The 57,671-nt window shown below is 51.1% G+C and carries 50 protein-coding genes (2 of these 50 cut by a window edge); 49 read left to right on the forward strand and 1 reads right to left on the reverse strand.

The window, feature by feature from the left end:
• The 40 genes from ACFVVF_RS18645 to ACFVVF_RS18840 form a co-directional block, all read left to right on the forward strand.
• On the forward strand, positions 1-97 hold the final stretch of the coding sequence (locus tag ACFVVF_RS18645) for an AtpZ/AtpI family protein (RefSeq protein WP_387812797.1). The gene continues 137 nt to the left of window position 1, outside the view; the window shows 97 of its 234 coding nt (coding positions 138-234); its start codon lies off the left edge, out of view; it ends in the stop codon at positions 95-97.
• A complete protein-coding gene (locus tag ACFVVF_RS18650) occupies positions 90-458 on the forward strand; it encodes an ATP synthase subunit I (protein ID WP_387812800.1) in 369 nt (122 codons plus the stop codon). Before ACFVVF_RS18645 ends, ACFVVF_RS18650 begins: the two co-directional genes overlap by 8 nt.
• A gap of 21 nt (positions 459-479) precedes the next feature.
• A complete protein-coding gene (gene atpB / locus ACFVVF_RS18655; protein ID WP_387812803.1) occupies positions 480-1,238 on the forward strand; it encodes a F0F1 ATP synthase subunit A in 759 nt (252 codons plus the stop codon).
• An 89-nt stretch (positions 1,239-1,327) separates the two neighbouring features.
• Positions 1,328-1,543 carry a F0F1 ATP synthase subunit C gene (gene atpE, locus ACFVVF_RS18660; protein ID WP_042170229.1) on the forward strand — a complete coding sequence of 72 codons (216 nt, stop codon included), beginning with the start codon at positions 1,328-1,330 and terminating at the stop codon, positions 1,541-1,543.
• Positions 1,544-1,632: 89 nt separating this feature from the next.
• Complete coding sequence (gene atpF, locus ACFVVF_RS18665) at positions 1,633-2,115, forward strand: F0F1 ATP synthase subunit B (protein ID WP_188892298.1); 483 nt, start codon at positions 1,633-1,635, stop codon at positions 2,113-2,115.
• Positions 2,112-2,648: a F0F1 ATP synthase subunit delta gene (locus ACFVVF_RS18670; RefSeq protein ID WP_387812808.1), complete on the forward strand. Its 537-nt coding sequence runs from the start codon at positions 2,112-2,114 to the stop codon at positions 2,646-2,648. The genes atpF and ACFVVF_RS18670 overlap by 4 nt, the downstream gene beginning before the upstream one ends.
• A gap of 15 nt (positions 2,649-2,663) precedes the next feature.
• Positions 2,664-4,181 (forward strand): F0F1 ATP synthase subunit alpha, encoded by a 1,518-nt coding sequence (gene atpA / locus ACFVVF_RS18675; RefSeq protein ID WP_387812811.1) that lies wholly within the window; start codon positions 2,664-2,666, stop codon positions 4,179-4,181.
• Between the two features lie 114 nt (positions 4,182-4,295).
• Positions 4,296-5,156 (forward strand): ATP synthase F1 subunit gamma, encoded by an 861-nt coding sequence (atpG, locus tag ACFVVF_RS18680; protein ID WP_188892295.1) that lies wholly within the window; start codon positions 4,296-4,298, stop codon positions 5,154-5,156.
• An 83-nt stretch (positions 5,157-5,239) separates the two neighbouring features.
• Positions 5,240-6,643, forward strand: coding sequence for a F0F1 ATP synthase subunit beta (gene atpD / locus ACFVVF_RS18685; RefSeq protein WP_387812814.1), 1,404 nt, complete (start codon positions 5,240-5,242; stop codon positions 6,641-6,643).
• Positions 6,644-6,667: 24 nt separating this feature from the next.
• Positions 6,668-7,066, forward strand: a complete 399-nt coding sequence (locus ACFVVF_RS18690; protein WP_387812817.1) for a F0F1 ATP synthase subunit epsilon — start codon at positions 6,668-6,670, stop codon at positions 7,064-7,066.
• 154 nt (positions 7,067-7,220) lie between these two features.
• Positions 7,221-8,000: a tyrosine-protein phosphatase gene (locus ACFVVF_RS18695; protein WP_387812820.1), complete on the forward strand. Its 780-nt coding sequence runs from the start codon at positions 7,221-7,223 to the stop codon at positions 7,998-8,000.
• 249 nt (positions 8,001-8,249) lie between these two features.
• Positions 8,250-10,472, forward strand: a complete 2,223-nt coding sequence (locus ACFVVF_RS18700; RefSeq protein WP_387812823.1) for a methyl-accepting chemotaxis protein — start codon at positions 8,250-8,252, stop codon at positions 10,470-10,472.
• A gap of 210 nt (positions 10,473-10,682) precedes the next feature.
• The gene (locus tag ACFVVF_RS18705) at positions 10,683-12,296 is read left to right on the forward strand and encodes a spore germination protein (protein ID WP_387812825.1); all 1,614 of its coding nucleotides are present in this window, start codon (positions 10,683-10,685) and stop codon (positions 12,294-12,296) included.
• Positions 12,293-13,534, forward strand: a complete 1,242-nt coding sequence (locus ACFVVF_RS18710; protein ID WP_387812828.1) for a Ger(x)C family spore germination protein — start codon at positions 12,293-12,295, stop codon at positions 13,532-13,534. The genes ACFVVF_RS18705 and ACFVVF_RS18710 overlap by 4 nt, the downstream gene beginning before the upstream one ends.
• A gap of 10 nt (positions 13,535-13,544) precedes the next feature.
• Positions 13,545-13,790 (forward strand): hypothetical protein, encoded by a 246-nt coding sequence (locus ACFVVF_RS18715; RefSeq protein ID WP_387812831.1) that lies wholly within the window; start codon positions 13,545-13,547, stop codon positions 13,788-13,790.
• Positions 13,787-15,016: a GerAB/ArcD/ProY family transporter gene (locus tag ACFVVF_RS18720; protein ID WP_387812834.1), complete on the forward strand. Its 1,230-nt coding sequence runs from the start codon at positions 13,787-13,789 to the stop codon at positions 15,014-15,016. Before ACFVVF_RS18715 ends, ACFVVF_RS18720 begins: the two co-directional genes overlap by 4 nt.
• Before the next feature lie 51 nt (positions 15,017-15,067).
• Positions 15,068-15,478 carry an NADH-quinone oxidoreductase subunit A gene (locus ACFVVF_RS18725; RefSeq protein ID WP_188892364.1) on the forward strand — a complete coding sequence of 137 codons (411 nt, stop codon included), beginning with the start codon at positions 15,068-15,070 and terminating at the stop codon, positions 15,476-15,478.
• Positions 15,463-15,981 (forward strand): NuoB/complex I 20 kDa subunit family protein, encoded by a 519-nt coding sequence (locus ACFVVF_RS18730; RefSeq protein ID WP_188892286.1) that lies wholly within the window; start codon positions 15,463-15,465, stop codon positions 15,979-15,981. The genes ACFVVF_RS18725 and ACFVVF_RS18730 overlap by 16 nt, the downstream gene beginning before the upstream one ends.
• Positions 15,978-16,655 carry an NADH-quinone oxidoreductase subunit C gene (locus tag ACFVVF_RS18735; RefSeq protein ID WP_387812837.1) on the forward strand — a complete coding sequence of 226 codons (678 nt, stop codon included), beginning with the start codon at positions 15,978-15,980 and terminating at the stop codon, positions 16,653-16,655. Before ACFVVF_RS18730 ends, ACFVVF_RS18735 begins: the two co-directional genes overlap by 4 nt.
• Positions 16,656-16,662: 7 nt before the next feature.
• Positions 16,663-17,763: an NADH-quinone oxidoreductase subunit D gene (locus ACFVVF_RS18740; RefSeq protein ID WP_387812840.1), complete on the forward strand. Its 1,101-nt coding sequence runs from the start codon at positions 16,663-16,665 to the stop codon at positions 17,761-17,763.
• Positions 17,763-18,779, forward strand: a complete 1,017-nt coding sequence (gene nuoH / locus ACFVVF_RS18745; protein WP_387812843.1) for an NADH-quinone oxidoreductase subunit NuoH — start codon at positions 17,763-17,765, stop codon at positions 18,777-18,779. The genes ACFVVF_RS18740 and nuoH overlap by 1 nt, the downstream gene beginning before the upstream one ends.
• Positions 18,780-18,794: 15 nt before the next feature.
• Entirely contained in the window at positions 18,795-19,244 is a 450-nt protein-coding gene (gene nuoI / locus ACFVVF_RS18750; protein WP_387812846.1) for an NADH-quinone oxidoreductase subunit NuoI, read from the forward strand.
• Positions 19,245-19,847 (forward strand): NADH-quinone oxidoreductase subunit J, encoded by a 603-nt coding sequence (locus ACFVVF_RS18755; protein WP_387812849.1) that lies wholly within the window; start codon positions 19,245-19,247, stop codon positions 19,845-19,847.
• A 1-nt stretch (position 19,848) separates the two neighbouring features.
• Positions 19,849-20,151, forward strand: coding sequence for an NADH-quinone oxidoreductase subunit NuoK (nuoK, locus tag ACFVVF_RS18760; protein WP_387812851.1), 303 nt, complete (start codon positions 19,849-19,851; stop codon positions 20,149-20,151).
• A 9-nt stretch (positions 20,152-20,160) separates the two neighbouring features.
• Positions 20,161-22,044 (forward strand): NADH-quinone oxidoreductase subunit L, encoded by a 1,884-nt coding sequence (nuoL, locus tag ACFVVF_RS18765; RefSeq protein WP_387812853.1) that lies wholly within the window; start codon positions 20,161-20,163, stop codon positions 22,042-22,044.
• Positions 22,044-23,675 (forward strand): complex I subunit 4 family protein, encoded by a 1,632-nt coding sequence (locus tag ACFVVF_RS18770; RefSeq protein WP_387812855.1) that lies wholly within the window; start codon positions 22,044-22,046, stop codon positions 23,673-23,675. Before nuoL ends, ACFVVF_RS18770 begins: the two co-directional genes overlap by 1 nt.
• Positions 23,676-23,678: 3 nt before the next feature.
• Positions 23,679-25,253, forward strand: coding sequence for an NADH-quinone oxidoreductase subunit N (locus ACFVVF_RS18775; protein WP_387812857.1), 1,575 nt, complete (start codon positions 23,679-23,681; stop codon positions 25,251-25,253).
• 415 nt (positions 25,254-25,668) lie between these two features.
• The gene (locus tag ACFVVF_RS18780) at positions 25,669-28,575 is read left to right on the forward strand and encodes a S8 family peptidase (RefSeq protein WP_387812860.1); all 2,907 of its coding nucleotides are present in this window, start codon (positions 25,669-25,671) and stop codon (positions 28,573-28,575) included.
• Positions 28,576-28,614: 39 nt separating this feature from the next.
• The gene (locus ACFVVF_RS18785) at positions 28,615-28,878 is read left to right on the forward strand and encodes a DUF1146 domain-containing protein (protein ID WP_042170180.1); all 264 of its coding nucleotides are present in this window, start codon (positions 28,615-28,617) and stop codon (positions 28,876-28,878) included.
• A 374-nt stretch (positions 28,879-29,252) separates the two neighbouring features.
• Positions 29,253-30,650, forward strand: a complete 1,398-nt coding sequence (gene murA / locus ACFVVF_RS18790; RefSeq protein ID WP_387812864.1) for a UDP-N-acetylglucosamine 1-carboxyvinyltransferase — start codon at positions 29,253-29,255, stop codon at positions 30,648-30,650.
• 1,096 nt (positions 30,651-31,746) lie between these two features.
• A complete protein-coding gene (locus ACFVVF_RS18795) occupies positions 31,747-33,189 on the forward strand; it encodes an efflux RND transporter periplasmic adaptor subunit (protein ID WP_387812867.1) in 1,443 nt (480 codons plus the stop codon).
• Positions 33,186-33,950 carry an ABC transporter ATP-binding protein gene (locus tag ACFVVF_RS18800; protein WP_387812870.1) on the forward strand — a complete coding sequence of 255 codons (765 nt, stop codon included), beginning with the start codon at positions 33,186-33,188 and terminating at the stop codon, positions 33,948-33,950. The genes ACFVVF_RS18795 and ACFVVF_RS18800 overlap by 4 nt, the downstream gene beginning before the upstream one ends.
• Positions 33,892-35,064 (forward strand): ABC transporter permease, encoded by a 1,173-nt coding sequence (locus tag ACFVVF_RS18805; protein WP_387812872.1) that lies wholly within the window; start codon positions 33,892-33,894, stop codon positions 35,062-35,064. The genes ACFVVF_RS18800 and ACFVVF_RS18805 overlap by 59 nt, the downstream gene beginning before the upstream one ends.
• Positions 35,065-35,173: 109 nt before the next feature.
• Positions 35,174-36,331, forward strand: a complete 1,158-nt coding sequence (gene spoIID / locus ACFVVF_RS18810) for a stage II sporulation protein D (RefSeq protein WP_387812875.1) — start codon at positions 35,174-35,176, stop codon at positions 36,329-36,331.
• Positions 36,332-36,426: 95 nt separating this feature from the next.
• Complete coding sequence (locus ACFVVF_RS18815; RefSeq protein ID WP_387812877.1) at positions 36,427-37,161, forward strand: peptidoglycan DD-metalloendopeptidase family protein; 735 nt, start codon at positions 36,427-36,429, stop codon at positions 37,159-37,161.
• A gap of 166 nt (positions 37,162-37,327) precedes the next feature.
• Entirely contained in the window at positions 37,328-37,615 is a 288-nt protein-coding gene (gene spoIIID, locus ACFVVF_RS18820; RefSeq protein ID WP_042170162.1) for a sporulation transcriptional regulator SpoIIID, read from the forward strand.
• Positions 37,616-37,750: 135 nt separating this feature from the next.
• Positions 37,751-38,752: a rod shape-determining protein gene (gene mreB / locus ACFVVF_RS18825; RefSeq protein WP_387812879.1), complete on the forward strand. Its 1,002-nt coding sequence runs from the start codon at positions 37,751-37,753 to the stop codon at positions 38,750-38,752.
• 180 nt (positions 38,753-38,932) lie between these two features.
• Positions 38,933-39,799: a flagellar hook-basal body protein gene (locus tag ACFVVF_RS18830; protein ID WP_387812882.1), complete on the forward strand. Its 867-nt coding sequence runs from the start codon at positions 38,933-38,935 to the stop codon at positions 39,797-39,799.
• Between the two features lie 29 nt (positions 39,800-39,828).
• A complete protein-coding gene (locus tag ACFVVF_RS18835) occupies positions 39,829-40,656 on the forward strand; it encodes a flagellar hook-basal body protein (protein ID WP_387812885.1) in 828 nt (275 codons plus the stop codon).
• A gap of 16 nt (positions 40,657-40,672) precedes the next feature.
• On the forward strand, positions 40,673-40,993 hold the full coding sequence (locus ACFVVF_RS18840) for a DNA-directed RNA polymerase subunit beta (protein ID WP_387812886.1): 321 nt from the start codon (positions 40,673-40,675) through the stop codon (positions 40,991-40,993).
• A gap of 114 nt (positions 40,994-41,107) precedes the next feature.
• On the opposite strand, the gene ACFVVF_RS18845 is transcribed toward ACFVVF_RS18840, so the two are convergent.
• A complete protein-coding gene (locus tag ACFVVF_RS18845; protein ID WP_387812889.1) occupies positions 41,108-43,306 on the reverse strand; it encodes an Ig-like domain-containing protein in 2,199 nt (732 codons plus the stop codon).
• Between the two features lie 231 nt (positions 43,307-43,537).
• On the opposite strand from ACFVVF_RS18845, the gene ACFVVF_RS18850 reads away from it, so the two are divergent.
• From ACFVVF_RS18850 to ACFVVF_RS18890, 9 genes are all read left to right on the forward strand, one after another.
• A complete protein-coding gene (locus ACFVVF_RS18850) occupies positions 43,538-44,089 on the forward strand; it encodes a CDP-alcohol phosphatidyltransferase family protein (RefSeq protein WP_387812892.1) in 552 nt (183 codons plus the stop codon).
• A gap of 239 nt (positions 44,090-44,328) precedes the next feature.
• The gene (gene fabZ, locus ACFVVF_RS18855; protein ID WP_387812895.1) at positions 44,329-44,760 is read left to right on the forward strand and encodes a 3-hydroxyacyl-ACP dehydratase FabZ; all 432 of its coding nucleotides are present in this window, start codon (positions 44,329-44,331) and stop codon (positions 44,758-44,760) included.
• Between the two features lie 60 nt (positions 44,761-44,820).
• Positions 44,821-46,536 (forward strand): phospho-sugar mutase, encoded by a 1,716-nt coding sequence (locus ACFVVF_RS18860; RefSeq protein ID WP_387812897.1) that lies wholly within the window; start codon positions 44,821-44,823, stop codon positions 46,534-46,536.
• 102 nt (positions 46,537-46,638) lie between these two features.
• Positions 46,639-48,786: a DUF5693 family protein gene (locus ACFVVF_RS18865; protein WP_387812900.1), complete on the forward strand. Its 2,148-nt coding sequence runs from the start codon at positions 46,639-46,641 to the stop codon at positions 48,784-48,786.
• The gene (gene csaB, locus ACFVVF_RS18870) at positions 48,747-49,904 is read left to right on the forward strand and encodes a polysaccharide pyruvyl transferase CsaB (protein WP_387813167.1); all 1,158 of its coding nucleotides are present in this window, start codon (positions 48,747-48,749) and stop codon (positions 49,902-49,904) included. The genes ACFVVF_RS18865 and csaB overlap by 40 nt, the downstream gene beginning before the upstream one ends.
• Before the next feature lie 58 nt (positions 49,905-49,962).
• On the forward strand, positions 49,963-50,673 hold the full coding sequence (locus tag ACFVVF_RS18875) for a WecB/TagA/CpsF family glycosyltransferase (RefSeq protein WP_387813170.1): 711 nt from the start codon (positions 49,963-49,965) through the stop codon (positions 50,671-50,673).
• Positions 50,674-50,776: 103 nt separating this feature from the next.
• Entirely contained in the window at positions 50,777-51,916 is a 1,140-nt protein-coding gene (locus tag ACFVVF_RS18880) for a glycosyltransferase family 4 protein (RefSeq protein ID WP_387812903.1), read from the forward strand.
• Between the two features lie 374 nt (positions 51,917-52,290).
• Positions 52,291-55,935: an S-layer homology domain-containing protein gene (locus tag ACFVVF_RS18885; protein ID WP_387812906.1), complete on the forward strand. Its 3,645-nt coding sequence runs from the start codon at positions 52,291-52,293 to the stop codon at positions 55,933-55,935.
• A 536-nt stretch (positions 55,936-56,471) separates the two neighbouring features.
• Positions 56,472-57,671: the 5' end (the start) of an S-layer homology domain-containing protein gene (locus ACFVVF_RS18890; protein WP_387812908.1), read on the forward strand. The gene runs 1,467 nt beyond the window's last position; 1,200 of the gene's 2,667 nt are visible here — the first part of the coding sequence; its start codon is at positions 56,472-56,474; its stop codon lies beyond the right edge, outside the window.

The following is a 57,671-nucleotide window of genomic DNA, read 5'->3' on the forward strand; positions in this document are numbered from 1 at the left end:
GGGTTGGACGGTCGGGGGCATCCTGGTCGGTCTGGCTGTCGGTATACTCTCAGCCATTCTGCTCGTTAAGAAGGTTATGGAGGAAGCCGATGGATAAAATAGTTAACACAGCAGTGCGGGCGGTCCTTCTTATAACTGCGGGTTGTCTGGTAGTTTGGGCTTTGGTTCCCGGATGGCGCACAGTCGTTCTCGGTCTTTTACTGGGACTGGCAGCGAGTTCCTTGAATGCGTTTTTATTACGGAAACGCGTGGAACGTGTCACTCTTGGAGCCGCAGGTATGGGGCCAAGCAAGTCGGGTCTCGGACTCGGTAGCCGGATTGCGACGGTGCTGCTTGTCGCGATGATTGCGTACCGTTTACCGGAGAAGTTCAACATGCCGGCCGCGTTAATCGGTTGTATGGTAGTACCGTTTATACTATTAGCAGCAGCTTATTACTTCAACAAACGACAATCATAGCGAAAGGGGTGAAAATTTTACATGCATGAATTTCCCATATGGCAGCTTGGACCGCTGCAGATTGACCTCGCTACGTTAATTGCAATTCTGGTTTCCGGAATCGTAACGTTTGTTGTTGCTAGATTGGCGGTTCGAAACTTGTCGGTGGACAACCCGTCGAAGATGCAGAACTTCCTCGAATGGGCTGTCGATTTCGTGCACAACCTTATCGGTAGCGCGATGCCGCTTAATCGGGTGAAGCCGTTCATGTCGCTCGGCTTGACGCTAATTATGTTCATTTTTATCTCTAACTTGCTTGGTCTTCCATTCGGTATCGTGACGGAACCCCATCACGCGTATGAGAACCTGGGTATTACGAAAGAGATGCTGGAGCATGGTCACGTAGCGATTGCTTGGTGGAAATCTCCGACAGCGGACATTTCAGTAACGGCGGGTCTGGCGATTATCGTTTTCGTAATCGTACATTTCCTCGGTCTGAAGCAGAACAAAAAGCATTACCTGAAGCACTACTTCCAACCGTATCCGATCTTCTTCCCGATTAACTTAATCGAGACGATTTCCAAGCCGGTAACACTGGCATTGCGGTTGTACGCGAACATTTTCGCAGGTGAGGTTCTGATCAGCACGATCTTGATGATTGGCTGGTTCGGTACGCCGTTCCTGATCGCATGGCAAGGCTTCAGTTTGTTTGTAGGTGCGATTCAAGCGTTCCTGTTCACCATGCTTACGATGGTATACATCTCGCAAGCAGCTATTCATGACGAAGCGGAACATCATTAATACACGTTTGACACCCGAGCTCCATTAAAGGTTTGGGTTGGTTATAGAAATTCCAAAAAAAACGATATTTTTCGAGGAGGATTTTCACAATGGAAGTATTGGCAGCAGCATTAGCAGTAGGTTTGGGCGCAGTTGGCGCTGGCGTAGGTAACGGTCTGATCGTTAGTAAAACAGTTGAAGGCATCGCGCGTCAACCAGAACTGCAAAGCAAACTTCAAACAACAATGTTTATCGGTGTAGGTATCGTCGAAGTAGTACCTATCATCGGCGTAGTTATCGGCTTCTTGGCGTTCTTCAGCGCTTAATTGAACATTCGCGACTGGCGGGGAAGGCCTAGCCCTCTTCGCCTTCGTTATGATTTAGACAATTCTGTGGTGAGGAAGGAGTGGCAACAATGGGTTGGCATTGGGAATCTACAGTAATCGCGATGGTTGCGTTCGGGATTTTGTACTGGTTGTTGAGCAAGTACGCGTTCGGACCATTGTTCAGCATTATGGAGCAGCGCAGACAACTAGTGCTGGAGCAAATGAATACGGCAGAATCCAGCCGCAAACAGGCTGAAGCAAATATGGCTGAGCAGAAGGCGGCGCTTGATCAAGCTCGCAAGGACGCTTATGACATTATCGAGCAAGCTAGAACGACTAGCACGAAACAAGCTGACGACATCGTTCAAACGGCGAAAACGGAAGCGACTCGTCTGAAAGATGATGCTTTGAAAGATATCGAAAGCGAGAAAAACAAAGCGATCGCTGCGCTTCGTACAGAAGTTGGCGGTATCTCGGTTAAAATCGCATCGAAAATCATTGAGAAGCAGATCGACGAAAAATCTCAGGAGCAGTTGGTTAATCAATACCTGAAAGAAGTAGGAAGCAAATGAGCCGGGACACAGTCGTAGCGAAGCGCTACGCTAAAGCATTGTTCGAGCTCGCTCAGCAGGATGGCATTGCAGCAGAGGTTGAAGATCAGTTGAAGCTGATCGTCGATGCTCTGGCACAAAACGAAGAAGTCGTGAAGTTTCTTTCCTTCCCAAGCATCGATCCGGCAAACAAAATCTCGGTTTTGAAATCGACATTTGGCGACAACGTATCCAATCTTGTATTGAATACGCTTGAATTGCTAGTCGTTCGCGGACGTCAGGATGTTATTGCGGAAGTCTATGAAGCCTTCACTAAAATTGCGGGCGAGGTTCTTGGTCAAGCCCATGCAACGATATATGCCGCTACTCAGCTGTCCGTAACAGAATTCACGGACGTTGTGGCTCATTTCAGCCAAGTAACCGGCAAAAAAATTATTGCTCAGCAAATTGTAGAGCCTTCATTGCTCGGCGGGGTGCAAGTGCGCATCGGCGACCGTCTGTACGACGGAAGCTTGTCCGGCAAGCTGGATCGTTTACAAAAATCGTTTAAGTAGATAGGGGTGAACGAATTGAGTATCAGACCTGATGAAATCAGCACGCTGATTAAACAACAGATCGAACAATATAAATCCGACATTCAAGTCGTCGACGTCGGTACCGTAATTACTGTCGGTGACGGTATCGCCCGCGTTCACGGTTTGGAGAATGCGATGCAAGGCGAATTGCTCGAATTCGCTAACGGTGTTGTGGGTATGGCGCTTAACTTGGAAGAAAGCAACGTGGGTGTCGTTATCCTCGGGCCTTACAAGGATATTAAAGAAGGCGACCAAGTTAAACGTACGGGCCGCATCTTGGACGTACCAGTTGGCGAAGAGCTGCTGGGCCGCGTAGTTAACCCGCTGGGCCAACCGCTTGACGGCAAAGGTCCAATCAACACGAAGCATACTCGTCCGATTGAATCTCCGGCACCAGGCGTAATCGATCGTAAATCGGTTCATGAGCCAATGCAAACAGGGATCAAAGCAATCGATGCGATGGTACCAGTAGGCCGCGGCCAACGTGAGCTTATCATCGGTGACCGTCAAACGGGTAAAACGACGATCGCAATCGATGCGATCATCAACCAAAAAGGCAACGGCGTGAAATGTATTTACGTCGCTATCGGCCAAAAACAATCCACGGTTGCAGGCGTTGTTGAAACGCTTCGCAAACACGGCGCGCTTGATTACACAATTATTGTAACTGCTGGCGCTTCGGATCCGGCTCCACTCTTGTACCTGGCTCCTTACGCTGGTTGCTCGATGGGCGAATACTTCATGTATAAAGGCGAGCACGTTCTCGTTATTTATGATGACTTGACGAAACAAGCGGCAGCATACCGCGAATTGTCCTTGCTGCTGAAACGTCCTCCGGGCCGGGAAGCTTATCCGGGCGACGTATTCTACATTCACTCCCGTCTGCTGGAACGCGCAGCTAAGCTGAGCGACGCGCTGGGCGGCGGTTCCTTGACGGCTCTGCCTTTCATTGAGACGCAAGCATCCGACGTATCGGCTTACATTCCAACAAACGTAATCTCGATTACAGACGGTCAGATCTTCCTGGAAGCCGACCTGTTCAACTCCGGCCAACGTCCGGCAGTAAACGTAGGTATCTCGGTATCCCGTGTAGGCGGCTCCGCTCAAATTAAAGCAATGAAAAAGGTTGCCGGTACGCTCCGTCTGGACCTCGCGGCATACCGTGAGCTTCAAGCGTTCTCGCAGTTCGGCTCTGACCTTGATAAATCGACGCAAGCCCGTCTGAACCGCGGCGCTCGCACGATGGAAATTCTGAAACAAGGTGCTAACCAGCCGATGCCGGTTGAGAAGCAAGTTATCTCGATCTACGCTGCAGTTAGAGGCCACCTGGACGAAATTCCGGTTGTTGACATTTTGCGCTTCGAGAAAGAATTCCACGCGTTCCTCGACTCCAACCATTCCGAAATCGGCGAATCGATTCGCACGAAAAAAGAAATGGATGCAGACACCGAGAAAGCTTTCATCGAGGCATTGAATAAATTCAAGAAAAGCTTCGCAGTAACAGAAGCTTAAATGAGAATCGCCTGACGCCCGTCCTGCATTGTACGGGCGTAGGTTCCATGCTCAACACCAGGCCCTGTGCATCGCGCGAAGCGCGGACCGGGCATCAAAGGCGGGTGAAATGAAATGGCTAAAGGCATGCGCGAGATTAAACGCGAAATTAAGAGTAAACAAAGCATGAAGCAAATCACGAAAGCGATGGAGATGGTTGCCGCATCCAAGCTGAGAAAAGCTCAGGAAGCAGCAGTAGCATCCCGTCCTTACGCAGATAAGCTGAAAGAAGTGGTAGCTAGCATTGCAGCCGGCTCGAAGGATGCGAAACATCCAATGCTGGAGACGCGTCCGGTCAAGAAAACGGGTTATCTCGTTATTACGTCTGACCGCGGCCTCGCAGGCGGCTACAACTCCAACATTTTGCGCAAAGTTACGCAAACGATTCGCGAGAAGCATAAATCGACAGACGAATACACGTTGTTCGTTATCGGTCGTAAAGGCGCGGATTATTTCCGCCGCCGCAATATGCCGATCACCGAAGACGTTATCGGTTTGTCCGATTCGCCTACGTTCGCCGATATTAAATCGGTTGCTTACTCCGCAGTCAAGAACTTCACGGAGGGCACGTATGATGAATTGTACTTGTTCTATAACCAATTCGTGAACGCAATCACTCAAATTCCGACAGAGACCCGCTTGCTGCCGCTTGATGAAGTTAGCAGCAATACGGCTGTATCCTCTTACGAGTACGAGCCTTCACCGGAGGGCGTACTGGAAGTGCTGCTGCCGAAATATGCGGAGACGCTTATTTACAGCGCGGTACTGGACGGCAAAGCGAGTGAGTTCGGCGCGCGGATGACTGCAATGGGCAGCGCGACGAAAAATGCTAACAAAATGATTAACCAGCTGACGCTGACGTATAACCGAGCTCGTCAAGCAGCGATTACCCAGGAAATTTCCGAGATCGTTGCGGGAGCTAATGCACAATCGTAAGACTAATGCTGCGCCATACCGTTTATGCGTTTAGCGGGAGCGGTATGGTTTTTGCAGAACATGAGGAACCAGGAGGGAAAACCATGAAAAAAGGACGCGTTGTATCCGTCATGGGTCCGGTCGTCGATTTAGAGTTCGAACGCGGCAACCTGCCGGAAATTTTGAACGCTGTCAAAATCAAGGAGAATGGCGAAGCAGGCGGAGTTCCAATCGATCTGACGCTTGAAGTAGCTCTTCATCTGGGAGACAACATGGTTCGTGCTGTTGCAATGAGCACAACTGATGGTCTTGTACGCGGTATGACCGCAACTGACACAGGCGCACCTATTACGATTCCAGTTGGCGCACCAACATTGGGCCGTGTATTCAACGTTTTGGGCGATCCAATTGACCAAGCGGGCGATGTGAAATCAGAAGTTAATCTTCCTATTCACCGCGAAGCTCCAGCATTCGATGAATTGTCAACACAATCGGAAATTCTCGAAACTGGCATTAAAGTTATCGACTTGCTTGCTCCTTACGCAAAAGGCGGTAAAATCGGCCTGTTCGGCGGCGCTGGCGTAGGTAAAACGGTAACGATTCAAGAGCTTATCAACAACATCGCTCAAGAGCACGGCGGTATTTCCGTATTCGCTGGTGTAGGCGAGCGTACTCGTGAAGGTAATGACCTTTACCACGAGATGAAAGATTCCGGCGTACTGAGCAAAACAGCGATGGTATTCGGACAAATGAACGAGCCTCCAGGCGCGCGTCAACGCGTTGCACTGACAGGTCTGACGATGGCTGAGTACTTCCGTGATACGGAAGGCAAAGACGTATTGTTGTTCGTCGACAACATCTTCCGCTTCACGCAAGCGGGCTCCGAGGTTTCGGCCCTTCTTGGCCGTATGCCATCCGCGGTAGGTTACCAGCCAACGCTGGCAACTGAAATGGGTCAATTGCAAGAGCGGATCACGTCGACGAAAAAAGGCTCGGTTACTTCGATCCAAGCGATCTACGTACCTGCCGATGACTATACGGACCCGGCTCCTGCTACAACGTTTGCTCACTTGGATGCAACGACAAACTTGGAGCGTAAAATTTCCGAGATGGGTATTTTCCCGGCGGTAGATCCGCTCGCATCGTCGTCCCGTATTCTGAGCGCCGACATTCTCGGTCAAGAACACTACAACGTTGCTCAAGGCGTTAAGCAAATCTTGCAACGCTACAAAGAGCTTCAAGATATTATCGCGATTCTGGGTATGGACGAGCTGAGCGAAGAAGACAAACTGACTGTTGGCCGTGCACGCCGCATTCAATTGTTCTTGTCGCAACCGTTCCACGTTGCTGAGCCTTTCACAGGCCTTGCAGGCAAATACGTGCCGGTTAAAGAATCCGTACGCAGCTTCAAAGAAATTCTCGAGGGCAAACATGACGACCTTCCGGAAGAAGCTTTCCGGTATGTAGGTACGATTGAAGAAGCCGTGGAGAAAGCCAAAACGCTGTAATAGCGAAAGGCGGGAGGAATCCACATGAGTACGTTTTTGGTAGAAATCGTAACACCGGAGCGCAAAGTGTACGCAGAAACAGCTAACATGGTTAGCGTTACGGGCGTGGAAGGCGAGCTCGGCATTTTGCCGAATCACATTCCGCTTGTTACGGCGCTGCGTATTGCTCCGATTGTGATTAAACGTGATAACAAAGTGGACGTTATCGCGGCAAGCGGCGGCTTTATTGAAGTCCGTAAGGACAAAATCGTTATTCTTGCCGAGAGCGCTGAGCTCGCGACAAATATCGATATTAGCCGTGCGCAATCCGCGAAAGAGCGTGCCGAGCAGCGTCTGGCTGCAAAGCGCGACGAAATCGATTATCGCCGGGCAGAGCTTGCTCTGCAGCGCGCGATGAACCGGATTAACGTCACTCAACGTTAAATTTGATTAAGCACCGTTCAAGTCTCTTTAATGAGCTTGGGCGGTGTTTTGCATTTGAGGCCCAAAATTGAGGCTCCGGGCGTTTGACAGTATCGGCGCTGTATCTCACAATGGAGTTTAAGGAAACTGAAATGTGAAGAGAGGTACCGCTCCAATGATCGATATACATTCGCACATCTTGCCGGGGATCGATGACGGCGCCGCTGACTGGGCCGATTCATTAATGCTAGCCCGCGCTGCTGTGGCCGAGGGCATTACCGATATTATTGCCACGCCTCATCATTACGACCGGAAATACAAGAACGATGCCGAACCCGTGCGGTCGCTTGTAAATGAGCTTAATGAACGATTGAAGGAGCAAGAGATACCTCTAACTGTTCATGCAGGACAAGAGATACATATTCATGAAGAGCTTCTTGCCCACCGGGATGAGGGTAATTTGCTTGCATTAGCCGATACCGCCTATATGCTCTTAGAAATGCCGCATTCCCGGATGCCAAATGCAATGGAGCATATCGTCTATGAGCTCTGTCTAGCGGGTATTAAGCCTATTATTGCGCATCCGGAACGGAATGCCGAAGTCGTGAAGCATCCGGAACGTCTTGCAGCCTTGATTGAGCTTGGCGCATTTGCGCAAGTCACGAGTCATTCCTTGCTGGGAGGGTTCGGACGGGAGATCGAGCGCATTTCATGGGAGCTTTGCCGCCATGGACTCATTCATTTTATTGCTTCTGATGCCCATAATCTTGCTTGGCGCGGCTTTAGAATGCGGGAAGCGTTCGAGAAAACCGAAGAGATGCTTGGCGCAAGCGCTGCCGCAGCCTATTCTCGTAATGCCGAGCTGCTTTTGCACAATAAAGAGGTCGGTATGACAGCTATTCGTCAATCAGAACGCCGGAATAAGGGCTGGCTCCGTTCCCTATTTCAAAAGTAATCTTCTCTTACAAGCGGAATGAATTCATATTGTCAGGTATTAGTTAAATATTGAAGTAAAAAATCATAATTATGACAAAATCAATCAATTTAACATGTTACTATTCATGTTTGATTGATTTTTTTATGTTCATAGTACTTTATACATAAATTAATTTATCAAAAATGCCCTGCAATGGATGTGATAAGAACTATTTTATGTTAATATAGTTGACATGAGATTGTACGACACAGGATGTGGGGGATGCGCATGTTTGACTGGCTAGGCGCGAAGAAGGGGCTGCCTCTATGGATTTCATGGCGGCTTAACAGCAAAATAAAAGATGACGTAGAACAGATATTTGAAGGTATTGCAGATACCCGTAAAGAGCTGCTCATGTCATGGGCTCATGAATACTGGCGGCATATAGAGAAGCTGGCTGAACAGCTTGGGCCGCATTTGCCGGCAGACAGCGAAGCGATCACAGACGTTCAACGGCAAGCAGCCTCACGCTTACTGGAGAGAACCTACTTAAGAGGAATGGATTTCACGGAAATTTTCGTTCTGAATACGTCTAACGAAGTCATTTATTCTACATATGAAAAGCACGAAGGCACCGGTTACGGTGCAAGTGCGAGCTTATCCCGAGGCTTGCAGCATATTCACAGCAGCGGTCAGCCTAAGCCTTGTCTTTATGGTCCTTACGGTGATCCCATTACATTGGAGCTTGGCCCAAGAACGTCGAGCTTCCACGATAAAATGACGCTGATGTTCTTGCAGCCGCTTATCGTTGCCGGTGAATATCGGGGAGCGGTCTGTGGACGGGTGCCGAACGACGTTTTGGGTGATTTAATTCAAAGGGAGTCGGGTCATGTATACCCAGACTCCGGTGACAACTATTTGTTCATGGCGAGCCCTCAGTTGAACCGCGATATTGCGCTTGGTACCGCGTTGTCGCGAAGCCGGTTCGAGGACCGCACATTTACGCATGGCGAGAATTTGAAAGATGGCGTGACGACGGACTGGGGCACCGTATCGATTAAGGAGCATACGGAGCTTGAAATTATTTTTACCGACCCGGCTACAGGAGAGCTTCATCCGGGCGTCACGAATACCATCCGGAACGGCAGCAACTTATTCGTTGAATTTCCGGGGTATTCCGATTATCGTCATATCCCCGTTATTGGCAAAGGAGTAACGCTGCAGCTTCCGCATTGTCCCGATGTGTGGGGGATGATGTGCGAAGGCGATTTGGAGGAAGTATACCGCATTCGCAGCATCGAATGGCGTCAGCGCAAGGTTCAGCAGCGGATGCTGATACTACAAGCGGTATTGATGGTTGTTCTTGTGGGCTTGCTGGCGGATCAGGCTCCCCCATGGGTGACTGGCGCCGCTGCAGGCGGGTTTGTGCTTCTATTCGGACTAGCCGTTTCAGGAACGCTGCAGCGTAAAGAATCGAATCGCGTAGTCGGACATTTAAGCCGGATCAACCGGTTCATCCGCATCAATGCGGAAGGAAAAGGTGACTTGACACAGCGGCTGAAGCTCGCCGAATTCGATAATGACGAGTCCAGAGAATTGGCGAAATGGATCAACAATATGATTGACTCTCTGGAGGGCATCATGCTGCAGGTGAAGCTCGCTGCATCGGATGTATTGTCCAGTCAGCATACGATGAATGAATCGGCGGCGGTTACCGCCAAATCGACTGAGCGGGTAAGCGGACAGGTTGGCGAAATGATCGGCAGCATTCGGCTGCAGCTGAAGGACATCGATATGGCGAAGGATGCCGCGGATGCGATGAGAGATACGCTTCGTGCATTGGAGCTGCAGGCAGCAGAGCAAATTGCGGTAGCACAATCCGAAGTAGACCGGATCGGCGAGAAAATGCACCATATTTCTTCGAAGGTTGGCGACACGAATGATACGATTCGCCGCTTCATGCATACGGTGGATGAGATTCGCGGCGTGCTGCAGGTCATCGAGGAAATTTCGGCGCAGACGAATCTGCTTGCGCTTAACGCATCTATTGAAGCGGCTCGGGTTGGCGAGCAAGGACGGGGCTTTGCAGTCGTGGCAGCAGAAATCCGCAAGCTGGCGGATTTGACCCGCAAATCGACGGAAGAAGTGCATGGCATTACGCATCAAATCTACGAGGAAGCGAAGCAGGCCTATACCTCAATGGACGAAGGGACGCAGGTCGTCGAGGAGGGGACGCAATTGGTTGCCGCAGCTGCCAGCACGCTCCAATCAGCGCAAAGCGAAGACGAACGCAAGACGCAGGTTGTGGATGAAGTGGTGCAGCTGATGGAGAAGATTGCTGTGATCAGCAAAACGAACCGTAAAGTATCTTCTAATGTAGAGGGCAGGGTACAGGAGCTGATCAATGAAATGGCGAATGTCCGCTATACGTCAGAGAGTGTAGAGTCGATTACGAGATTTCTTCAGCAGCTTGTCGGTCAATTCAAGCTGACGGAATCACGTCATCGCTAAGCTTTCTGTTCTAATTGCAATCAGTCAAGGTAAGAAATCATGCAAGCCGAAAGACTGTCTTCCGGGTAGAGTTATATCCCGTCAGACAGTCTTTTTCTATGCCTATCGTTCTGCTCTTGTACGCGCCGGAATCTCGTGAGACGCATATTATTCCATGAAATAGATATCCTAATTGGTACTAATGGACGCGCGGCAGGAGGGAACGAGAGGATGTTCAGCGATTATATGCTCAGCCGAGGCCGAAAGAAATCGAAGAAACAAGAGGATAGAGAAAAAGAGGTTCAGCAAAATCAATTAGGCGAATATGAGCAGGCGCCATTGTCGTCCGTGCTCACTGCTAATATTAAGCTGCTCCAAGCTGAGACGGGCAACAGCAATGACCTCGTCGTCCGCGAGCTTTCGCTTGAAGGGAAGGGCGGCTCCATTCAAGCTGCGATCATTTATGTACAAGGCTTAGTTGATGAATTCCGTATGAATGAATCCATCATTCAGCCGCTGCTATCCTTCCCGTTCCAGACGGAGCCAAGCGAACCGGCAAAGGTACAGGATGAGCTGAAAAATAAAATAGTGGCGGCAGGCCGGGTGGAAGAAGCGAAGGATTGGAAAAAGCTGTTTGAGGGTCTGTTTCTCGGAAACGTACTAGTGTTGCTAGACGGATGCAACACCGCACTGGCGTCTGCCTGTGTGGGGGGCGAAAGGCGTGCTGTTGAAGAACCGAAGACTGAGACGGCGATTCGCGGTCCCCGCGAAGGGTTTGTTGAAGCCTTGCGCGTCAATACGGCACTCATCCGGCGGAAGATCAGAAGCCCCAAGCTTTGGCTGGAGCAAAAAACGATCGGGCGTGAGACGCAGACACCCGTCTGCATCATGTACATGAAGGGCTTAGCAAGTGAAGACACGCTGCAGGATTTGCGTGAACGGCTTGATGCAATTGATATTGACGGCATATTGGAGAGCAGCTATATCGAAGAGCTGATCTCCGATCAGAAGTGGACGCCTTTCCCGACGATATTGAACAACGAACGTCCCGACGTTATTGCCTCTAATCTGCTGGAAGGCCGTATTGCCATCCTGGTAGACGGGACACCGTTTGTACTTATCGTTCCTACGGAGCTGAATATGTTTTTTCAGGCGGCGGAGGATTATTATCAAAGGTTCGACGTCGCTACGTTTTTACGTCTGCTCCGGTTTTTCTCCTATGTGCTGGCTCTAGTTATGCCTTCGGTATACGTCGCTGTTGTCGGCTATCATCAGGAGATGATTCCGACGCCGCTGCTTCTGAAGCTTGTGGCACAGCGGGAAGGGGTTCCCTTTCCCGTCTATCTGGAAGCTTTCATTATGGAGCTTGTCTTTGAAATATTGCGTGAGGCTGTTGTGCGAATGCCGACCATCGTTGGCAACGCCATCTCGATTGTAGGCGGTATGGTTATCGGACAATCCGTTGTAGAAGCAGGTATTGTCTCGCCGCCCGTCGTTATCGTCGTTGCGTTTACGGCGATTACCAGCTTCGTCTCTCCTACTTATAATCTGGGCATTGCAGCCCGCCTCTTGCGGTTTTTGCTGCTGATAGCGGCTTCAACTCTCGGCTTCTACGGTATTTCAATTGTGCTTCTGCTTCTGCTATTGCATCTCAGCAACTTACGTTCCTTAGGTATGCCATATATGAAGCCGTTCTCGCCGATGTTCCGGAAGGACTGGAAGGACACGCTCCTGCGGGCTCCCATGTGGATGATGAAGGAGCGCCCGCAAGCTATTGCTGTCGATAATCTGGTACGTGAGGACATGGATACGAAGGAGCTTGAAGGGCAGGAGCCGGTGCAATGAGAGACCGCATTCCAATGGCATTCAAACGGGGGACAAAAATTGCGGCGGTCATGGCATTCCTGCTCCTATCGGTGGTCTTGCTGACCAGCTGCTGGGATTTACGGTATCTTGACCGTCTTAGCGTCGTAATGGCTATGGGCATTGATAGCGATCCGACAGGTAAGCAGCAGCTGCGCGTGACGATGCAGACGGTCCTGGCTCAGAACGCGGCTGCGGGCAACAAGCTGGCGGCGGAAGGAATGGCGGTAACAACCTTTACTGAAACGGGAGACACGCTGTTCGAAGCGATTCGCAAGATGACCCGCAAAACGTCGCGGAGGCTGTTTTTCTCCCATACGCGGCTGCTTATTATTGGGGAGCAGGCTGCGCGGAACGGCGTTTATCCGTTGCTGGATCTTATCGAGCGCAATCCCGATATCCGGGGGGATATTGCAGTAATGATTGCAAGAGGTGCGACAGCCGAGCAAATGCTTCAGACGACTACGCAAATGGACGCAATTCCGGCCAATCAAATGTACGATACATTAGAAATCAACGAGAGTGCGCTGGGCATGGACTACATGGTCAGGGTGCAGGACATTACCCGCATGGCGTTGCAAGAAAAACAGCAGGTTGCGATTCCGGCCATTACGCTTGAGGGCGATGCGGCGGCTGGGAATGATGAGAAAAACATGAAGCGGATTCATCCGGACGTTCAGCCGAAGCTCAGCACAATGGCGGTCTTGAAGGAAGGCCGGTTAAAGGGCTTTTTGACTGTAAAAGAATCGCAGGGCTTGTCCTGGATGCTGGGCAAGGTCAGAAGTACCGTCATGAAGACGAACTGTCCGGATTCCGACGGTTATCTAATGGTCGAAATCAACGATGCGAAGGTGAAAATGTCAGCGGGCAAGTCCAAGGAAGGCGTACCGGTTATAAAGATCGATATCCGGCCAGAAGGCAGCGTGAAGGAGATCATGTGTCCCGATCTGCCGGTAGACAAGGAAGCGGAGCTGGATACAATCGGCAGATTAATCGATAAGGAAATTGAGGAAGAGGTACAGGACGTTATTGTACGGCTGCAGCAAAAGCTCAAGCTGGATACATTCGGCTGGGGCAGGCTGATCTATATGCAGAAGCCTGCTTTATGGAAAGGTATCGACAAAGATTGGGAAACGGTCTATCCGAAGGTCCGTCATGAGCTGAAGGTGAAGACGAAAATAACCGATACGGGAGTCCGCGGAGAGTCTATTGTGAAATGAGGAAGAGCGTATGGTGCTTTCGTTTATGGTCATCGTAATGGCAGCGCTTTGGGGTGCGGGCATTGTACGCCGCCGATTGAAGCTGAGACAGATCCGGGAGTCGGTCTGGGCGATCGTCATATTGGTTCTCGGTACAACTTATTGTGTATGTATGCTGATGCAGGTACAGGTCCCCAATCCGGTGGATTGGATCACGGAGCTGTATAAGCCAATCAGCAAGCCGATTACGGACTGGATCACGGAGGAGATGGAATGAGCGGAAAAGGCAGATTGAATAATCAATTCATAGGGGCCAGCCAGCTTTCCAAGATGCTGTTCTTGTACGCGCTTGGTACAGCAGGTCTGATGGTGCCGACGGCGGTAGTCGCAATCGCCAGACAGGATGCCTGGATTTCCATGGCGATCGCCGGTCCGATGAACTATTGGTTTTTGCTGCTCTATTTGGCGCTGGCTGACCGGTTTCCGGGGCTGACCCTTTCACAATATGCAGAAAAATTACTCGGAAGCTGGCTGGGAAAAGCGCTGACGCTGCTCTACATCTGTTTCTTCCTGCTGCTCAGCGCTCTCGTCCTCCGGAACATTGTCGATTTTCTCGGCTTGTCCGTACTCCCCGGGACGCCGAGCTGGGTCATTGCTTCTACGTTCATGTTCGTCATTGTCTACGGGGCTTATCTGGGTATTGAGACGATCGCGCGCTCGGGTGAATTGCTGTTCGGCTGGACGTTTCTGGTCATTATGATTATTATGCTCCTGCTTACCAACCAATTCGATCCGAAAAATTTTGAGCCTTTTCTCTATGAGGGCTGGCTGCGTCCAATTAAAGGTGTCTATCCCATTCTCGGCTTTCCGCTTGGCGAATTCGTCGTTATGACGATGTTCTTTCCATTTGTGAAGCAGAACGACCGTGACAAGCTGCGCAAGCACTTGAAGCTTTCTGCAGTGTTCATTACAGTGTTCAGTGTCGGGATCAGCGTCCTGCTGCTTGGCGTGCTAGGTGTCGACGAGACCCGCCGCAGCCCGTTTGCCATTTATGATATGGCCAAAACGATCAACGTGGAGGATGTTATCGTCCGGGTAGAGGTGACGGTAGCCATCGTCTGGGTGAGCACTGTATTTATGAAGCTGATGATGACGTTCTACGGGGCAACGCTGATGGCAGCTCAAATGCTCAATTTGAAAAGCTACCGGCCGCTTATCGTTCCATTTGCCTTCATCGTCGTTCCCTTGTCAATTGCGGTATACCGCAATTCTGCGCATGCTGAATATTTTTCCATGCAAGTGTGGACCCCGTTTAGTCTGACCATCGGTGTCGTTATTCCGATGCTTTTACTGTTCCTTGCCCTCCTAACCGGCAAGCGGTCTGCAAGTTCAAAAGGGGACAACCCGGTTAAAGCTTCTTATGAGGCGCCAAGCGCCAGCCAGAGCGGCGGAAAGGCTCAACAGAGCGGCGCGGGACAAGCTGGAGACGCAACTCCGTCATAGACGATTGTGGCAGCATTTGTTATAATTGTGAGGAAAATTGGACCAAGCGGCATGGGTCTGCTGCACTTCACAAATGACGGAGGCGATTGCGTGGACAACTACGTTAACCAGTATGTCGTTGTGGCTATTTTTATCGTGCTTGGCATTTTGCTGCCCGCTGCGGCGTTGACCGCAGGCAGGCTGCTCAGACCGCATAAACCGACCGACCCGAAGCAGACCACCTACGAAAGCGGCAATGAGCCGGTTGGGGAAGGGCAAGTGCGGTTTAACATCCGTTATTATTTATTTGCACTGATGTTTGTCATTTTTGATGTGGAAACCGTTTTCTTATACCCTTGGGCCGTAGCGTACAACAAGCTCGGCTTATTTGTGCTGATTGAGATGTTTATCTTCACGGGAATGCTGCTCATTGGACTTCTATACGCATGGAAGAAGAAGGTGCTGCAATGGAATTCAGTTTAGAGTCGATCTCGCTGGAAGAACGCCGCGAGCTGGAACGGAACGTTTTCATGGGTACGCTGGAGCAGTTGAAAGCATGGGCGCGAAGCAATTCCCTCTGGCCGCTGACCTTTGGCCTGGCTTGCTGCGCTATCGAAATGATGGGAACAGGCGCGTCCCATTATGATCTGGACCGGTTTGGCGTCATGTTCCGTACTTCGCCGCGCCAATCGGACGTTATGATTGTTGCCGGAACGGTGACGAAGAAGATGGGGCCATTGCTGCGCAGGCTTTATGACCAAATGCCTGAGCCCAAGTGGGTCATTGCAATGGGCTCTTGTGCCACGGCAGGCGGCCCTTATGTGAAATCTTACGCTGTTATTAAAGGCGTTGATCAAATCGTTCCTGTGGACGTCTATATTCCGGGCTGCCCGCCTAATCCGGCGGCGCTAATCTACGGGATCAACAAGCTGCAGGAGAAAATCCGCTATGAAGCGAAGACCGGGAAGCGGGTGACCGGCAGATGAGCGAAGAGGAGAAGAAGGCTGCACAGGCTGAGGAGCTGGGGGAATCGGCGAAGCCAAAGCCGACTGGGGCAGAAGGGGATCCGGAGAAAGCCGCGAAGCTGAAAGCGGCTGCAGAAGCGCGTGCAGCCCGGGCGGCGGCGAAAGCAGCCGCAGAGACGGCAGAAGCGGCAGAAGCCCCAGAGCCGCCAGCCCCGTCGCCCAGACAGCCTGAGCTGGATGCGGTGGCTGCGCTTATTCGCCGGGAAGTGGCGGAAGAAGCGCTGGAGGATGCTTATATCAATGAGTTGAACGGGCATATGCCGGTGCTCATCGTGAAGAACGAGTATTGGCGCAGCACAGCCGAGCTGTTGAAGACAGAGGCCGAGCTTGATTTTACGTATTTGCGCAACGTATCCGGCGTTGATTACGAGACGCATCTGGAGGTTGTCTATCATCTCGTCTCGCTGAGGAGCGGGCGGGAGCTGGCCGTGAAGATAAAAGCCGATCGTGAGAAGCCGGAGGCGGCGTCCGCTACGCCCGTATGGGCGACGGCTAACTGGAATGAGCGCGAAATTTATGATCTGCTGGGCATTGCTTTTACCGGGCACCCCGATTTGCGGCGCATTATGATGCCAGATGATTGGGTCGGGCATCCGCTTCGCAAAGATTACGAACCGTTAGACTCGGAGGTGTAAGCCGATCGTGATTCGTACCGAAGAACTGCTGCTTAACGTTGGTCCCCAGCATCCCAGCACCCACGGTGTATTTCGCATCGTCGTCAAGCTGGACGGCGAAGTCATCACCGAGGCAACCCCGGTCATGGGGTACCTGCACCGCGGCACGGAGAAGCTTGCGGAACAGCTGAACTATACGCAAATCATTCCTTATACCGACCGGATGGACTATGTCTCCGCGATGACGAATAATTACGTTCTTGTTCATGCTGTCGAGACGATGATGGGGCTGGAAGTGCCGGAGCGTGCTGAATTTTTGCGCCTCATCGTAATGGAGCTGCAGCGGGTCGCGAGTCATCTGGTCTGGTGGGGGACCTACCTGCTTGATATCGGCGCGATGAGTCCCTTCCTCTATGCGTTTCGCGACCGAGAGACGATTATTAATTTGTTCAACGAGCTGTGCGGCGCCCGCCTGACCTACAATTACATGCGGGTTGGCGGCGTGAAATGGGATGCTCCTCCCGGCTGGATCGATAAGGTGAGCGAGTTTATTCCCTATATGGAAGGCAAGCTTCGCGAATACGACAAGCTGGTCAGCGGCAATGAAATCTTTCTGGCGCGCATTAAGGGCATTGGCCAATATGACGCGGCAACAGCCATCGATTACGGGTTATCCGGTGCCAATCTGCGCTGTACTGGTGTCGACTGGGACTTGCGCAAAGCGGAGCCGTACAGCCTGTACAGCCGCTTCGAATTCGATGTGCCGCTCGGACAAAACGGCGATTGCTATGACCGCTACCGCATCCGGCTGGAGGAAATCCGCCAAAGCCTGCGCATATTGAAGCAGGCGATCGCGCAATTTCCGGACGGCGGCGAGACGATGGGCAAGGTGCCCCGGGCGATCCGCCCGCCTGCCGGAGAAGTATATACGCGAATTGAATCGCCGCGTGGCGAGATCGGCTGCCATATCGTATCGAAGGGAAAGGCAGAGCCGTACCGGCTGAAGTTCCGCCGCCCATCCTTCGTGAACCTGCAAATATTGCCCAAGCTGCTCGTCGGAGAGACGATGACGAATTTAATTACGATTCTGGGCGGCGTCGATATCGTCGTCGGGGAGGTCGATTGCTGATGGGCGCCTGGCTGAACGGCCCGATGACCTGGGGCAATGCAGTAGTTATTTTTCTGTGGGGCGTCGTTTTTCTGATGATCGTACTCGGCTTCGTAACCTATGCGATCTACTTCGAACGAAAAGTGATCGGCTGGATGCAGTTCCGCCAAGGGCCGAACCGGGTAGGGCCGTTAGGGTTGCTCCAGACCGTAGCTGATATTCTTAAGCTGCTGATTAAAGAAGATACGATTCCGCGCAAGGCGGACCGGCTGCTTTTTATGCTGGCGCCCGTACTCGCATACGTGCCTGCATTTTCGGTCCTCGCGGTCATTCCATACACCCAGAAGCTCTATTTTGCCGATTTGAACGTCGGCTTGCTTTATTACGTAGCGCTGTCCGGCATTTCCACGCTCGCTATTGTGCTTGGCGGATGGGCTTCCAACAACAAATATGCGCTGCTCGGCGGCATGCGCTCCGCGGCGCAAATGATCAGCTACGAGGTGCCGCTCGTCATCTCTGTCGTTGGCGTTATTTTGCTGAGCGGCAGCTTGAATCTTCGTGATATTGTCGAGGCGCAAAGCGGAGGCTGGTTCTGGAACTGGAACTTCCTGCCGCAGATTATCGGTTTTGTTGTCTTTATCATAGCCGCTGTCTCGGAGCTCAACCGGACGCCGTTCGATCTGCCGGAGGCGGAATCGGAGCTGGTTGCAGGCTATCATGTGGAATACAGCGGCTTCCGCTTCGCCTTCTTCATGCTGACGGAGTATGTGTATGTCTATGCCATTGCAGCGCTCACTACCGTATTGTTTCTCGGCGGCTGGCAGGCGCCTGCGCCGTTTCTTGAATTTGTGCCAGGCATCATCTGGTTTTTGCTGAAGTTCGCCTTTATCGTCTTTTTCCTGTTCTGGCTTCGGGCGACCTTTCCGCGCATTCGCGTCGATCAGCTGATGGGGCTTGGCTGGAAGGTGCTGCTCCCGCTGTCGCTGCTCAACGTATTCCTTACAGCTGTCTATATTGAGCTTTTCATCAAAGGATAGAGGGAGGCATGGGAGATGAGAGGATTGTTTCGCGGGCTGGGCGTCACGCTGAAAGCGATGGCGTCGCCTAAAGTGACCACTTCCTACCCCGACGCACCTTTTGAAATGCCGGACCGGTTCAGGGGCATTCAGCATTTTATACCGGAGCTCTGCATCGTCTGCAACCAATGTGCGAGAATTTGTCCAACCGACTGCATCACGCTGACCGGCAAGCCGAATCCCGACCCTGAAAAAAGAGGGAAGGTCATCGATACCTTCGATATTAATTTCGAAATTTGCATCCTATGCGATCTTTGCACCGAGGTATGCCCGACGGAGGCGATCGTCATGACGAATCACTTCGAGCTGTCGGCCTTCAGCCGCGATGACTTGTTCAAGGACGCGCAATGGCTGACCGACAACAATACGCTGGTGCGCAAAGACAACAACAATATCGGAGCACCGGCCAAAGGGGGCGCCAAGTAATTGTTCAATATCGAGTTTAATGGCGAGTTCGCGGCGTTTTTTATATTTTCCGCCATCATCGTCTGCGGTGCCGTGCTGATGATCAGCCTCCAAAAGGTCGTTCATATGGTGATTTCCATGGCGGGCGTATTTCTCGGTCTGGCGGGTATGTTCGTGCTGCTGGAAGCGGAGTTCGTTGCATTCGTGCAGGTGCTCATTTATGCCGGCGCGGTGTCTATCCTGATGATCTTCGGCATTATGATGACCAATCATCAGGATGCCGGTACGGAAAAGGTGCTGCCGCTTCACGAAGGGCTTGCTGCGATTGGCGCGCTGGCGCTGTTTGGTTTGTTGTTCTATGCCATCCGCACGACGGACTTTCCCGGGCCGCTTCCTTTCCAAGGCGGGGAGGACAATACGATGAAGATCGGCCAGCTCCTCTACACGGGCTACATTGTGCCGTTCGAGCTGCTGTCGATTTTGCTGACGGTCGCTTTTATCGGGGCAATCGCCATTGCGCGCCGTTTGCCAGAGAAGCTGGATGGCGCTGCGGGCGGAGATACGGGTCACGGCGTCAATTCAACGGAGCCAACCGTTCAAATGCAGACGAAGGAGGCGGAGTAGCATGCTTCCATCCTATTTAACAATGGCGGCGATCTTGTTCTGCATCGGCTTGTATGGGGCTCTTGTGAAAAGAAATGCAGTAATCGTTCTGCTGTCGGTAGAGCTCATGCTAAGCGGCGTCAATTTAAATCTGATCGCTTTCTCCAAATATGGGGTTGTGCCCTCCTTGACCGGGCAAGTGTTCTCGCTGTTCACGATTACGGTAGCTGCTGCAGAGGCTGCTGTTGGTGTGGCGATATTGATCGCGTTATTCCGCGCCAGAGGTACGGTGAATGTCGACGAATATGATGAAATGAGGAGGTGACGCAAGCAAATGGAATTTTATACGCAATTGGCTTGGCTCATCCCGGTATTCCCGCTGGCGGCGTTTCTGCTCCTGATTGCACTGGGAAGAAGCTATCGGACCACAGCTATGCTGATTGGGTCTGCTGGCTCGCTAGCGGCATTCCTTCTATCCCTTCTGGTCTTGTTCGAGCGGCTGGGACCGGATGCCGTCGATTACAGCATAAGCAGCTTTAAATGGATCGTCATCGGCGACTATACGCTGCGTCTTGGCTTCGAGGTAACGAATCTGACGTCGCTTATGCTGGTGGTCATAACGACCGTCAGCTTGGCAGTTAACGTCTATTCCGCAGGCTATATGAAAAATGACGAACGGATCACCGTCTTTTACGGCTATGTCGCTTTGTTCACCTTCTCGATGATCGGGCTGGTGCTGGCGGACAATATGCTGCTGCTTTATATTTTCTGGGAGCTGGTGGGGGTATGCTCGTTCCTGTTAATCGGCTTCTGGTATCAAAGGCCAGCTGCTCGTGCTGCGGCGAAAAAAGCGTTCATCGTCACACGTATCGGTGACGCAGGGCTACTGTTAGCTATTCTGCTGCTGTTCTGGTATATGCCGGGTCATGCGCTGGACTTCACCAATATCTACAATGTATTTCACGAGGGGCAGTCCGGCGTAATGACTTCGGGTATTACGACGCTCATCGCGCTGCTCATCTTTATCGGCGCCATCGGCAAATCCGGCCAGTTTCCGCTGCATGTATGGCTTCCGGATGCAATGGAGGGGCCGACTCCGATCAGTGCGCTTATTCATGCCGCGACGATGGTCGCTGCCGGCGTGTTCTTGCTCGCAAGAACATTCGACATCATAAGCGCATCGGAAGCTGCCATGCAGACGACGGCGTATATAGGCGGCTTCACCGCGATATTTGCCGCAACGATCGCGCTAGCTCAGAATGATATCAAAAGGATTCTCGCATATTCGACGGTCAGCCAGTTAGGCTACATGGTCATGGCGATCGGTTTGGGTTCGGTATCAGGAGGCATTTTTCATCTGTTCACGCATGCCTTCTTCAAAGCACTGCTCTTCTTAGGTGCCGGCAGCATCATCCATGCGGTACATACGCAGGATATCCGGGAGATGGGCGGTCTCGGCGCCAAGATGAAGACAACGGCATGGACCTTCGCTATTGGCGCGCTTGCGTTGTCGGGCATACCGCCTTTCTCCGGCTTTTGGTCCAAGGATGCCATTCTGGCAACCGCTTTGGACGAAAATCCGGTGCTGTTCGTCGTTGGGCTTGCGGCCGCGTTCTGCACAGCACTCTATATGTCGAGATTGTTCTTCCTGGTCTTTGCAGGCAAGCCGCGAAGCGGGCAGGCAGCGGTGAAAGAATCGGGTGCTGTCATGACGATACCAATGATTGTTCTTGCAGTGTTATCAGTTGTTGCCGGGTTCGTTGAAACACCGTGGAATGGCTGGTTAAGCGGCTGGCTGAACGGCTCGGGCGCTGTTGAAGCTGCGCATGGCTCAGGTATTGCTGCGATGGTGGCCTCCATCGGTGTAGGCGCATTGGGCATCTACTTGGGCTGGCTGTTCTTTGTGAAGAAAAGCATCGGCAATGGCTTGATGGCAGAGAGGTTTCCTGGATTGTTGAGAGCAGTCGAGAGAGGTTACTATCTCGATGAATTGTATCGGGCAATTGTTGTAAAACCGCTGCGCGGGCTCGGTACTGCGCTTGCTGCATTCGATGAATATGTAATCGGCGGAACCGTCCGGATGACGGGATCGCTGACGACTGCCGCTGGAAGGCTTGCAGCGAGGCTTAGCAACGGCAAGGTTCAAACCTATGGTCTGGCAGCGCTAATCGGCTGTATCATTCTAATCGTGGCTATCGTCGGAAGGAGGTTCTGGTAATGAACGTTCTCTCTGATTGGCCGATTCTATCGATTATGCCGGCCTCACCGCTAGCCGGAATGCTCATTGTGCTGCTGCTGCCAAGCCGGCGCAACCGGTGGCTGCATGCTGCAGCGATTATTACGACGCTCGTACCGCTGATTCTTTCATGTCTGTTGTACTCTGATTTTGTGAATATGCAAGGAGTCAGCGGCTATGAGGAGCAGGCGGCTTGGGTGGAGGTTCCGCTTAACAAAGAGACGCTTGAAGGCGTTACGAGCTACAAGTTTATCATTCAATATGCGGTTGGCGTTGACGGATTGTCGCTTCCGCTCGTCATTCTGACCGCTTTAGTGACAGCGATGGCTGCATTTGCTTCAGTTCATGTGAAAAAGCGCTGGAAGGCCTTTTACGCATGGTTCCTGTTGCTTGAAGCGGGGATGCTGGGCGTTTTTCTCGCCCGGGATATTTTTCTGTTCTTCATCTCATTCGAGCTGACGATTATCGCAATGTACTTCCTGATTGGCATATGGGGGTATTTCAATCGCGAGCGGGCCGCTAATCAGTTTCTCATCTATAACGGCATTGGCTCTGCGATTCTGCTGACCGCATTCATTATTCTTGTTAATACGGCTGGCTTCCACATTGAGCAGACGGGGAATGTTCTTGAGTTTATCTATAGCGGCAATTATGCCGACCTCGCGAAAAACATGACAGACCCGACCGCATGGGTGAACCTTACGTCTGAAGCGCTGGGCGGACTTAATCCGTTCCATATGAGCGATGGTATGCAATGGACGCTGTTCGTCCTGTTCCTGGTTGGCTTTGGAATCAAGCTTCCGATCTTCCCTTTCCATACTTGGATGCTGAAGGTGCATACGGAAGCTCCGCCTTCCATCGTCATGATTCACTCTGGCGTGCTGCTTAAAATGGGGGCGTACGGCATGCTCCGTTTCGGCATTTATTTATTTCCGGAACAGGCGAAAGCATGGGCTGTCGTTCTGGCGGTGTTAGGTCTGGCTAATCTTCTGTATGGGGCGTTAATTGCTTTCCGGCAGAAGGATTTGAAGCGCGTGCTGGCCTATTCTTCAATCAGCCATATGGGAATCGTGCTGCTCGGCTTTGCCGCGTTCAACGAAATCGGCCTGCAGGGCGCAGTGTTCCAGCTCGTCTCGCATGGCTTGATCTCAGCGCTGCTATTCTTGTTGGTCGGCAGCTTCTATGAGCGGACGAAGACGACGGAACTGCCGCAGCTTGGCGGACTGGCGCGCAGCATGCCATTCATGAGCGGCATGCTGCTTGCAGGAGGATTGGCAGCGCTTGGCCTGCCAGGCCTTTCGGGCTTTATTGGCGAGCTGCTGTCGCTGCTCGGCCTGTTCGAGGCGCATCCATGGCTGGCCGGCCTTGCGCTGCTTGGCATTATTTTAACGGCGGCCTACGTGCTGCGCAGCGTACTGAAGGTAACATTCGGGCCGATGGATGAGCAATATGCGGCAGCAAAGGATGCCCGGCTAGTGGAGGCTGTACCGATGATTGTGCTGTTGGCCGTGATCATACTGCTTGGCTGTTATCCGTCCATGCTGACCGATACGCTTCATTACAGCTATGAGACGCTGATTCATCCAATTCTTGCAACAAGGGCGGGGGGTTAGCAAATGCACGAGGGTGTTTCGTTTTTGCCTCTGACGTGGCCGGATATGCTGAACATGGCTCCGGAGCTATGCCTTGCCGCCGTCTTTCTTCTTCTAGTCGTTGCGGATCTGCTGCTGCCGCAGAAGGTCAGCCGGTTGTCGATCGGCTGGGTAACCGTTGCCGGGCTGCTTGCTTCCGCCGGATTCGTTGTCTATCGGCTTATTCAATTGCAGGATGACGGCAGGGAAGCGGGCCAAGTTATTGAACTTCTTGGCGCAAGCTACGTGGTCGACCAATTCGCCAGTCTGTTAAAGCTCGTGTTTCTGGCAGGCACGGTGCTCGCAGCGTTAATGGCGCTAGGTTCCGTTAAACAGGACAAAGACATTACCGACCGGGCTGAGCTGTTCTACTTGCTGCTGCCTGCTGCAATTGGAGCCATGATCATGGCCTCCTCAGGCAACCTGGTCACGCTCTATATTGGCTTGGAATTGCTCAGTATTACCAGCTATGTGCTGGTTGCCTTGCGAAGACGATCGTCAAAATCGGCGGAGGCGGCTTTTAAATATGTGGTGACCGGCGGTATTTCTTCTGCCTTCATATTATTCGGCATGTCCTACTTGTATGGATTAACGGGCTCGGTAGATCTCGGCGATTTCAGGACGGCTCTTCCCGAGGCTATGGCAAGCTATCCGGCGCTTATGTATGTCGGCTTCTTCTTCCTCATTGCCGGTTTTGCGATTAAGATCGCGGCTGCACCCTTCCATGCCTGGGCGCCTGATGTCTATCAGGGCGCTCCGACGCCGGTCTCGGCGTTTCTGGCTGTTGTATCGAAAGGGGCGGCACTAACAGCAGTACTTCGTATTGTTTATAACAGCGCGTTCTTCATCTCTGGCGGAGGAGGAGGGGGCGGCGCTAAGCCCGTTGGCAATGATGTCTATCTCGCTTTACTCGTTCTGGCGGCGGCAGCCATGCTGGTCGGTACGACCGCTGCGCTGCGCCAGCGGCAGATGAAACGTCTGCTTGCCTTGTCTGGAGTCGCGAATGCCGGTTATTTGCTGGTGCCGATCGGACTGAATTTCACGTCTGTTCACAGCAGCAACATTTCTGAGTTTATTTTCTACCTTTTTGTCTACCTGCTGATGACAATGGGTGCATTCGCCGTGTTGACCGTTATCAGCCGGGCAGCGGGGCATGAGGAGCTAAAAGGCTTCTCGGGACTCTATTACCGGGCGCCATGGACAGCAGCAGCGATGGTTGTTTTTGTTCTGTCGCTAGCAGGTCTGCCGGTAAGCGGCGGTTTTTTTGCCAAGCTGTTCATTCTGATGGGTGCTGCAAGTGCGAAGATTTACTGGCTTGTTGCTATTATGGTGGTCAGCAGTGTGATCTCCTACTACTTCTACTTCTCCATTATTCGTCAAATGTTCATGCGCTCCAGCAGTGAAGAGGAAAGCGAGATTAGAGTGTCGGTGCCGACGGGAATCGTCATATGGCTCTGTGCTGGCGGAATCGTTGTATTAGGCTTGATGCCAGGTCCGCTTCTGGACTGGATTCAAGCGATTTTCTCCATTCGCGGTGATCTGTTTATCGGTATGGGATAACGAAAAGTCAGAATTGGAGGCAGCATAGGCTGACGGCAGCGGAATTCCATTTCGCGGCGGTCAGCTTTTTTATAAGTAAGCGGTTAACAATTTGTGGTGCAGTTCATTTTCAGCGATAGGCAGCATATATACGATTAGTCACCGTTTCGTTTAAGAAACAGAGAATGGGGGTACGTAAATAGAAGACCGGATATTACGGCGCCGGGCAGAAGCGGATGAATAAGCGGAGCTGCTAGACATTTAATAAGTCCGGCCGTTTTCGTAGGTCTTTTGTCGTGTATTTGTATTAGAAAAGGAAAATTTAGTCGGTAAAGCGAACTGTATAACGATAGAATAAAAAATGTTCATTCTTCTATTGCATACAAATTTTCACTTCGCCAGTCCTACTAAATATGAAGTTATCGAGGCACAATAAATGAAATATCCTCTCTGGCACCCTTACCCATACAAAAGGGCAGTCGCCATGCTATTGCTGGCGGCGTTTATTTGCGCCTGCGCCGCGCCTGCCCCTGCGGTTGAAGGGCAGCGGATGCAGCAGCAGCACTCCGATGAGGCTGAGGTGTCGCCGCATGGCTGGCTCCTCAAATGGAGCAGTCCCGGGCATGTTCATGCGCTGCACGGGACCGTGCTGCTCCGCCGTCAAAGCGAGACGGCGGTAGATCTCATCGTGCCAGCTGACCCGGGCGCAGACATAGAGCCTTGGCTGCTCCGTCTGAGGAGCACGCCCGGCGTGGAATATGTGCAACCGAATAATCCGGTGCACGTATTAAATGAACCGTCTGCGGAAGGAGACGGTGCTTCGGAGCAGCGTATGCTGCAGGCGGCTGCAGCCGATAACAGCGAAGCCAACGACCCGGAGCTGGGCAAACAGACTTACCTTAAACAGATCGGTGCATTGGAAGCGTGGAAGAGCGTTCGGACGCAAACCTCGCTGACAATTGCGGTAATCGATACGGGCGTCGATTTGAATCATCCGGATTTGAAGGAAAACCTGGTGAGCGGAGTGAACCTTGTTCAGCCGAACCAGCCTCCGGACGATGATAACGGACACGGAACGAGCGTGGCGGGAGTTATTGCGGCTTCCGGCAACAATGGTACCGGCGTGGCAGGCATTCTGTGGAAGGCGAAGCTTATGCCGATCAAAGCGTTGGATCATCGCGGCGACGGTACGGAGCAGGAGCTTGGAGAAGCCATTCTGTACGCCGTTCGCAAGCAGGCAAAAATAATCGTGCTGTCGGTCGGGCTTTACCGTTATTCGCCATATATGCTGGATATTGTGGAGTATGCAGAGAGCAAAGGCGCGCTGCTCGTCGCCGCAGCTGGCAATGACGGTGTGAATCTGGGCAGCAAAGCGGCCGTGAAATACCCGGCGGCTTATCCGACAGTGCTTGCCGTTGGAGGAGCGCAAGCGGACGGCAAGCCGGATGCGCGCTCCAATCCTGGACCTGAGCTGGATTTGGTCGCTCCATGGAATGTATATACGACAGCAATCGGCGGCCGGTATAAGAAGGAAGAAGGCACATCGATGGCCGCTCCGCAAGTTGCTGCGGCTGCTGCGCTCATCTGGGCCCGTTATCCGGAGATGAAGCCGTATCAAATTCGGGAGCTGCTCCGCCAGACGGCCAAGGATATCGGCGCCCGCGGTTTTGACAATCAATCCGGCTATGGGCTGCTGCAAATCGATAAAGCGGTTACCACTTCGTTGAAAGCGGACGGGTATGAGCCAAATGATCGGATGAGCCAAGCGAGCTATTTTCCGTTACCGAGTCAGCTCACAGCTGTGCTTGAGATTGGCGGGGATAAAGACTGGTATGCAATCGACGCTCCTTATGACGGGGTGTTGACGCTGCGCTATGAATCGAAGCTTCCGCAAGGGAAGTCAGCACCGCCCATTCGGCTCTCGCATTATACGGACGGCAAGCTGGTCAAATCGGAAGAGACGAAGCTCGGGACCCGGACAATAGGATGGAAGGTGCGTAAAGGACGCCAGCTTGTGTTGATGGAGGCGATTAATGCCAGCAACAATACGAGGCTTCCATATATGCTGAACGCCTCCTTTCGAATGGCTGAGGATGCGTACGAGTCTAATGACAAGTCGTATTCCGCTTTTACACTTCAGCCGCGCAGCCAGACGATTAACGGAAGCTTCCATCAGACTGCAGACCGCGACTGGTTTGTCATCAATTTCACGCATAGCGGAACGCTCAGATTGAGACTAAGCACAAATACAGTACGGATCGATCCCGGACTCGCCGTCCAGCGGGCAGGTCAGACGCTCGTCGTCTATGACGACCAGCATGAAGGAGAGACGGAGCAATCGCCGCTTTTGACCGTAACTCCGGGAAAATATTATATTCGCATCCATAATGCAATTTCGGCGGAGGCGAGTCCAACCGTCGGCACTTATACACTGAAGCTGGAATACAGCCCGAAATATGATGATCCGAACGAGCCCAACGATAAGTACTATGAAGCGCTGCTGGTTAGTCCGGGTACGGAGTATGTAGGGGTAATCGGCACTAAAAATGATGTGGACTGGTTTCAGCTTCGCCTGCTGAAGCCAAGTATCGTCGATATGCGGCTCAAAGACGTTCCAGAAGGCTATAAAATGAAGCTGGAAGCGTACGATAAGAAGCAAAAGCTTATTTTCTCCCAGTCCACGGGCAGCTCCGGCAGTCTGGAGGCGAACGGAAACCTTTTTCAACCAGGGGTCTATTATGTTAAACTGACTTCTAACGCGCCTTTCGATAATCAGTACTACCGTTTCCGGATTAATGCCGATGAACTGACAGCGGGCTTTCGCGATATAAGCGGCCACTGGGCCAAGGAAGCGATCGTGGCAATGAACAGCCGGGGCATTGTATCGGGGACGGGAAAATATGTTTTTGAACCGGATCGGCCCATTACGCGCGCAGAAGCGGTGGCGATGGCAGTGAAGGCCTATAAGCCTGTATCGCTGCTAAAGCCGGGAAACACCGTTCGATTTAAAGATGTCGATTCCAAGCATTGGGCGTATGACGCCATTAGAAGGGCTGTAGAGCAGGGCTGGATCAAGGGATTCCCGAGCGGTGAATTTAAGCCGGATCAGCCCGTCACGCGCGCCGAGATGGCTGTCATTGTCGGCCTTGCCGATGGTGTGAAGCCGATTCAGCCTACTTCTGCACCTTATGCCGACGTTTCCAAATTGCATTGGGCCGCTCCCATGCTGCAGGCTTTGAAGCTGAAGGGCAGCGTCTCCGGCAAAGAGGGCAGCCGGTTCGAGCCGGATGCGAAGGCGAGCCGGGCGGAGTATACAACATTATTGTTCCGGCTATACGTCTAAACAATAGGCAGGATCGGATTAATAAGCAGGAGGATGCACATGGGCACGGAGCAGATGGCAAGAGATATTGCAACGACAACCGGAGTGACCGGGTTGTTTTCTATTGTCGTGACGATTATCAGCATTATTTTTGTATGGTATATTTTGCAGGAAGTGAAGATGGATACCTTTTTCAAATCTCCGCGCAGTCCAAAGGCCCGCATGGTTCAAATTTTAATTGCGGTTATACTGGGGCATGCGTTCGCCGGCTTTATTCTGGACTATTGGTCCTGGTCGGTCATGCTAAGGAGCTTTGTCGAATAACAATCGCGAAAAGAGTCAACAATGGGTAATACATGACGGTACGAAAATGACAATAGTGTCCGAATAGTTATAAATCGCGGGATGAAGGCCGCCATGCTGCCTGTTTTTGCCTGTTTGCCGGTACAGCTTATGCCGCTATTCGCCGCCGATCGACGCGAAAATGTACGGATCTCATTGGGTAACATTTCAAAAACGCCGCTCAACTGCATCATTCGACACTTTTTTCTTATAAAGTAAGCAATTCTTGCGATGGAATTGGCAGGTAACATTTGGATTTTATTTTATGCTTGTCGATTTGTGTAAATTAATGCTATGATGAAGGTTGGATGAATAAAAGCGATGAACGAAAATCAGTTCGCGGAGGGAACTATAAGATGACCAAAATTATCGTCCGCGGAGGCCAGCGCTTGTCGGGAACTGTCCGTGTCAGCGGTGCTAAAAATGCAGTACTCCCTATATTGGCGGCCTCTTTGCTCGCAGCGGAAGGAGACAGCGTCATCTGTGACGTACCCCTCCTCGATGACGTGATGACTATACAGCAGGTACTGGCGTCACTGGGCGCCAAATTAAGCTATAACAATGAGACGATGCGCATTTCTGCGGCATCGATTACATCCTTTGAAGCACCGTATGAATTGATTCGTAAAATGCGGGCATCATTCCTGGTGATGGGACCGCTGCTTGCCCGTATCGGCAAAGTACGGATTTCACTTCCAGGCGGCTGCGCGATCGGTACGAGACCGATTGACCAGCATTTGAAGGGCTTCGAGGCGATGGGCGCTGAAATTACGCTGGGACACGGCTTTATTGAAGCCAGCGTAGCGAAGCGGCTCAAGGGCGCCAAAATTTATTTGGATGTCGCCAGCGTCGGCGCGACTGAAAATATTATGATGGCGGCAGCGCTTGCCGAAGGTACAACAACGATCGAAAATGCGGCCAAAGAACCGGAAATCGTTGATTTGGCTAACTATTTGAATGCGATGGGCGCGAAGGTGCGCGGCGCGGGGACAGGCATGATCCGCATTGAAGGCGTAGATCAAATGCATGGCGCAACCCATAACGTCATTCCAGATCGTGTAGAAGCAGGCACCTATATGATTGCGGCGGCGATTACAGGCGGAGATGTATTTGTTGAAGGTGCCATTTCCGATCATCTGACGCCAGTCATTTCGAAGCTGCAGGAGATGGGCGTTGAAGTATCAGAGTCGGACAACGGCATCCGGGTATCTGCAGGCCGCTCACTGAAATCGGTCGATGTGAAGACGCTGCCTCATCCGGGCTTCCCGACTGACATGCAATCGCAAATGATGGCGTTGCTGCTTGTGGCTGAAGGTACGGCAGTTGTTACGGAAACGGTCTTTGAGAATCGGTTCATGCATGTTGAGGAATTCCAAAAGATGAGTGCTCAGATCAAGGTCGAAGGCCGCTCTGCTTTCGTAAGCGGCGGCGCACAGCTTTCGGGCGCTAAAGTTTGCGCAACGGATCTGCGGGCAGGAGCAGCGCTTATTTGCGCGGCGTTGCGCGCGGACGGTGAGACCGAAATTAGCGGCATTCACCATGTGGACCGCGGCTATGTGAACATTACAGGCAAGCTCGCATCCCTTGGCGCATCGATCAGCCGTGTGGAAGCGGCAGCTGTAGCAGCGGAAGCTCCAGTTGCGGTAGCGGTGGCAGCAGCATCTGCGTCGTCGCATAGCGCAGAGCCGGCAGCTGCGGAGACGTCCGGCAGCGGCAGCTACAAACGGGTGAAAGTACAGCCTACTTGGGCGTAACGGAATAGATGTAACAGAAAAGCTTTCGATTGGCGGCCTGACTCAGGCCTCTGATTGGAGGCTTTTTTGTATTTTGGTCATGATTGCGGCATGGCGAAGCGGGTTCGCAAAAGAACGAAGCTGGCTTCGCTAATTCGTTGGTTTAGCTGCGCTGCAAAAGATTAGCGAAGCGGGTTCGCAAAAGAGCGAAGCTGGCTTCGTTAATTTGTTGGGGTTTTGCTGCGCTGAGCGTGATCAGCGAAGCGGGTTCGCAAAAGAACGAGGCTGACTTCACTAATTCGCCGGTTTTGCTGTGCTGAGCGAGATTAGCGAAGCGGGTTCGCAAAAGAACGAAGCTGACTTCACTAATTCGCCGGTTTAGCTGCACTGAGCCGAATTAGCGAAGCCGATTCGTAATAGAACGAAGCTAACTTCGCTAATTCGTCAGTTATGTTGTGGTTCAAATCCTACAGCGAATCTAACTTCGCTAATGGTGAACCAAGGTTCATGAACTACGAAGCCAGCTTCGCTAATTGAGCTAATAATGTTGTCTGTAGAGGTTACAGCGAACTTGGCTTCGTTAAATAGCGAAGGTGCTTCGTTGATAGGGGAATAATGGCATGCTAGAGCGGAATGTAGCAGAATGTGAACCCAGTAAGCTCCTCGTTGTAATAAAAAGCAATTATTGCAGCGACAATGAAAGTTACTGCGTCAAAAGAATTGGCGAAAGTGCAGGAGTAAAGGTGGCTTGAAGTGCGGCAGTTAGGTGCATAGTGCAGTGTGTGCAGATTAGTTAGTTGAGTAACATTAGAGCAGTAAAGACAGAGCAGCTAGTCAATCAACATTAGCGGGAGAGAGGGAACGATGGGCAGCTAAGTAACGAAGGTGCAGCAGAGTAGAATTAGTATTAGTTATCGGGTTTTGTTGGACTGCAAGTGTGCAAAGAGATTAGTCCAAGACAAGAAGGAGAGATGCTGGAAGCTCGAATAGACTGTAGCTGATTACTCAATATGCCTCCATAAATCTCGAACTAGGAAGTGGTGCTCGTTCATCTAACGTTCATTTTTGGATGATATATTCGTCCTTATTCATGACCGATAGAGAGGTGGATGCGCCCATGAAAAAGTGGACGTTATGGATTGGAGTTATTGTTATTCTTGTTGCAGCAGGTGCGGGAGCGTATTATTATTTTTTCCGCGATAAAGCGGCGGAGACGCAGAAGCCAGCTGCACAGACGGTAAAAGCAACCAAAGGCAATATTGAAGTGAAAATTAGCGGAACAGGCTCAGTTACGGCCGATAGCCGCGCAACGGTAATGGCGGGAACGAGCGGAACAGTGAAGTCGGTTGGCTTTAAGGTCGGCGACATCGTCAAAAAAGGACAAGTGCTCATTACGTTCGAATCCGCAGATGTCAGCAGCCAGATCAAGAAAATGGAGCTGTCGATTAAAAAGCAGGATATGCAGATGGAGCAGTACCAAACGCAGTACAAGCAGGCAACGGGTACGGAAAACGAAGATGCGCAGAAGGAATCTATCGTTAACAATATAGAGATGCTGAAGCTGGATATGGAGCAGAACAAAGCGGATCTCGCCGATTTGTATGAGCAGCAGTCCGAAGTGAAGCAGGTTACAGCGCCAATTGGCGGCCAAATTACGACGGGTGATATTGCAGTGGGCGATGAGCTGCAGGGGAATGCAACGGTTGCTGAAATCGTAGACTATTCTGCTTTGAAGTTCAAGATTCAGGTCGATGAGCTTGATATGCCGAAAATGAAGGTCGGGCAAGCGGTTCGTGTCAACTTGAACGCTTTGCCGGATGAAACGTTTGAAGGCAAGGTGGAGGAGCTTGCAAAAGAGGGCACGTCCTCAAACGGAGTCGCAGCCTATGACGTAACCATTAGTCTTGCCGAGACGAAAGGCATTATTGCCGGAATGTCGGGTCAAGCAGATATCGTAATTGATTCGAAAAAAGATGTTGTCGTAGTACCGGTAGCAGCCGTACTGCAAATGATGGGCAAATCATTTGTACGAGTACCTGACGATAGCAGCACAGCGGCAGGAACGCAAGGTTCTCAGCAGGGAGCAGGTTCAGGCCAGGCGGGCGCACAAGGAGGCCAAGCGACCAAAGCAGCAGAAGGAACTGAGGGTACCCAAGGCCCTCAAAGTAACCAAGGCACCCAAGGCACCCAAAGCGGACGAACTGGCGTAGCTGCGGGCAGCGGCGCTGCGCCAGGCAGAACGGGGCAGGCGAACCGGATGCCGGGTGCAGCATTAGGCGGTAAAATGGTCGAAGTAACGACGGGTATTAGTGACGAGACTTATGTTGAAATTGTATCTGGTCTGAAGGTAGGCGATTCTGTTCTGATTGCGCTGCCGCAAGGAACGGTGGGAACCGGCACTTCTTCGTCGCAGCAGCAAATGTTCCCTGGCGGTATGGGCGGCATGGGTGGTTTTAGCGGAGGAGCAGGCGGATTTGGCGGCGGCGCAGGAGGATTCGGCGGCGGTGGCGGCGGAATGACACGTACGAGCAGCGGCGGATTTGGCGGTGGCGGCCGATGACACAAGCAGAAGCGAGCCGCGAGGTTTTAATTGATATTAAGGGTGTATCTAAATCCTATATGATGGGACGCGAGACGGTGACGGTGCTGCATCAGGTGTCGCTGCAGGTGCACCGGGGTGATTTTGTAGCCATTGTCGGACCGTCTGGTTCCGGCAAATCTACACTGATGAATGTGATCGGCTGTCTGGATACGCCATCGGAAGGCAGCTATAAGCTGGATGGGGTAGAAGTCAGAGGGCAAAGCGACAATAAGCTGGCGCAAATTCGCAACAACAAGATCGGTTTTATTTTTCAGGGATTTCATCTGCTTCCCCGTCTTACCGCCTTGGAAAATTGCGAGCTTCCGCTCATTTATCGGGGATTATCCTCTAGAGAGAGGCGCGAGCGTTCGTCCAATGCATTGAAGCAGGTTGGACTTGGCGAACGGATGCATCATCGTCCCAGCGAGCTGTCGGGCGGCCAGCAACAGCGTGTCGCGATTGCTCGTGCGCTCGCAACGCATCCGCCGATTCTGTTGGCAGACGAACCTACCGGCGCGCTGGATTCAAAAACCGGCCAAGAGGTGCTGGCCATGATCGAGCAGCTTAACCGGGAGGGCCATACGATCGTGCTCATAACCCATGATATGGATGTGGCCAAACGGGCAGGCAGGACGGTCGTTATTCGAGACGGGGTGCTCAGCGAGGAAAGGGGTGGCGCGAATGAAGCTCACACAAGGCTTCCGAATGGCGTTCAAGAGCGTCTTATCGAACAAGCTTAGAACCTCCCTCTCCATGCTCGGCATATTGATTGGCGTTGCGACGGTAATTGCGCTTGTTGCAATGGGCAAAGGCTCGTCGAATCAGGTGGAGGAGCAGGTGTCCAGCCTGGGGACGAATCTGCTGTCCATTACGATTACAGGCCGCGGAACAGATACGTCGTTGTCGAAGGACGAGGCGATGGCTTTTGCCGATCTGCCGAACGTAGAGGGGGTATCCCCGGTCGTCAGCAGCAGTCTGTCCGTAAAATATAAGACGACCAGCACGAACGTTACGGTTGAGGGCATTACGCCGGAATACGAGGACGTCAATGATTTTAGCGTGCAGACCGGACGCTACATTGTGCCAATAGATGAGAGCAATAGCCAGAAGGTGGCTTTAATCGGCGTGTCCACGGCGGAAGAACTGTTTGGCACAGACGATCCGCTTGGAAAAGTTATTTTGCTAAACGGTTACCGCTTTACAATCGTGGGGCTGCTGGAGGCAAAAGGCAGCTCGCTTGCGGGCTCCAACGACGAGAAGGTGCTCATTCCATTGTCGACCGCACAGCGGCTGTTCAAAAGCGTCGGCGTACGCACCGTATATGTTAAGGTGACGGAGCTTGATTTGATGAATACGGTCGTCGCAATGCTGGAGGCAAAGCTGACGGAGAAATTCCGAGGCGACACGAGCAGCTACCGGGTATTTAATCAGCAGGATGCGATGGAGACGCTGAACTCGGTCAACAAAACGATGAATACGATGCTGCTTTATGTTGCGGCAATTTCACTTATTGTAGGTGGCATTGGCATCATGAACATTATGCTAGTCTCAGTAACCGAACGAACACGGGAGATTGGTATTCGCAAGTCTTTAGGAGCGAAGCGGCGTGATATCTTGTTCCAGTTTCTCGTAGAGGCGGTTACGATAAGCGGGCTGGGAGGAGCATTGGGTATCGGCATTGGCTATATCGCATCCATCATAATTGGGAGAGTCATGGGTACGCATACCGAGGTTCCTTTCAATACGGTGATGATTGCTTTTGCTTTCTCCGCGGTCGTTGGCGTTGTATTCGGCATTTTCCCTGCCAATAAGGCGGCACGGTTACGTCCTGTAGACGCGCTGCGCCACGATTAATGCTGCATTTGGAAAAAGTTCTATCCTATCATTTTCGTTCATAGTATAGACCATCAGGCTAAGAGAGAGCGTGCTTTCGCCTCGCCTCGAACAGGATGGGAGACTAGCGATGAAGCGAATGATAGGAAAAGCGGCGGCTCGCGGCCGGCGAAGATTGCGGCCTGCAGCCGCCCAGTGGCTCACGCTGTTTGGTATTGGCATCATGCTCGGCATCACGCTTGCTGCTTTCAAGCTTTCAGCATCAGCGCTGGATGCGCATCGTGCCCATGAGCGTCAAACAGCGTCCGGACAGATAGCGCCATCAAAGGAACGAACTGTTTCATCAGAGGTGCGGGACAAGCCGGACGGGATGCAGGAGAAAGAAGGCAAGATAGCGAGTAATTCAGATGAACTGGAACAGACGATTGTCAAAGTCTATCTGATGAAAGAGAAGCGGATTGAACGCGTGCCCCTCGAAATCTATGTACGAGGTGTTGTTGCTGCGGAGATGCCGATGGATTTTGAACTGGAGGCTTTAAAAGCGCAGGCCATTGCGGCCCGCACTTATATCGTGAGACGGCTCGCGTTTCATGACAATAGCGGGATGCCGAGCAGCAATGGAGCCAAGGGAGCGGAAGTGACGGATACAGTAGAGCATCAGGTATACGTACCGCTTGCTGAGCTGGCGAAGCGATGGCCGGAGGATAAGCGGAAAAGCTATAGTGAAAAGCTGAAGCAAGCGGTTGATCAGACGAAGGGCCGTATTATTACTTATGACGGTGAGCCGATCCAGGCTGTCTTTTTCTCCACTAGCAATGGCTATACCGAAAATTCGGAGGATTATTGGGCGCAGGAGATTCCTTACTTGCGAAGCGTATCCAGCCCTTGGGACAAAGAGTTGTCGCCGCGTTACAAGGAAACGATCCGATTCGATTTAACCGAATTCTATCAAAAGCTCGGGCTGGAAAGCGAGGGCAGCGGCAAGCCTGCCATCCGCGTGATCAATAAAACGGCGGGCGGCCGTATCGGAGAGTTAATAGTAGGGAAAAAGCGGCTGACCGGCCGGGAGGTGCGAGAGAAGCTGGGACTAGCCTCCTCTCAATTCATCTGGACGATAAAGGGAGACTCTATCGCGTTTACGACTTACGGCTACGGGCATGGCGTCGGCATGAGCCAGTGGGGAGCAAACGGAATGGCCAAGACAGGCGTCAAGGCGGAGGACATTCTGGCCCACTATTATTCCGGAACGAAGGTCGAACAAGCTTCGAAGCTATCGAGCCGTTATTAAAGAAATGGTTGAAGACAATGGAAAATATAAAAATAGTATTGCCTCACGTATAAAGCTAGACATACTGGCAACAATGGCTAGTGAGGTGATAGCAAATGAATGAGAATCAAAACAAACCGAAGCAAGAAGCTCCCAAAAATGCAATGGGAGAGGCATCTGCCGCTAAATCTAGCAACGGGGTGAGAAAGCTGCTGACGCGGAAATGGGTAGCGCCTGCAGTATTTATGGCCGCGGCAGCAATTATCGTAACCTTAATGTGGATCTATCAGGGGGCGGACAACAGCAAGGAAACTTCTACTAACGAGACCGTTCAGACTGAAGCCACTAAAGGCGGCGAAGCAGTAAAACCAAGTGACAAAGAGCTCGAAGGCATTCGCAAGGGCGAGAAGCTCGCCTGGCCGGTAGCGAACGTGGAAGATTTGCAAGTGGAGCTTCCATTCTATGATGAAACCGCAAGCGACGAAGATAAAGCGAAGGCGGTCGTTCAAATGGGCGATACGTTCTCGGCGCATCTGGGCGTCGATCTGGTTGCTCCAGATGACCAGACGTTCCCGGTTCAAGCGGCTCTGTCCGGCAAGGTTACGCTGGTCGACAGACACCCTACGAACGGCAACACGGTTGAAATCAGCCATGGCGACGGTCTCGTGACCGTATACCAAAGCTTGAGCGAAATTTCGGTTGCCGTTGGCGACGAAGTGAAGCAAGGAACGATCATCGCCAAAGCAGGCCGCAATGAATTGGAGCGCGACCTTGGCGTTCACCTCCACTTCGGCGTCCTCAGCAACAATGAAGCGATCAACCCGGCTACGGCAATCGCAGAAGCGAAATAAATTAAAAATAGTTCTTTAGTCGCACAGGCAGGGGCCAAACCCCTGCCTGTTTCATGTTTTTATGAAAATTTTCGGCCAAACAGGCTTGTCAGGCTTGACCACAAAGAATATATACCCGACCCACTCATATAATGTACCAAACTATCTCGAGTAGGGAGGCGGGAACGTGCACGATTACATCAAAGAGCGCACCATTAAAATAGGCCGTTGCATCGTTGAAACGAAGCATACGGTGCGAACGATCGCCAAAGAGTTCGGCGTTTCCAAAAGCACGGTGCATAAGGATTTGACCGAGCGCTTGCCGGAAATTAACCCCGACCTGGCTGACCAGGTCAAGCACATTCTCGAGTACCACAAATCAATACGGCACTTGAGAGGGGGAGAAGCGACGAAGATTAAATACAAGAAGACGAGCACGAAAAAGAGGGAAGTTTTGGCAGCAGGCAAAAGTTAATTTTTTTCGATATTATTTGCACTTTAATAGAGGATTTTATTGCTTTTTGGCGAATAATGTATGCTAGCGGTTTCTGCGTCATGGGAACTAAATTGAACGAGATGCCTACATTATTCGTTGGAGGACTTAAGCCTTATGCTGAGCAAGGACATTGGTATTGATTTGGGTACGGCAAATGTATCCATTCATGTAAAAGGAAAAGGCGTAGTTCTTGACGAGCCTTCTGTCGTCGCGATTGAAAGCGATTCGAAAAAAGTGCTGGCTGTTGGTGAAGAGGCCCATCGCATGGTTGGCCGTACACCGGGCAACATCATTGCGATTCGTCCGCTGCGCGACGGAGTTATTGCGGATTTTGAAATTACCGAAATTATGCTAAAAGCGTTTATCGACCGGGTAGAAGGCCGGAAGTTTTTCAGCCGTCCCCGCATTCTGATCTGTGCCCCTGCGAATATTACTTCTGTTGAGCAGAAGGCGATTCGCGAGGCGGCGGAACGGAGCGGAGCGAAGGAAGTCTATTTGGAAGAGGAACCAAAGGCTGCCGCAATCGGGGCTGGAATGGACATTTTCCAGCCCAGCGGCAACATGGTCGTTGATATTGGAGGCGGTACGACCGATGTGGCCGTGCTGTCAATGGGGGATGTCGTAACGGCATCTTCAATTAAAGTTGCGGGCGACAAATTCGACGCAGCGATCATGAAGTACATCAAGGACAAGTACCGCCTGCTGATCGGCGAGCGGACAAGCGAGGAAATCAAGATCAAGATCGGTACTGTGCATGAAGGCGGCCGGCGTGAGGAGATTGATATCCGCGGCCGTGATATGGTGTCCGGATTGCCGCTTACGCTTACGATTCACTCCGACGAGATTCGCGAAGCATTGTGGGATCCGGTTATGTCGATCGTATCCGCAGCCAAGACCGTTTTGGAGCGGACGCCGCCGGAATTGTCGGCAGACATTATCGACCGCGGTGTTATTCTGACAGGCGGCGGTGCGCTGCTTGACGGTCTCGATACGCTGTTGTCCTCTGAGCTTAAGGTTCCGGTGCTTATCGCTGAGGATCCGATGCATTGCGTCGTGAAAGGTACTGGCATTCTGCTCGATAATTTGGACAAGCTCGGCAAAAAAGCACGGCTGTAAAGCAGGTTCAATCGGACGGCAGGACCGGCTTGCGCGGGTAGGGCGCCATGGGGGGCGCGCTGAGGCGTAAATTGGGTCGAAGGTCGCATGAACAAGCTATAACGGCGATTGCTTCAGAAGCCGATATTATAGAGTAGGATTACGGCTTCAATTACTGACCGGCCGGGGAGGCGACAGCTTTTGTTAAGAGGTCTTTATACCGCAGCGGCGGGCATGACCGCCCAACAGCGCAGACATGATACGGTAACGAATAATATTGCGAATATAAATACGCCAGGCTACAAACAGACGAACGCGGTGGCGCGTTCTTTTCCGGAGATGCTTCTCAGCCTGACGGGCGTCGATCAGCAGGAATCTAAGCAAGTGGGCAGAATTAGCACAGGCGTAATGGCTGAAGAGAGCTTATCGCTCCATTTGCAAGGCGATATGCAGCAGACAGGCAAGTCTTCTGACTTTGCCATCAGCTCCAGTCTCAATATTCCAGGCATGACATTCGATGCCTCGGGCAAAAATGTATCGCCTGATGGCGTAGTGACCTTCCAGCCGCAAGCTTTTTTCACGGTGCAAAATGCAGCCGGAGAAACCCGTTATACACGCGGCGGCTCCTTTCTGCTGACGGACCAAGGCAATCTCGTGACGGGTGACGGCTCGAACGTGCTTGGTGCCAATGGACAACCTATCCGCTTCGCAGCGGGAGTCAGTCTGGACGATCTCGTATTGAATGATCAACGCCGTTTCATTAATACGAAGACAGGCCTCGATACGGGTGTTCAACTGCTTATTACACGTGTGGACAATCCCAACGACCTCGTTCGTGAAGGCGACGGCAAATATCGTCTGAACGGCGATGCAGCCGGTACGCGGCCGGCGGCTCTTACTGAAGCGGTAGCGGTTCAGCAGGGCTACATCGAGCGCTCTAATGTGGATGCGGCGCAATCTTCTGTCGACTTGATGGCGGCGCTTCGGGCTTACGAAGCGAACCAGAAGGTGATTCAAGCTTATGATGAAAGCCTGGACAAGGCAGTTAATCAGATTGGCCGCATCTAAAGCATCGATGAGGGGAGCGGGAATCCGCAATGAATAGCTCAATGATTAATGCGATGGTGTCGATGAACGGGCTTCAAAAGAAGCTGGATGTCATGGCTGATAATGTCGCGAACGTAAATACAGTAGGTTATAAGAGAAAAGAAGCAACCTTTCAGGATTTGCTGAATACCGTGTACGATCAGCCTGAGAAATTCCAGCAGGAGGGGCGTTTGACGCCGCTTGGATTTAGCCAGGGCTGGGGTTCCAGACTGTCGGTTATTCAACCGAATCTGGAGCAAGGACCTATCACGGATACGGGCAATATAGCCGATTTGGCCATTCAAGGAAATGCAATGTTTGAGGTTATTGTGGATGGCGCGGGCAACCGGGCTTACACACGCAATGGCGCGTTTCAGTTGACGGTGAATGGAAACGGTGATACGATTTTGGCAACGGCTGAGGGATACCCGGTCGTAGCGAATGTTGCAGGCAGAGAAGGCCCTATTGTCATTCCTGACGGATACAAGCTGCGCGTGAACCCTGATGGTTCCTTGCAGGGAGTGAAGGAAGACGGGACTGCCATCGGTTTGGGCACCCTCAAGATCATGCAACCGTCGCGCCCTGCTGCGTTGACTCAGGTGGCCGACAATCTATTTGCGGTTGCCGGCAATATTAATGTAGACGATGTGCTTCAGCGGATCACGCCAAACGCCGACAACGGCGTTGCAGTTCTTCAAGGCGCGCTTGAGCAGTCTAATGTTAATCTTACCGACGAGCTGACGGAGCTTATCAATGTGCAGCGTGCTTATCAGCTGGCAGCCAGAGCGATTACATCAAGTGATACGATGATGGGGCTGGCCAATAGTCTGCGCAGATAGATAGGATGATGGTGTAATGAGTATGGCCGAAGAACGGACAGAGCTGTCACGCAGATCTGCCGCAAGTAAGGAAACAGAGCGCAGCCGGGACAACGACAGCAGCAAGACGGCTGAAGAATGGCCAGCCGATGAAGGCAAACAGCGGAAGCAGCGTTCAACAGGAGCAAGAATAACGTTATGGTTATTGCGCAAGAGCATCGTTCCCGTTATTATGGTCATTATGCTCGTTGCGGGATTATATATTGGTTATACCGTATTGGGCAAGCAGCCCGGGGATGAGGTATTCTCTTGGGGCACTTGGCAGCATATGTACGATCTCGTGTTCTCGGACACGTAGAGATAATAAAGGCGTGTTGTCATTTCCGTTATGGCGGAAACGGCAACACGCCTTTTATCAATTGTAAGCAAATAAAAACAGCCTCTCCTTGATGTACGGAGAGGCTGTTGCTTATTATTTTACAGTTACACGAACGGTTACCGTTTTGCCTGCATAGGTAGCTTTAATGGAAGCAGAGCCTTTGCCTACGGCCGTGATTTTACCATTTACAACGGTAGCTACACTGGATTTGGAGCTCGTCCATGCAGCGGCGCTTGTTGCGTCTACAGGGCTGCCTGTCGTATAGTTCGCCGTCAGTTTCACGGTAAACGACTGGCCAGCGCTTAACTTAATTGTTTTATCCGAGAGAGCCAGAGACTTAAGCTTAGGCGATACGATAACTTTAACTTCAGCGGCTTTACCTTGATAAGAACCGGTCAGTTTAGTTGTACCCACATCTACTGCTCTGACAGAGCTTGTGCTTTTCACGGATGCTACTTTTTCCGAGGCGGATTCCCAGTTCATCTTAGAGTTGAGAGATACCGTCTTGCCGCTCTTGTAGTAGCCCGTTACTTTAATTGTCTTCGAACTGCCTGGATAGAGTTCCACAGTACCAGGTTCAACGACGATCTTCACGATCTCTTCTTCAATCTTCACGCGAACCGTAACGGACTTGTTCAAGTACGTGCCGGTTAACGTCACTGAGGAAGCTTCCAGACCCTTCATCGTATCAGCTTTGAGCACGATGTTGTCGGAGGAGGTTTTCCAAGTGATTTTCTTCGAAACGTCCTCTTCTTCTCCGTCTTCGTTGACGACAGTTACGGCAGGCAGCGGAATCTCCTTGCCGATAATTGCACTAACCTCTTTCTCGTTGGCAATGAGTTTCAAAGGCTTTACATGTACGGTTAGCGTTACTTCTGTTTTATAGCCCTGAGCGGTAGCTGTCATCACAACTTTACCAAGCGCTTTGGCTTTCCATTTGCCATCTTCAATTGTAGCGATTTTGTCATCTGCGGTAGTCCATTTCACAAGCTTGGATACATCAACTTTGTCGCCGTTGAAAGTTGTTGCAAATACTTTAGGCAATGCTTCGTTGCTGTCAACGAAGCCGTCCAGCTCTTCTTTCTCAACCGATAAGGCGCTGATGCTTGGATAGACGGTCACATCGATGCTGCGGCTGAGTCCTTTATAGGTTACTGTAATTTTTGTCGAGCCGACTGCACGGGGTTCAACTTTACCCTTGCTGACAGTAGCGGCTACCGGATTGGACGTCGTCCATACGGCATCTTCGTCATTAGTAATGTTTTTCTCAACGGATGAATTGTCCAGTATTTCGGCTTTAAGCTGTACGAAATCATCCTGCAACTGCAGGTGAATTTCTTTTTCAGGTGTAAGCTTAATCGCTTGAATAGCTGTGCGGACTACGACTTGAATCGTATCCTTCACGCCTTTGTGAGATACAGTGATCGTAGCTGTACCCGTACCTACTGCCGTCACAACGCCTTCTTTGACGGTAGCGACCTTCGTATTGGAGCTGCTCCATTCCGCTGCTGTTGTTACCGTTTCGGTGATTCCCAATTTTGTAAGGGCGGTAGCGGTAAGCTTAGCGTCGTCGTCACCGATATCCAGTTCAATGGAGCCCTTTGGCTCGATCGTGATTGATTTATAAGGTGAAGTTACATTCACTTTAATGGAATCGGATTTGCCTTTGTACTTCGCAGTAATCGTTGTTGTACCCGTTCCAACTAGCGTAATCTCGCCTTTGTTGACGGTGGCAACGGACGTGCTGGAGCTTGTCCATGTCGCTTCATCGGTAATAGTATCTGTTTTGCTGCCCTTTGTTCCGGCAAGATCAAAGCTCAGCTTCTGGCCCAGCTCGATATCTCTCGTTGCGCCTGCATCTTTGTCATCCTCGAGAAGATTAACATCGTTGTATACAAAGTCGGAGATTGCTTTGATAGAAATCGTGCTTCCTTTATAAGTAGCGCTGATCGTCGCTGAACCTTTGCCGACGCCGGTCAAAACGCCTTTCTCCACTTTAACGTAGGAGGTGTTGGAGGATTTCCAGGTTGCCTCTGACGTCACGTCCCGCTGTGTAGACGAGTTTGACAGTGTGGCGTATAGAAGAACCTCAACTTTATCGTCTTCAACGAATACCTCAAGTGCCGAAGAACCGGAGTTATAATCCGCTGTGTCATATTTAAACTGAATATCGGTGACAGTATCATCCGCTGCGTGTACCGTGCCTGCCAAGCTGGTCAGTACCAGTACGGATGCCAGCATTGCTGCCAGCCATTTGCGGCCTTCTTTCGCCCAATTTAAACTAAAATTCACTACATCCCTGTCCTTTCTGCGTTAAAATGTTTGTTTCTATTAATAACGGCATGTAGACGCTTGGAATGAAGCTTTTTGGGAAAATTTGCGTGAATGATCCATGAAAATTGAAGGTTTTAGATAAGCGGGGACAGGTGCGGATGGATACCGCTGTTTTATTTTTCATATGGTAGTTGTATAATAATTGGGAACCTCGAATGAGGTTCGATAAAGGTAGAGGAGCGTGCGCGTTTGAATCTGCCGAATATGTTAACTTCATTGCGTTTTGTAATGATTCCTTTTTATGTCGTCGTGTTTGCCAAGGGGCATCTCATTCCGGCATTTCTCGTTGTGGCTTTGGCGGGAGTTACGGATATCCTTGACGGATATATTGCGCGGCGGAGCGGCCAAGTAACGGCTTTAGGCATGATGCTGGATCCTTTAGCGGATAAGCTGATGTTTATTACCGTTATCATATCGCTGCTTGTTGCTGGTTACATATCCTGGGGGGCGGCAGGAGCGATCTTCCTGCGTGACATCGGAATGATTGCAGGAGGACTATTCTTTCATTTTCGGGGAAAAAAGACGGTGCCTGCCAATTGGATGGGGAAGCTGACGACGGTGCTGTTCTATATCGGCATCATGTTCGTCTTCTTCAAAGCGCCATTCGCTGAAGTGTACCTATGGGTCGTTATCGCCTTCTCGTTCGTGACCTCTGTCATGTACATTGTGCTGTTCCAGGCGTTAAATAAAATGAAGCAGGCCGAGCTGCCGCCGGCCGATGCGCCGACGCTCCATCCCTGAATGCGTCATTTCATTTCCATTGAAAAGCGAAAATTAAAACCGGCATAAGAGCCGCGCAGAAACGGCATCCCCGGCTGCTAGGGCAAAGAATGAACAAAGAGGCTTGGCCGCAGACGCTTCAGGTCTACAGTCAAGCCCCTTATCTTAACCTCCATAACTGCAGTTACGAAGGATAAGCTTAGTTTCTGTCAAGTGAAGCATTTTTATACCTACCTAATAAAAGAAAGGAGTTTTTTTACATGATGGATATTAATCAAATTCAAGAAATTATTCCGCATCGTCCGCCGTTTCTGCTCATTGACCGTATTTTGGAGGTTGAACCGGGGGTAAGAGCGGTAGGCATCAAAAACGTAACGATGAACGAACCTTATTTTGTAGGTCACTTTCCAGGTTACCCGGTAATGCCGGGTGTACTGATTGTTGAGGCGCTTGCTCAGGTCGGGACGGTAGCAATGCTTATGGTGGAAGCTAACCGCGGCAAGCTGGGCTTCTTCGCAGGCATTGACGGCTTCCGTTTCCGCGATCAGGTGAAGCCGGGCGACGTGCTGACGCTGTCTGTAGAAATTACAAGGCTGAAAGGCATGATCGGCAAAGGACAAGCTGTTGCAAAAGTGGGAGATAAAGTGGTAGCGGAGGGCGAGCTCATGTTTGCGCTGCAGGACCGCGGCTAATTGCCGGATTTTGATAACAAGGCCTGGAGTGCCTGCATTTGAACTTAAGGAGATGACGATTTGAGTCAAAATGAAACGGCTGTTGCACGCTACAACGCATGGTTAAATGATCCGCTTATTGATGAAGCAACGAAAGCTGAGCTTCGCGGCTTGGCGGGCGATGACAAGGAAATTACGGACCGGTTCTACCGTGATCTTGAATTTGGCACCGGCGGCTTGCGCGGCGTCATGGGAGCGGGAACGAACCGCCTGAATGCATATACGGTCGGCAAAGCGACACAAGGGCTGGCAAACTGGCTGCTTGCTGGAGCAAAAGGCAGGGCGCCTTCCGCTGTCATTGCCCATGACTCGCGCAATCTGTCGCCTGAATTTGCGCTGGACTCTGCGCTGGTGCTGGCGGCTAATGGTGTAAAAGCGTATCTGTTCCCGTCGCTTCGGCCTACGCCGCAGCTGTCGTTTGCAGTCCGTTCGCTTGGCGCATCGACAGGCATTGTTATTACGGCAAGCCACAATCCGCCCGAATATAACGGCTACAAGGCTTACGGCTCTGACGGCTGCCAGCTGATTCCGGAGGAAGCGGAGCAGGTAATTGCATCGATTCAGCAAATTGGCGGCTTTGACGAAGTGAAACGGATGAGCCGGGAAGAAGCGGAAAGCCAAGGTCTGCTGGTCTGGCTGGGTGCGGAAGCTGATGAGCAATTTACCGATACAGTCGTTGCCCAAAGCTTGAACGGAGAGCTGCTGAAAAGCGGTCTAGGCGACAAATTTAAAGTAGTCTTTACGCCGCTCCACGGCACGGGCAATTTGCCTGTAAGGGAAGTGCTGCGCAAAGCTGGCTTTAATAATGTGCATGTCGTTGCGGAGCAGGAACAGCCGGACGGTTATTTCTCCACCGTTAAATCTCCAAATCCTGAAGAGCGCGAGGCATTTACGCTGGCTATTAAGCTCGCTCAGGAAACAGGCGCTGACATTATTGTCGGAACGGATCCCGATGCGGACCGGATGGGAGCGGTTGTTAAAAACAACGAAGGCGAGTACGTTGTACTCACTGGCAACCAGTCGGGCGCGCTGATGGTTCATTATGTATTGAGCCAGTTAAAGGAACGCGGTCAACTGCCCGACAATGGCGTCGTCATCAAAACGATTGTAACGAGCGAGATGGGGGCAGATATTGCCCGTTCTTATGGAGCGGCAGTGGAAAATACGCTGACTGGCTTCAAGTATATTGGTGAGAAAATGACCGCTTACGAAGCTTCAGGTGAACGTTCTTTCCTGTTTGGCTATGAGGAAAGCTACGGTTATCTCACCGGCACGTATGCGCGTGATAAAGATGCTATCGTCGCAGCGTTATTGATCTGCGAAGCGGCGGCATACTATAGCAGTCAAGGAAAAACGCTGTATGACGTACTGCTTGAGCTCTATGAGCAGCATGGCGTTTACCTGGAGGGTCTTGAATCGCGGACACTTAAAGGATTGGACGGCGTTCAAAAGATCGGCGCCATCATGGATGATTGGCGCAATGCGCCGCCAGCCGATGTGAACGGCGTGAAGGTGGAACGCGCGCTTGATTATCTTGAAGGCCTCGACGGCTTGCGCCCTGAGAATGTATTGAAATTTATGCTGGCTGACGGATCGTGGTTCTGCTTGCGTCCATCCGGTACGGAGCCGAAGATCAAAGTTTATTTTGCGGTGCGCGGTCAATCGACCGGGCAAGCGGCAGAAGCGCTGGCGAAGCTGCGTACGGCGGTTATGGAAAGAGTAGACCGGAACGGTTAGTGGTCAGGAAAATATAATTCTTTTTAAAATCGAAACAATTGCCAAAAAGAATGGCGGATTACAGGCTATATCCGGCATTAAGCAATAGAACGGAGGATTGTCGTGCTTCAACGATGGCAGCACTGGAACCGGAAAGCTCGCCTATGGCTGTGGATTATTACGCTGATTGGGGTAATTGCCGCATTGCCGTTAGGCATCAACCGAATGACGATGGAATCGACGTCGAAGCAAGTGGAGTATGTATTCGACTATCGCGATTTGGTCGAAATCGCCGAGATTCAAGCAAGGCCTAAGGCCTTTTTGGAAGAGCAGCTTAAAAACATGAAATATGTCGGCATCACGACGATGTCGTTGTATGAAAGCTCCTTGCGGGAGCTTCAACAAGCCGGCAGATTGACCTATTACAGCTCTAAGGATGCTGCGCTGCTGCAAAGCCAATTGGAGCCGGTAGGGCAAAACTTCACTTATATTCTCTTTACCGGAGAACGGGAAGAAGCGGAGATCGGTCCGCTCCTCCGCGAGGCTTTCGACCGCGCAGGCGCTGTTTACCGTCCGTGGTCGTTTGGCGGCCGCAACGGTATGGTCATTGAGCGGCCGGTACAGGATTCTGTACTCAAGCCGATCAGCTTTGACCCGATTACGATGGATACGCTTCGGGACGCCGGGTTCCATATTTTGGCCCGTTTCACCGACCGTGTTCTTCCTTACGATGAAGAGGAAGTGGATAAGCAGCTTGCCAAGCTGAAGAGCTACGGCGTGACCCGTATTTTGTTCGACGGGGACAAGGTGAAGGGCTTTACCGATCAACAGGAGTCGAGAAGCATCAATTCCTTCGCATCTTTGCTGAATAAATACGGCATGGGTGTCGCTACCATAGAAAATTTGAAAAAACCGCAACAAGGCATAAATAAATTAGCATTTATTACAAATTATAATGTTGTCCGGCTGTATTCCCTATCGCCTGACGATGCGATGGGCATGACACCGGAAGCGATTGCCGACCGGTTCTTGCTGGCAGCGAAGGACCGCAACATTCGGATGTTTTTCCTGAATTCATCCGCACAGTCCAGCTTGGAAAAGTCAGCGGTCGTGAACTCGCTCGATAATTTGTATATCACCATGAAGGGTGAAGAAGGCGTTGTTCAAAAATTGGCCGATGCGGGCTTCCCGTCCAGCATTGCCGAGCCGTTCAAGGTGGAGCATCCATCCTACGCGAAGCCGCTTAAGGCGGTTGTAGCTGCGGGTGCCGTTGCGCTTATTGCGCTTCTGATCAATACCTTCTTGCCTGGCCTGCTCATTCCGGTGTTCTTGCTCGGATTGGTCGGCAGTGCAGGACTGTATGTGCTCAAAGGTCCATTGATGGAGCAGTCGCTGGCGCTTGGCGCCGGTATTGCGGCACCAACGCTTGCACTCGTATGGGTCATGAATCGGATCTACTCCCGCACAGAAGGCAATCAGCGGTACGTAGGCGGCCCAGATTGGCCGCTGCGCTTCTCGGGCCGTCAAGGCACTGGTGCGGATGGCGTGACAACTGCTAGCCATTCAAACGGCCTGAAATGGATTTTTGAAGGATTAACGGTTGGCCGCCGCTTCGGTCTGGCAATCGTCTGGTTCATCGTAACGGCTCTGATGTCGCTAATGGCTGTGCCATTCGTCTTCGGGCTGTTGAACAACATTACGTACAGCCTCGTATTGGAGCAATTCCGCGGTGTAAGCTTGCTGCATTTGGCTCCTATCGGCCTAACCGCTATTTATGTTCTGCTGTATACAGGAGAGGCTCCCATCCGCAGACTCCGCAAATTGCTATCAACGCCGATTACGGTGTTGATGGTTGTTGCAGGTGTCGCAATTGCAGCTGCAGGCTTGTATTACTTGTCCAGAACGGGCAATGCAGGAACGACGCTTCCGTTTGAGAAACCGTTCCGGGCATTTCTGGAGACGACGTTTGGCGTTCGGCCGCGCAACAAAGAGTTTTTGCTGGCGCATCCGCTATTCTTGGCGGGGCTGTTCCTGGCGCTCCGTTATCGGGCGGCTTGGGTCTTAATTATTGTCGCTTCAATCGGCCAGCTGTCGATGGTTGACACGTTCGCCCATATCCATACGCCGTTGTACATCTCGATTATCCGAGTATTCCTGGGGCTTGGTCTGGGAGCGATCTTCGGCATTATTCTCATTGGAGTATGGCAGCTATTGGAAGGGGCATGGCGCAAATGGTCACCGGCGTGGAAAAACAAAATTTCCGAATCGTAATTTCCGGCTATTACGGTTTTTACAACAGCGGCGATGAAGCAGTGCTTCGGTCGATTCTGCTCGCTTTAGAAGAGCAGAGTAAGCTGGCAGGCGTGCGAATCATTCCTATTGTCCTGTCGGGTGATCCGGCATGGACGAGCCAGATGTATGGCGTGGAGTCTGTGCACCGGATGCAGCCTTCCGAAGTGTGGAAGGCGCTGAAGGGCAGCGATGGTCTTATAAGCGGCGGAGGCAGCCTGCTTCAGGATGCAACCAGCGCCAAGACGATTCCGTATTATACCGGAGTCATTAAGCTCGCCCAATGGCTCGGAAAGCCTACGTTTATTTATTCGCAAGGCATTGGGCCTGTTAACCGCCGCTGGATGGATCCGCTTATCCGCAATGTCATGCGGAAGAGCGTTTATGTTTCGGTGCGGGATGCGCAGTCCGCCGAATTGCTTGGGCGGATTGGTGTTCCGCGTAACCGGATCGAAGTCGTACCTGATCCGGTTATGGGGTTGCCGCTGCCTGCTTCAGCGGCTGCAGTAAGTGAAGCGGCAGCAGCGTCCGCGGACAAGCTGCCGGTGCTGGGCGTTTCCTTGCGCCACTGGCGCAAGGATGAGGAAGATCTCGCCCGCGCTATAGATGCGCTGGCCGAACTTGCCAGCCGCCGTGCGGTGCGGCTGAGATTTCTCCCGTTCCATACACCGGATGATACGGAAACATCGAAGCTCGTTATGGAACGGTTAAACGGCAGGCTCGGCAGTCATGGAAGCATAACTGAGCTAGCTGCCCCGGGCGACGATCCCCAGCAGATGCTGCTGGAGGTCAGCCGCTGCGACGCACTGTTCGGCATGCGGCTGCACGCGCTCATCTATGCGGCCAATCGTGAGGTGCCGATGCTTGGCTTATCCTATGATCCGAAGATCGATCAGTTTCTTCATCGGCTTGGTCTCAAGGCCGTCGGTACAACAGAGCAGCTGGATGCTGCTGTTTTTGCAGATTCGGCGGAGCTTTTACTGGACGATGCCGAGGGTTGGAAGCGGGATCACCGCGATGCCATCGACAGATTAAAACAGCAATCGCAGCAGCCTGCGCAACAAATTGTGCAGTTGCTGCGTCAAAACATATCGAGGTGATAGTCGCTTGTCGAACCAAGTGCCAACGGTGCCGATTTATGGGATTCCATTCTCCACGATGAGTATGGACGAGACGGTCAGTTACTTAACGGATGCAATCGAACAAAAGCGCCAGACGCATATCATTACAGCGAATCCGATTATGGTTATGTCGGCTGTGGAAAGCAAAGACTACTACCGCATGATGCGGAAAGCGGACTTGATTGTGCCGGATGGAGCAGGCGTTGTCTGGGCGGCTAATTATGTCGGAACGCCCGTGACAGAGCGTGTAGCCGGCTTTGATCTGCTGCAACGGCTTATGCAGATTGGCGAGAAGCGAAGATGGACAGCCTACTTACTGGGCACTTCGCAGGAGATTATTGCCGCAGCTGCGGAGAAGCTTCAATTGCAATACCCGCAAGTCCGCATTGTCGGATTCCGCAACGGTTTTTTTGGACCCGATCAGGATGCTGAGGTCGTCGCTGCGATCCGCGAGCTGTCGCCGGACATGCTTTTTGTCGCCAGAGGCGCCGATACGCAGGAGCCCTGGATTGCCAAATATAAGCAGGAGCTCGGCGTACCCCTAATTATGGGAGTTGGCGGCACCTTTGACATCGTTGCGGGCCGATTAAAGCGGGCGCCAGTTCTGTTCCAGAAGCTGCGTCTGGAGTGGTTTTACCGTCTTTTGCAGGAGCCGAAAAGGCTGCCGAGAATGCTCGTGCTTCCGAAATTCGTAGTGAAAGTGATGCGCGATAAAGAAAACGTCACAAAACCTAGGCCAATATCGTGAAAAACCTCCCAAAACCGTGAAAAACGAATGAAAACGGGGTTGGAGTTTCTTTTTCCGTCGGAGTATAATTCACTTCGGTAGAAAGAAAAGGGGAGCTGCATAAATGTCAGCAGGTTTACTTTATACAATTGGATTTATTCTTTCAGTATTAATTGCGCTAGTGATGACACCGCTGGTGAAGAAATTCGCCTTTAAAGTGGGCGCCATCGACAAACCTAACTATCGTAAAGTGCATACACGCATCATGCCGCGTATGGGCGGCCTAGCCATTTATGCTGCATTTGTAGTAGGACTGCTGGTGCTGATGCCATTCATTCCGGACGGTATGCTTACCGATTCGAACATGAACCTGATTTGGGCAATGTTAGCTGGCGGTACGATTATTATCGTGCTTGGTTCTTTCGATGACCGCTTCGAGCTGTCGGCGAAAGTGAAGCTGCTGGGGCAAATAGCCGCGGCATGCGTAGTCGTATTCGTCTTTGATATTAAAATCGATTTCTTGAACTTTCCATTCGGCGACGCTATGCAGCCAATCGCTTCATGGCTGTCGATTCCGCTGACGATTTTCTGGATTGTAGGCGTGACGAACGCCATCAACCTGATTGACGGCTTGGACGGGCTTGCAGCCGGTGTCTCCGGTATTGCAATCGGAACAATTCTCGTGATGGCGATCATTATGGGCAATATTCCAATTATTTTGCTTAGCACATTGCTGCTGGGCGGCATTGTCGGATTTCTGTTCTTCAATTTCCATCCGGCGAAAATATTTATGGGCGATTCGGGCGCATTGTTCTTAGGCTTCTGCCTTGCGATGCTGTCGATGATCAGCTTCAAGCAGATCACGATCGTCTCGTTCGTAACTCCGCTGCTGATTATCGGCGTACCGCTGTCGGATACCTTTTTCGCAATTATCCGCCGTCTGGTTAATAAACGTCCAATCTTCGCACCGGATAAAGGCCACCTGCATCACTGCTTGCAGGAGCTTGGCTTCAGCCACCGCAAGACGGTTCTTATCATCTGGGGTGTGGCTGCGGTGTTCGGCGGATTTGCCATCCTGCAATCGACCGTCGTTCAATCCAATGCGGCTAACTGGATAACGTTCCTTGTGATCTGTCTCGTGATGCTCTGTCTGCAGATCGGCGCTGAGCTGATCGGTATCGTCGACAAAACGCGTCGCCCGGTGATTAACTTCTTGAACCGGATGCGCTTGCGGCTGAAAGTTGATGCAGACCGTTCGAAATAATTTAAGATTAATCATGAAGCCCGGGGGCATGGAGCCCTCGGGTTTTTTGTGCGTGTTGGGGGAAAGTGCAAGAGAATCATATGTTTTCCACGATTCGACTAAAATTTCAGCTCCCAAAAGCCGATAAACACAATACAGAACTTTTCTGCGGCCTTTGCGTCTAATCATGTCGAAATGGCAGATATAGGTACAGGCTAAAGAGGAAAAGGGAGGAAAGAAAATCGTTAAAAGGGTCGGTTGGCAAATCGGGAACAAGTATGTATGAGAATTGCGTATAAGCAGAGTTTGGAGACCGTCTAGCCGCGGTGCTGTGAAAAGCGGCGGCGCATTAGGCGGTAATTGCCGCGAGGCTATATATGGAGGAGGATAACAGCGTGAACAGATTGTGGAAAAGTTTTCTAAGCAGCTTGGTTGCAGTTGCCTTATTGGTAACGATGCTGCCAGTCAGTCCGGCTAAAGCGGATTCGATTTATTTTCAATTTACAGATTTCAGTACCGTTCAAAGCAGTCCTACCGTCGTCAACACCAGTACAGTAGATTTGCGCGGTTCTTTCAGTGACGTCTCTTCAGGATCTATTACTTATAAAGTGGAACGTCTGGTTAACGGCAATGTTGTAGCTTCCACGAATGGCGGCATTACGCCGTCTATTATCGGCAACACGTTTTTCTTTGCCGGCATTCAGCTGTTTGAAGGCTTGAACCGGATTACCGTTATCGGAACTAGCGGCAACGGCTCCGGCGGCATCGTAGAGGGCGTAAGTTATGTCAGCTACGGCAACGTGCCTGTTATTACTAGCGTTCAGCTAGCTAATGGCACGCCACTAACAGAGGGTCAGCCTGTTGTTGTAACGACAGCTAATCCTTCCTTGATGGTCAAAGCGACAAATGCGCAAGACGTGCTTATTAACGGCGTGGCAATGTTTAACGGCGGCGCGGGCACTTTTGTATTGTCCGATCTTAATCTGCAGCTGGGATTGAATAAACTGCAGATCGTTTCCCGTAACGGAGACAAGAGCTTTACGGTGAACCGGGAGCTTGTTTATTTTAAAGAGAATACGCCTACTCCATACAATGTTTTTGCAGGAACAACGCAATTGGACGGCAAGCCGATTGTAGCTCCGATTGCAACTCAAACTATTACAGGTAAAATCTTGTTTAAAACGGCTACAGCTCCATCGACGCCTAACCCGACTATTGATTTGGAACTGGTCAACGAGGCGGGAACTTCGCTAGGTGTTCTGAACACAACTGTACAAAAAGGTACAGTAAATCAGGATTGGACGGAATTTACTTTTACCAGCACAACAGATCTGACTGCTGGCACTAGCGGCAAGTACCAGCTGTGGGTGAGAAGTAATTCCTATGACGGCTCAACAGCGAATTTCCCGGTAGAATTTACAGTAAGAAGCGCGAATGCAGCCTATATAACGGATCTCAGACAGCTGTATGATGTTTCTTTTAATGGAACAACAGCCACATTCGGATCCAGCACACGTTTCTCGAACAATGTTGCAGTAAGCCAAGTGCCGCTTTGGATTGCAGTCGATACAATGAACTTTGATCTTTCGGCAGGCAACACAACGTCCATTTCTGCGAAAGTAAACGGAGTTGCGGCCGGATCTTCCTTCTCGGCGACAGCGTTTACGACAAGCGACGGCAAACAGCGGATTTATCGGATCGATGCTATGCCGCAAGGTGAAATAGAACTGTCTTTCACGGTTACTAAAGGAACAGAGAGCAATACGGTAACCAGAACGTTCCATTATAACCCGATCTCTTCGATTCAAGTTACGAATACCTATAACGGCGCAGTTTATTATGATATCAACCCGCTGGGGTCGATTACAGGTAAGCTGCTCAACTTTAGAGCTTCAGACATCGCATCGTTCAGATTCTCATTAAATGGTGTAACATCCGATGTTAGCGGGTTTGTTACTGCAGCTACAGGTGCATTCACGATTCCGATTACCCAACTTGTATTCGGCAGCAATGAACTTGTACTTTCGGGTACCGCAAATGGCGTGGCGGTAACGACGACACTCGTTATCTATCGTTTCTCGGACAAGCAGCCGACAGTTTCAGGTATTAAGCCTGTTCCGTATACAGTTGATCCGATTAACGATTCGGAATCCAAGCGACTGTTCGCCGATCCGGATCGCAAGTTTATTCCAGGCTCTTCCGCATTCAGCTACACAACATCACAGAAAAAAGCGGATATTTTGTTTACGGTAACGAATCTTGCTAACTTGATCATTAAAGTGGATGGCGTTGACTATGCAACAGCGACCGTTAATACAGCCGACAATGTCATGACCGTGACGCCGGCTGATTTGTCGAAGCTTTTCATTGAACCTTCAACGAGTCCAACTCAAAAAACATATAACTTGCGTTTGTTCGGACTGGCTCTGCCTGTTTCAGGGGCTAAGAGCATAACGATTATTTCCCAGGTAGGTACGGAAAGCGTAAGTCAGACAATTACGATAACGCGTGAGTTGCCGCCATACGAGCTGTTGTCTCCGAAGCTGCCTCAAGAAGCGGTTATTAACCAGAACTTCCTTAATGTAAGTATTCGGGCAGAAGGTGCAGACCGCGTCGTAATCGGTAAAGACAATATGATAAAAAGCGTAAATGATGAAATCTTCCGTTATGAGCTGCAAGGCCTTAAAGCGGGTGTTAACAAAATTAAATTTACTGTGTATCGCGGTACGGAGAAGCTGAACGGTGAATTCTCCGTCAACTATGCAGCGGATAACTCGATCGGCGCTCAATACAAAGCAGCGATACCAAAGACCGGCAAGCTTTCGGCATTTAAAGGCGAAGTTACGGTAAGCTTCCCTAAAAATACGTTCCTGCGTCCGGCTAATATTAATCCAGGGCAAGATGTAAAAACGATCGACCTGTTCGACTCGCAAAAAATTCTGTTCGGCATCGCAGACCGTACAGACGGAAGAACCGTTAAGGTATACAACGCAGTTGGTGAATATGACGGTGCCAACGCTAAAGACGGCACGTTCAGCACAGTTTCATTCAGCGACTTTGGCGCGGCGGTTATCCGTCCGACAGCGCACTTCGGGTTTGCCTCCAATCTGTTCTGGATCGATCCGGGCTATGTTGAAGGAACGGTTCAAACGGGTTATACTTTCCAACAGGGCAAACAGCCTTACAACACGAGCAATGAATTTTTTAGCCGCCCGTTAACACGTTGGCTGGAAACATCTAATTCCGGCGAAATTACGCTGAAATATGATTCGAAGATTGTAAACACAGCGGCAAATACGCTCAGCATCTGGCGTTATTATAATGGCAGATGGGAAAACATGGGCGGGAAAATCAATGTAGGCAGCAAAACGATTACTGCGCCTATTAACGGCTTCGGCTATTATGTGGTTATGCAAATCCGTTATAGCTTCACAGACATTATCGGTCACGAATATGCTCGCAACTCCCTGGAGCTGATGTATGGCCGCGGTATCATGAACTCTAAGAACAATAATGAGTTCGGCGTCTATGACAACATTACTCGCGGCGAGTTTGCACAGCTGCTGGTTAAAATGTATCAGATCCCATTGGAATACAACCCGAATGATATGACGTTTGATGACGTTGTTCCTGTTCTGGGCCTCAGTCCTTTCTGGGATTACCGCTATATCGAAACGGCAGTACGCAAAGGGATTATCCGGGGCAAAGGGCCTCGTCAGTTCCTGCCGAACGAACCGTTGACGAGGGAAGAGGCGGCGGTTATGATCGCTCGTGCCGGCAACCTGGTTAAAGACGGCAAAGAGGATCAGAAGCGTGACAGAACAGCTCTGCAAAAATTGTTTACAGACGCTAACCTGGTCGATGGTTATGCATTATCTTCGGTGCTGGCAGTCAATAAAGCTAAATTTATTGAAGGCCTGCCGAATACAACGACTGGCACAGCTAAGCCGACATTCCGTTTCGATCCGAAATCGAATCTGAAGCGTGCGGATGCAGCGATTATTGCCGAGCGCGTTATGCGTAAAAATGGACTCTTGTAATATATTGTAGATTTATGCAAAATAAGAGGACAGAAAGTGCTTCTATTTTCTGTCCTCTTTCTTGTTGTGAAGCAAGTTTATCCATGGAAAATCTTTAGCATCGACGGAAGCGCCGGGTACAAGCTATACTAGCAAAGTACCGGAAAAGCGTAGTAGACAGCAGGAATTTAAACGCGAAATACATAATGAACCGAATAGGTGGCAGCGTACAAGCCTTTCAAAAATCTTTTGAATATTTTTGAGCGGATACCGCAACTTTTTCGACTCCAGTGCGTTTAATTACATGTCGCTATTACGACAAAGCATTATATAGGGTGAAGAACTTCCGAATTTCGGAGTTAGTTGGAATGAATTCTCAACTTTCTCTTTACGGTGAGGGTAGCCCATTGTATAATGTTAAAGTGGTATAGCTTCTCTATCATTTTATTACAAGGTTTACAAGTTTCTGCGACATGTTCTTACATAGGGTTAAACATGGCGGCAGACATCATTTATACTAAATACTGCTCTACTCTGGGAAGGGGGTGACAACGGCTATGAGGGAAACGAGCAATTCATTAAGCAAACAAAACTCTCAACAACCGAAGCATTTTAGAGGAGGAGAAAAAAAGGTTATGAAGAAAAGTTTATTAGCACTCGTGCTGGCTTTCTCTTTGGTCCTTTCCGTCGCTGGTTCAGCATTCGCTGCTACTCCATCTGACGTAGTGGGCAAAAAAGAGCAATCCGCAATCGAAGAGCTTGTCGCTCTTGGCATTATCAATGGTTATGCAGATGGTACTTTCAAACCAGAAAACAAAATTACTCGCGCTGAATTGGCGAAAATCGTTGTAGAAGCAACAGGTAGCGGTAGCGCTGCAACGCTGATGCAAACAGTTAAACCAACATTCAAAGACGTTAAAGTTAATGAATGGTACACTGGTTACATCAACGTAGCTGCTACTAAAGGTTTCATCCTTGGTGACAAAGGGACTGGCAAATTCCGTCCTAACGACAACATCAAGTTTGAAGAAGTTGTAGCAATCGTAACTCGTGCACTGGGTTACCAAGATGCTAAACTTCAAGGCTCGTGGCCTTACAACGTACTGGTTAAAGCTGAAGACCTTGGTCTGTTCAGCAAAGTAGAAATTACACCTGGTACGCTTGCAACTCGTGCAATCGTTGCTCAAGTGACTTCGAATGCATTGCAACAAGAATTGGTTGCTTATAACGCTGATGGCGACCAATACTTCGTTACTAAATTAAATGATGATGGCAGCACTTACAGCCGTGTTAAATTGATCACTAAACTGGGCAAATCGGTAGCTTCCGTTTTGACTAACAGTGCTCTTGACAGCAACGGTAAAGTAGAGCTGAACGATGCTTGGACGACTACTTCTTCGAAGTTCATCGTTACTGGCGGCAAAAAACTTTCCCAACTGGTTGGTCACGAAGTAGTAGCACTTCTTGACAAAGACGGTAAAGTTCTTGCTCTGACTGATGCACAACCTGCTGACCGTACAGTTGCAGGTAAACTTGACGCTGTTCCTGCTACAACTGGCGCTGATGCTTCCAAGATCTTCGTTAAAGTAGGCGACGACAAGAAAGAATACACTATCAACACTGTAGCTAGCAACACTTACGGTGTAACTGATTTCTTCAAAAACGGTGACGTAGTTTCCGTTGCTAACCGTGGTACAATCGCTTCCGGCGCATCTGTTGACGTATTGCTCAACAAAGACGGTTCGGTACGTGCTCTG

The sequence above is a fragment of the Paenibacillus sp. NPDC058174 genome (assembly GCF_042883865.1).
GTDB lineage: Bacteria > Bacillota > Bacilli > Paenibacillales > Paenibacillaceae > Pristimantibacillus.

What these genes read in the sequence shown, in the direction of transcription:
- ACFVVF_RS18880 (WP_387812903.1), top strand. Translation starts at nt 50,777, where the DNA reads ATGTCAGCAGGTTTACTTTATACAATTGGATTTATTCTTTCAGTATTA.
- ACFVVF_RS18795 (WP_387812867.1), top strand. Translation starts at nt 31,747, where the DNA reads ATGAAAAAGTGGACGTTATGGATTGGAGTTATTGTTATTCTTGTTGCA.
- atpD (WP_387812814.1), top strand. Translation starts at nt 5,240, where the DNA reads ATGAAAAAAGGACGCGTTGTATCCGTCATGGGTCCGGTCGTCGATTTA.
- ACFVVF_RS18785 (WP_042170180.1), top strand. Translation starts at nt 28,615, where the DNA reads ATGGGCACGGAGCAGATGGCAAGAGATATTGCAACGACAACCGGAGTG.
- ACFVVF_RS18815 (WP_387812877.1), top strand. Translation starts at nt 36,427, where the DNA reads ATGAATGAGAATCAAAACAAACCGAAGCAAGAAGCTCCCAAAAATGCA.
- ACFVVF_RS18725 (WP_188892364.1), top strand. Translation starts at nt 15,068, where the DNA reads ATGGGTCTGCTGCACTTCACAAATGACGGAGGCGATTGCGTGGACAAC.
- ACFVVF_RS18670 (WP_387812808.1), top strand. Translation starts at nt 2,112, where the DNA reads ATGAGCCGGGACACAGTCGTAGCGAAGCGCTACGCTAAAGCATTGTTC.
- nuoL (WP_387812853.1), top strand. Translation starts at nt 20,161, where the DNA reads ATGGAATTTTATACGCAATTGGCTTGGCTCATCCCGGTATTCCCGCTG.
- nuoK (WP_387812851.1), top strand. Translation starts at nt 19,849, where the DNA reads ATGCTTCCATCCTATTTAACAATGGCGGCGATCTTGTTCTGCATCGGC.
- atpE (WP_042170229.1), top strand. Translation starts at nt 1,328, where the DNA reads ATGGAAGTATTGGCAGCAGCATTAGCAGTAGGTTTGGGCGCAGTTGGC.
- ACFVVF_RS18720 (WP_387812834.1), top strand. Translation starts at nt 13,787, where the DNA reads ATGAGCGGAAAAGGCAGATTGAATAATCAATTCATAGGGGCCAGCCAG.
- mreB (WP_387812879.1), top strand. Translation starts at nt 37,751, where the DNA reads ATGCTGAGCAAGGACATTGGTATTGATTTGGGTACGGCAAATGTATCC.
- csaB (WP_387813167.1), top strand. Translation starts at nt 48,747, where the DNA reads ATGGTCACCGGCGTGGAAAAACAAAATTTCCGAATCGTAATTTCCGGC.
- ACFVVF_RS18710 (WP_387812828.1), top strand. Translation starts at nt 12,293, where the DNA reads ATGAGAGACCGCATTCCAATGGCATTCAAACGGGGGACAAAAATTGCG.
- ACFVVF_RS18730 (WP_188892286.1), top strand. Translation starts at nt 15,463, where the DNA reads ATGGAATTCAGTTTAGAGTCGATCTCGCTGGAAGAACGCCGCGAGCTG.
- ACFVVF_RS18650 (WP_387812800.1), top strand. Translation starts at nt 90, where the DNA reads ATGGATAAAATAGTTAACACAGCAGTGCGGGCGGTCCTTCTTATAACT.
- ACFVVF_RS18875 (WP_387813170.1), top strand. Translation starts at nt 49,963, where the DNA reads ATGAGTATGGACGAGACGGTCAGTTACTTAACGGATGCAATCGAACAA.
- ACFVVF_RS18775 (WP_387812857.1), top strand. Translation starts at nt 23,679, where the DNA reads ATGCACGAGGGTGTTTCGTTTTTGCCTCTGACGTGGCCGGATATGCTG.
- murA (WP_387812864.1), top strand. Translation starts at nt 29,253, where the DNA reads ATGACCAAAATTATCGTCCGCGGAGGCCAGCGCTTGTCGGGAACTGTC.
- ACFVVF_RS18780 (WP_387812860.1), top strand. Translation starts at nt 25,669, where the DNA reads ATGAAATATCCTCTCTGGCACCCTTACCCATACAAAAGGGCAGTCGCC.
- ACFVVF_RS18705 (WP_387812825.1), top strand. Translation starts at nt 10,683, where the DNA reads ATGTTCAGCGATTATATGCTCAGCCGAGGCCGAAAGAAATCGAAGAAA.
- ACFVVF_RS18695 (WP_387812820.1), top strand. Translation starts at nt 7,221, where the DNA reads ATGATCGATATACATTCGCACATCTTGCCGGGGATCGATGACGGCGCC.
- ACFVVF_RS18800 (WP_387812870.1), top strand. Translation starts at nt 33,186, where the DNA reads ATGACACAAGCAGAAGCGAGCCGCGAGGTTTTAATTGATATTAAGGGT.
- ACFVVF_RS18690 (WP_387812817.1), top strand. Translation starts at nt 6,668, where the DNA reads ATGAGTACGTTTTTGGTAGAAATCGTAACACCGGAGCGCAAAGTGTAC.
- ACFVVF_RS18715 (WP_387812831.1), top strand. Translation starts at nt 13,545, where the DNA reads ATGGTGCTTTCGTTTATGGTCATCGTAATGGCAGCGCTTTGGGGTGCG.
- atpG (WP_188892295.1), top strand. Translation starts at nt 4,296, where the DNA reads ATGGCTAAAGGCATGCGCGAGATTAAACGCGAAATTAAGAGTAAACAA.
- ACFVVF_RS18700 (WP_387812823.1), top strand. Translation starts at nt 8,250, where the DNA reads ATGTTTGACTGGCTAGGCGCGAAGAAGGGGCTGCCTCTATGGATTTCA.
- fabZ (WP_387812895.1), top strand. Translation starts at nt 44,329, where the DNA reads ATGATGGATATTAATCAAATTCAAGAAATTATTCCGCATCGTCCGCCG.
- ACFVVF_RS18835 (WP_387812885.1), top strand. Translation starts at nt 39,829, where the DNA reads ATGAATAGCTCAATGATTAATGCGATGGTGTCGATGAACGGGCTTCAA.
- nuoI (WP_387812846.1), top strand. Translation starts at nt 18,795, where the DNA reads ATGAGAGGATTGTTTCGCGGGCTGGGCGTCACGCTGAAAGCGATGGCG.
- nuoH (WP_387812843.1), top strand. Translation starts at nt 17,763, where the DNA reads ATGGGCGCCTGGCTGAACGGCCCGATGACCTGGGGCAATGCAGTAGTT.
- ACFVVF_RS18770 (WP_387812855.1), top strand. Translation starts at nt 22,044, where the DNA reads ATGAACGTTCTCTCTGATTGGCCGATTCTATCGATTATGCCGGCCTCA.
- ACFVVF_RS18840 (WP_387812886.1), top strand. Translation starts at nt 40,673, where the DNA reads ATGAGTATGGCCGAAGAACGGACAGAGCTGTCACGCAGATCTGCCGCA.
- ACFVVF_RS18805 (WP_387812872.1), top strand. Translation starts at nt 33,892, where the DNA reads ATGAAGCTCACACAAGGCTTCCGAATGGCGTTCAAGAGCGTCTTATCG.
- atpB (WP_387812803.1), top strand. Translation starts at nt 480, where the DNA reads ATGCATGAATTTCCCATATGGCAGCTTGGACCGCTGCAGATTGACCTC.
- ACFVVF_RS18735 (WP_387812837.1), top strand. Translation starts at nt 15,978, where the DNA reads ATGAGCGAAGAGGAGAAGAAGGCTGCACAGGCTGAGGAGCTGGGGGAA.
- spoIID (WP_387812875.1), top strand. Translation starts at nt 35,174, where the DNA reads ATGAAGCGAATGATAGGAAAAGCGGCGGCTCGCGGCCGGCGAAGATTG.
- atpF (WP_188892298.1), top strand. Translation starts at nt 1,633, where the DNA reads ATGGGTTGGCATTGGGAATCTACAGTAATCGCGATGGTTGCGTTCGGG.